General features: G+C 73.6%; 53 protein-coding genes and 1 pseudogene (2 of these 54 only partly in view). 11 read left to right on the plus strand and 43 right to left on the minus strand.

Translation table 11 applies throughout. The annotated features are described in order from the left end of the window. Positions 1-1720 (minus strand): annotated as a pseudogene (locus QE370_RS18125) (proline dehydrogenase family protein); it reaches 1683 nt to the left of the window's first position. Positions 1721-1808: 88 nt separating this feature from the next. Here QE370_RS18125 and QE370_RS02460 point away from each other — a divergent pair. After that, positions 1809-2705, plus strand: coding sequence for a LysR family transcriptional regulator (locus QE370_RS02460; RefSeq protein ID WP_309633297.1), 897 nt, complete (start codon positions 1809-1811; stop codon positions 2703-2705). A 95-nt stretch (positions 2706-2800) separates the two neighbouring features. Here the strand turns inward: QE370_RS02460 and QE370_RS02465 are convergent, their stop codons facing one another. The 4 genes from QE370_RS02465 to QE370_RS02480 are packed head-to-tail and all read right to left on the minus strand — an operon-like array spanning position 2801 to position 6708. Then, complete coding sequence (locus QE370_RS02465; protein WP_309633298.1) at positions 2801-3868, minus strand: zinc-binding dehydrogenase; 1068 nt, start codon at positions 3866-3868, stop codon at positions 2801-2803. A gap of 43 nt (positions 3869-3911) precedes the next feature. Beyond that, entirely contained in the window at positions 3912-4790 is an 879-nt protein-coding gene (locus tag QE370_RS02470) for an amino acid ABC transporter ATP-binding protein (RefSeq protein WP_309633299.1), read from the minus strand. Continuing rightward, positions 4787-5755 (minus strand): amino acid ABC transporter permease, encoded by a 969-nt coding sequence (locus QE370_RS02475; protein WP_253026436.1) that lies wholly within the window; start codon positions 5753-5755, stop codon positions 4787-4789. The genes QE370_RS02470 and QE370_RS02475 overlap by 4 nt, the downstream gene beginning before the upstream one ends. Beyond that, positions 5752-6708, minus strand: coding sequence for a transporter substrate-binding domain-containing protein (locus QE370_RS02480; protein ID WP_253026433.1), 957 nt, complete (start codon positions 6706-6708; stop codon positions 5752-5754). Before QE370_RS02480 ends, QE370_RS02475 begins: the two co-directional genes overlap by 4 nt. Before the next feature lie 332 nt (positions 6709-7040). On the opposite strand from QE370_RS02480, the gene QE370_RS02485 reads away from it, so the two are divergent. Next, on the plus strand, positions 7041-9062 hold the full coding sequence (locus QE370_RS02485; RefSeq protein WP_309633300.1) for an FAD-dependent oxidoreductase: 2022 nt from the start codon (positions 7041-7043) through the stop codon (positions 9060-9062). 111 nt (positions 9063-9173) lie between these two features. Here the strand turns inward: QE370_RS02485 and QE370_RS02490 are convergent, their stop codons facing one another. Genes QE370_RS02490 through QE370_RS02510 form a run of 5 tightly spaced genes read right to left on the minus strand, consistent with a single transcriptional unit; the run spans position 9174 to position 16806 of the window. Continuing rightward, positions 9174-10430, minus strand: a complete 1257-nt coding sequence (locus QE370_RS02490) for an aminotransferase class III-fold pyridoxal phosphate-dependent enzyme (RefSeq protein WP_309633301.1) — start codon at positions 10428-10430, stop codon at positions 9174-9176. Next, positions 10427-11920 carry an NAD-dependent succinate-semialdehyde dehydrogenase gene (locus QE370_RS02495; protein WP_253026428.1) on the minus strand — a complete coding sequence of 498 codons (1494 nt, stop codon included), beginning with the start codon at positions 11918-11920 and terminating at the stop codon, positions 10427-10429. The genes QE370_RS02490 and QE370_RS02495 overlap by 4 nt, the downstream gene beginning before the upstream one ends. Next, positions 11917-14805 (minus strand): FAD-binding and (Fe-S)-binding domain-containing protein, encoded by a 2889-nt coding sequence (locus QE370_RS02500; RefSeq protein ID WP_309633302.1) that lies wholly within the window; start codon positions 14803-14805, stop codon positions 11917-11919. Before QE370_RS02500 ends, QE370_RS02495 begins: the two co-directional genes overlap by 4 nt. Beyond that, on the minus strand, positions 14802-15533 hold the full coding sequence (locus QE370_RS02505; RefSeq protein ID WP_309633303.1) for an HAD-IA family hydrolase: 732 nt from the start codon (positions 15531-15533) through the stop codon (positions 14802-14804). Before QE370_RS02505 ends, QE370_RS02500 begins: the two co-directional genes overlap by 4 nt. 31 nt (positions 15534-15564) lie before the next feature. After that, on the minus strand, positions 15565-16806 hold the full coding sequence (locus QE370_RS02510; RefSeq protein ID WP_309633304.1) for an aminotransferase class III-fold pyridoxal phosphate-dependent enzyme: 1242 nt from the start codon (positions 16804-16806) through the stop codon (positions 15565-15567). Between the two features lie 64 nt (positions 16807-16870). On the opposite strand from QE370_RS02510, the gene QE370_RS02515 reads away from it, so the two are divergent. Then, positions 16871-17554, plus strand: a complete 684-nt coding sequence (locus QE370_RS02515) for a GntR family transcriptional regulator (RefSeq protein WP_253025800.1) — start codon at positions 16871-16873, stop codon at positions 17552-17554. A 55-nt stretch (positions 17555-17609) separates the two neighbouring features. On the opposite strand, the gene QE370_RS02520 is transcribed toward QE370_RS02515, so the two are convergent. Both QE370_RS02520 and QE370_RS02525 read right to left on the minus strand, forming a co-directional pair. Then, positions 17610-18620 carry a hypothetical protein gene (locus tag QE370_RS02520; RefSeq protein ID WP_309633305.1) on the minus strand — a complete coding sequence of 337 codons (1011 nt, stop codon included), beginning with the start codon at positions 18618-18620 and terminating at the stop codon, positions 17610-17612. A 212-nt stretch (positions 18621-18832) separates the two neighbouring features. Next, positions 18833-19594, minus strand: a complete 762-nt coding sequence (locus QE370_RS02525) for an SDR family oxidoreductase (RefSeq protein WP_309633306.1) — start codon at positions 19592-19594, stop codon at positions 18833-18835. An 88-nt stretch (positions 19595-19682) separates the two neighbouring features. Between QE370_RS02525 and QE370_RS02530 the strand changes: the two genes are divergently transcribed. Next, complete coding sequence (locus QE370_RS02530; RefSeq protein WP_309633307.1) at positions 19683-20240, plus strand: TetR family transcriptional regulator; 558 nt, start codon at positions 19683-19685, stop codon at positions 20238-20240. A gap of 6 nt (positions 20241-20246) precedes the next feature. Here the strand turns inward: QE370_RS02530 and QE370_RS02535 are convergent, their stop codons facing one another. From QE370_RS02535 to QE370_RS02595, 13 genes are all read right to left on the minus strand, one after another. Then, a complete protein-coding gene (locus tag QE370_RS02535) occupies positions 20247-21635 on the minus strand; it encodes an AMP-binding protein (RefSeq protein WP_309633308.1) in 1389 nt (462 codons plus the stop codon). Further along, complete coding sequence (locus QE370_RS02540) at positions 21632-22720, minus strand: MSMEG_0565 family glycosyltransferase (RefSeq protein WP_309633309.1); 1089 nt, start codon at positions 22718-22720, stop codon at positions 21632-21634. Before QE370_RS02540 ends, QE370_RS02535 begins: the two co-directional genes overlap by 4 nt. A 2-nt stretch (positions 22721-22722) precedes the next feature. Next, the gene (locus QE370_RS02545; protein ID WP_253025830.1) at positions 22723-23568 is read right to left on the minus strand and encodes a carbon-nitrogen hydrolase family protein; all 846 of its coding nucleotides are present in this window, start codon (positions 23566-23568) and stop codon (positions 22723-22725) included. Beyond that, a complete protein-coding gene (locus QE370_RS02550) occupies positions 23568-24818 on the minus strand; it encodes an MSMEG_0569 family flavin-dependent oxidoreductase (RefSeq protein WP_309633310.1) in 1251 nt (416 codons plus the stop codon). Before QE370_RS02550 ends, QE370_RS02545 begins: the two co-directional genes overlap by 1 nt. Beyond that, positions 24815-25120, minus strand: a complete 306-nt coding sequence (locus QE370_RS02555) for an MSMEG_0570 family nitrogen starvation response protein (RefSeq protein WP_253025834.1) — start codon at positions 25118-25120, stop codon at positions 24815-24817. The genes QE370_RS02550 and QE370_RS02555 overlap by 4 nt, the downstream gene beginning before the upstream one ends. Further along, positions 25113-25976, minus strand: a complete 864-nt coding sequence (locus tag QE370_RS02560; RefSeq protein WP_253025836.1) for a carbon-nitrogen hydrolase family protein — start codon at positions 25974-25976, stop codon at positions 25113-25115. Before QE370_RS02560 ends, QE370_RS02555 begins: the two co-directional genes overlap by 8 nt. After that, positions 25973-27403 (minus strand): MSMEG_0567/sll0787 family protein, encoded by a 1431-nt coding sequence (locus QE370_RS02565; RefSeq protein WP_309633311.1) that lies wholly within the window; start codon positions 27401-27403, stop codon positions 25973-25975. The genes QE370_RS02560 and QE370_RS02565 overlap by 4 nt, the downstream gene beginning before the upstream one ends. Before the next feature lies 1 nt (position 27404). Then, positions 27405-28490 carry an MSMEG_0568 family radical SAM protein gene (locus QE370_RS02570; protein WP_309633312.1) on the minus strand — a complete coding sequence of 362 codons (1086 nt, stop codon included), beginning with the start codon at positions 28488-28490 and terminating at the stop codon, positions 27405-27407. A 10-nt stretch (positions 28491-28500) separates the two neighbouring features. After that, on the minus strand, positions 28501-29025 hold the full coding sequence (locus QE370_RS02575) for an MSMEG_0572/Sll0783 family nitrogen starvation response protein (RefSeq protein WP_253026680.1): 525 nt from the start codon (positions 29023-29025) through the stop codon (positions 28501-28503). Positions 29026-29146: 121 nt separating this feature from the next. Continuing rightward, positions 29147-29974 carry an amidohydrolase family protein gene (locus tag QE370_RS02580; protein WP_253026682.1) on the minus strand — a complete coding sequence of 276 codons (828 nt, stop codon included), beginning with the start codon at positions 29972-29974 and terminating at the stop codon, positions 29147-29149. A gap of 213 nt (positions 29975-30187) precedes the next feature. Then, positions 30188-30580, minus strand: a complete 393-nt coding sequence (locus QE370_RS02585; protein WP_309633313.1) for a hypothetical protein — start codon at positions 30578-30580, stop codon at positions 30188-30190. Between the two features lie 130 nt (positions 30581-30710). Beyond that, positions 30711-31130: a nuclear transport factor 2 family protein gene (locus QE370_RS02590; RefSeq protein WP_309633314.1), complete on the minus strand. Its 420-nt coding sequence runs from the start codon at positions 31128-31130 to the stop codon at positions 30711-30713. 25 nt (positions 31131-31155) lie between these two features. Further along, complete coding sequence (locus QE370_RS02595; RefSeq protein ID WP_309633315.1) at positions 31156-32349, minus strand: helix-turn-helix domain-containing protein; 1194 nt, start codon at positions 32347-32349, stop codon at positions 31156-31158. Positions 32350-32477: 128 nt separating this feature from the next. On the opposite strand from QE370_RS02595, the gene QE370_RS02600 reads away from it, so the two are divergent. Beyond that, positions 32478-34130: an FAD-binding dehydrogenase gene (locus QE370_RS02600; protein WP_309633316.1), complete on the plus strand. Its 1653-nt coding sequence runs from the start codon at positions 32478-32480 to the stop codon at positions 34128-34130. A gap of 34 nt (positions 34131-34164) precedes the next feature. Here QE370_RS02600 and QE370_RS02605 read toward each other — a convergent pair whose 3' ends face one another. Further along, complete coding sequence (locus QE370_RS02605; protein ID WP_309633317.1) at positions 34165-35103, minus strand: MCE family protein; 939 nt, start codon at positions 35101-35103, stop codon at positions 34165-34167. Positions 35104-35240: 137 nt separating this feature from the next. Then, positions 35241-36491, minus strand: coding sequence for a helix-turn-helix domain-containing protein (locus QE370_RS02610; RefSeq protein ID WP_309633318.1), 1251 nt, complete (start codon positions 36489-36491; stop codon positions 35241-35243). A 117-nt stretch (positions 36492-36608) separates the two neighbouring features. On the opposite strand from QE370_RS02610, the gene QE370_RS02615 reads away from it, so the two are divergent. Continuing rightward, positions 36609-37874, plus strand: a complete 1266-nt coding sequence (locus tag QE370_RS02615) for a cytochrome P450 (RefSeq protein WP_309633319.1) — start codon at positions 36609-36611, stop codon at positions 37872-37874. A 77-nt stretch (positions 37875-37951) separates the two neighbouring features. Here QE370_RS02615 and QE370_RS02620 read toward each other — a convergent pair whose 3' ends face one another. The 7 genes from QE370_RS02620 to QE370_RS02650 are packed head-to-tail and all read right to left on the minus strand — an operon-like array spanning position 37952 to position 44455. Then, the gene (locus QE370_RS02620; protein WP_309633320.1) at positions 37952-39082 is read right to left on the minus strand and encodes an NAD(P)/FAD-dependent oxidoreductase; all 1131 of its coding nucleotides are present in this window, start codon (positions 39080-39082) and stop codon (positions 37952-37954) included. After that, entirely contained in the window at positions 39079-39273 is a 195-nt protein-coding gene (locus tag QE370_RS02625) for a ferredoxin (protein WP_309633321.1), read from the minus strand. The genes QE370_RS02620 and QE370_RS02625 overlap by 4 nt, the downstream gene beginning before the upstream one ends. Continuing rightward, positions 39270-40466 (minus strand): cytochrome P450, encoded by a 1197-nt coding sequence (locus QE370_RS02630; protein ID WP_253027311.1) that lies wholly within the window; start codon positions 40464-40466, stop codon positions 39270-39272. The genes QE370_RS02625 and QE370_RS02630 overlap by 4 nt, the downstream gene beginning before the upstream one ends. After that, the gene (locus QE370_RS02635) at positions 40463-42010 is read right to left on the minus strand and encodes a bifunctional 3-(3-hydroxy-phenyl)propionate/3-hydroxycinnamic acid hydroxylase (RefSeq protein WP_309633322.1); all 1548 of its coding nucleotides are present in this window, start codon (positions 42008-42010) and stop codon (positions 40463-40465) included. The genes QE370_RS02630 and QE370_RS02635 overlap by 4 nt, the downstream gene beginning before the upstream one ends. Further along, positions 42007-42357, minus strand: coding sequence for a DoxX family protein (locus QE370_RS02640; protein ID WP_309635222.1), 351 nt, complete (start codon positions 42355-42357; stop codon positions 42007-42009). The genes QE370_RS02635 and QE370_RS02640 overlap by 4 nt, the downstream gene beginning before the upstream one ends. Beyond that, positions 42354-43292, minus strand: a complete 939-nt coding sequence (locus QE370_RS02645) for a fumarylacetoacetate hydrolase family protein (protein ID WP_253027043.1) — start codon at positions 43290-43292, stop codon at positions 42354-42356. Before QE370_RS02645 ends, QE370_RS02640 begins: the two co-directional genes overlap by 4 nt. Then, complete coding sequence (locus QE370_RS02650) at positions 43289-44455, minus strand: VOC family protein (protein WP_309633323.1); 1167 nt, start codon at positions 44453-44455, stop codon at positions 43289-43291. Before QE370_RS02650 ends, QE370_RS02645 begins: the two co-directional genes overlap by 4 nt. 129 nt (positions 44456-44584) lie before the next feature. Here QE370_RS02650 and QE370_RS02655 point away from each other — a divergent pair, with 129 nt between their 5' ends. After that, the gene (locus tag QE370_RS02655; RefSeq protein WP_309633324.1) at positions 44585-45229 is read left to right on the plus strand and encodes a TetR/AcrR family transcriptional regulator; all 645 of its coding nucleotides are present in this window, start codon (positions 44585-44587) and stop codon (positions 45227-45229) included. Between the two features lie 93 nt (positions 45230-45322). On the opposite strand, the gene QE370_RS02660 is transcribed toward QE370_RS02655, so the two are convergent. The 5 genes from QE370_RS02660 to QE370_RS02680 form a co-directional block, all read right to left on the minus strand. Then, on the minus strand, positions 45323-46147 hold the full coding sequence (locus QE370_RS02660) for a LuxR C-terminal-related transcriptional regulator (RefSeq protein WP_309633325.1): 825 nt from the start codon (positions 46145-46147) through the stop codon (positions 45323-45325). A gap of 101 nt (positions 46148-46248) precedes the next feature. Next, entirely contained in the window at positions 46249-47796 is a 1548-nt protein-coding gene (locus tag QE370_RS02665) for an AMP-binding protein (protein ID WP_309633326.1), read from the minus strand. 120 nt (positions 47797-47916) lie between these two features. After that, on the minus strand, positions 47917-48678 hold the full coding sequence (locus tag QE370_RS02670; RefSeq protein WP_309633327.1) for an SDR family NAD(P)-dependent oxidoreductase: 762 nt from the start codon (positions 48676-48678) through the stop codon (positions 47917-47919). Positions 48679-48777: 99 nt separating this feature from the next. After that, the gene (locus QE370_RS02675; protein ID WP_309633328.1) at positions 48778-49257 is read right to left on the minus strand and encodes a hypothetical protein; all 480 of its coding nucleotides are present in this window, start codon (positions 49255-49257) and stop codon (positions 48778-48780) included. 74 nt (positions 49258-49331) lie between these two features. Continuing rightward, on the minus strand, positions 49332-49511 hold the full coding sequence (locus QE370_RS02680) for a helix-turn-helix domain-containing protein (RefSeq protein ID WP_253027050.1): 180 nt from the start codon (positions 49509-49511) through the stop codon (positions 49332-49334). An 830-nt stretch (positions 49512-50341) separates the two neighbouring features. On the opposite strand from QE370_RS02680, the gene QE370_RS02685 reads away from it, so the two are divergent. The 4 genes from QE370_RS02685 to QE370_RS02700 all read left to right on the plus strand — a co-directional run bounded on the left by QE370_RS02685 (position 50342) and on the right by QE370_RS02700 (position 54287). Then, the gene (locus tag QE370_RS02685; RefSeq protein ID WP_253027295.1) at positions 50342-51391 is read left to right on the plus strand and encodes an NAD(P)-dependent alcohol dehydrogenase; all 1050 of its coding nucleotides are present in this window, start codon (positions 50342-50344) and stop codon (positions 51389-51391) included. Further along, on the plus strand, positions 51388-51984 hold the full coding sequence (locus tag QE370_RS02690) for a flavin reductase family protein (protein ID WP_309633329.1): 597 nt from the start codon (positions 51388-51390) through the stop codon (positions 51982-51984). The genes QE370_RS02685 and QE370_RS02690 overlap by 4 nt, the downstream gene beginning before the upstream one ends. 78 nt (positions 51985-52062) lie before the next feature. After that, positions 52063-53559, plus strand: a complete 1497-nt coding sequence (locus tag QE370_RS02695) for a cobyric acid synthase (RefSeq protein ID WP_309635223.1) — start codon at positions 52063-52065, stop codon at positions 53557-53559. Beyond that, positions 53556-54287 carry a cobalt-precorrin-6A reductase gene (locus tag QE370_RS02700; protein WP_309633330.1) on the plus strand — a complete coding sequence of 244 codons (732 nt, stop codon included), beginning with the start codon at positions 53556-53558 and terminating at the stop codon, positions 54285-54287. The genes QE370_RS02695 and QE370_RS02700 overlap by 4 nt, the downstream gene beginning before the upstream one ends. Here QE370_RS02700 and cbiB read toward each other — a convergent pair. The 4 genes in view from cbiB to QE370_RS02720 are tightly spaced (each overlapping or abutting the next) and all read right to left on the minus strand, a layout consistent with a single transcriptional unit that may run on beyond the window. Continuing rightward, positions 54241-54993: an adenosylcobinamide-phosphate synthase CbiB gene (gene cbiB, locus QE370_RS02705; RefSeq protein WP_309633331.1), complete on the minus strand. Its 753-nt coding sequence runs from the start codon at positions 54991-54993 to the stop codon at positions 54241-54243. The two genes, QE370_RS02700 and cbiB, sit on opposite strands and share 47 nt — an antisense overlap. Continuing rightward, a complete protein-coding gene (locus QE370_RS02710; protein ID WP_309633332.1) occupies positions 54987-55196 on the minus strand; it encodes a cobalamin biosynthesis protein in 210 nt (69 codons plus the stop codon). Before QE370_RS02710 ends, cbiB begins: the two co-directional genes overlap by 7 nt. Then, entirely contained in the window at positions 55193-55948 is a 756-nt protein-coding gene (locus QE370_RS02715) for an adenosylcobinamide-GDP ribazoletransferase (RefSeq protein WP_309633333.1), read from the minus strand. The genes QE370_RS02710 and QE370_RS02715 overlap by 4 nt, the downstream gene beginning before the upstream one ends. Beyond that, positions 55945-56272 carry the 3' portion of a histidine phosphatase family protein gene (locus tag QE370_RS02720; protein WP_309633334.1) on the minus strand. It continues 104 nt past the right edge of the window, so only the last 328 of its 432 coding nucleotides appear in the window; its start codon lies off the right edge, out of view; its stop codon occupies positions 55945-55947. Before QE370_RS02720 ends, QE370_RS02715 begins: the two co-directional genes overlap by 4 nt.

The raw sequence follows: 56272 nt of genomic DNA on the forward strand, positions 1-56272 counted from the left end.
GGTCGAGCGTCTTGCCCGTCTCGGCGGCCATCACCTCCATCAGCTCACCGCGTCGCTCCTCGAGCCGGTGGGCGACGCGCTCCAGCACCTCGGCACGCTCGGCGCCCGAGCGCTGTCCCCACGCCACGCCACTCGTCCGGGCGGTCCCGAGGATCGTGTCGAGGGTGGCGACGTCGACGACGCGGTGCGCCTCCACCGTGTCGACCCCGAGGCTCGAGGTCGGCACCCGCTGCAGGATCGCCTCGGCCCAGCGCCGGTTCGCGGGCAGCGCAGGGTCGGTGTCGGGAGCGTTGGCGAACCCGGCGTCCGTCGGCGGGACCGGCGGGAGGTTGCGGTCCTGGGTGCGACGCGGTGTCGGGACCTCGTCGTCGACGTCGGCGAGCGACGCCAGGAAGCGCTGTCGCTCCCGCTCGAACAGCGTCTCGTCGTCGTGCAGCGCGAAGATCGCGGACATGAAGTTGTCGTGGCTCGCGCCCTCCTCCAGCCGACGGATCAGGTAGGCGATCGCGACGTCGAACTCCCGCGGGTGGACGACGGGCGTGTAGAGCAGCAGGCCGCCGACGTCGCGCCGCACGACCTCGGCCTGCTGCTGCGCCATCCCGAGCAGCATCTCCAGCTCCATGCCCTCGCGCGCCCCGCGCTCGCCGGCGAGCAGCCAGGCGTGCGCCACGTCGAACAGGTTGTGCCCGGCGACGCCGATGCGGACGTTCTCGACCCGCTCGGGACGGAGGGCGTAGTCGAGCACCCGCTTGTAGTGCGTGTCGGACTCCTGCTTCGTGGTCCACGTGGCCAGCGGCCAGTCGTGCAGCGAGGCCTCGACCCGCTCCATCGGCAGGTTCGCGCCCTTGACCAGCCGGACCTTCACGGCCGCGCCACCGCGCGCCCGTCGCGCCGCGGCCCACTCCTGCAGCCGGATCATCGCGGCCAGCGCGTCGGGGAGGTAGGCCTGGAGGACGATGCCCGCCTCGAGGTCGAGCAGGTGTGGCTGGTCGAGGATCCGCATGAAGACCGCCATGGTGAGGTCGAGGTCGCGGTACTCCTCCATGTCGAGGTTGATGAACTTGGGCGTCGGCGCTGCGGCGGCCCGCTCGAACAGCGGCTGCAGCGCGCGGCTGACGTGGTCGACGGCGTCGTCGAACGCCCACGCCGAGTGCGGGGCCACGGTCGAGGAGACCTTGATCGACACGTAGTCGACGTCGTCGCGCGCGAGCAGCGCGTGGGTGCCGGCGAGGCGGCGGTCCGCCTCGCGCGAGCCGAGGACGGCCTCGCCCAGCAGGTTGACGTTCAGGCGCACGCCCCGGCGGCGGAGTCGGGCGATGCTGCGGCCCAGGCGCCGGTCGGTGGCGTCGACGATCAGGTGCCCCACCATCCCTCGCAGCGCACGGCGGACGACGGGGATCACGAGCGTCGGCGCGACGCGGGCCACCAGCGCCCCGAGCCTCATCGCCGCCCGCAGGTGCAGCGGCACGAAGCGCGGCACGTCGGCGGCGAGCGCGACGAAGTGGCGGGCGGCCACGTGCGGGTCCTCCGGTCGGATCACGCCGTCGACGAAGCCGACCGTGAACGGCAGGCCGGCCGGGTCGTCGAGGACCGCTGCCAGCCGGCTCGCGGCCTTGTCCACGGGCACCTCCGCCGCCTCGGACAGCCAGCGGCGGACGAGGGCGACGGTCTCGTCGGCGAGGTGGTCGTGGCGCGGGAGCGTCTCGGGCGTGGTCGTCATGCGACGAGTCTGGACCGGCCGACCGGTAAGATAAAGCGATCTTTTCTGAACGGTACTCGTCTGCTCAACCGAACAATCAGGAGCGCCCGTGCTCGACGTCCGCCGTCTGCGACTCCTGCTCGAGCTCGACGCGCGTGGCACGCTCGCGGCCGTCGCCGAGGCACTGCACCAGAGCCCGTCGTCGGTGTCGCAGCAGCTCTCGCAGCTCGAGCGGGAGGTGGGCGTCGAGCTGCTGCGCAAGGTCGGTCGCGGGGTGCAGCTCACCCCGCAGGCGGCGATCCTGGTCGGGCACGCCGAGGCGGTGGTCCGTCGTCTGGAGCAGGCGGAGACCGACCTCGCCGCGTCGTTGAGCGAGGCCACGGGCACCGTGCGCCTCGCGATGTTCCAGTCGGCGGCCCTCGCGCTGCTGCCCGCGACCCTCGAGCGCCTCGCCCGCGACCACCCGCGCCTGCGCGTCACGGTCACGCAGCGCGAGCCCGAGACCGCGCTGCGGGAGACCTGGACGCGCGACTTCGACCTCGTCGTCGCCGAGCAGTACGCGCACCACTCGACCCCTCACCTGCCGGGCCTGGACCGCGTCGACCTCGTGACCGACGAGGTCAGGCTCGCCGTGCCCGCCGACGACACCGCCACCGCGTCGATCCGCGACGTCGCCGACCGCGCGTGGGTCATGGAGCCCGACGACGTCGCGTCGCGCCACTTCGCCGAGCAGGTGTGCCGCTCGGCCGGGTTCGAGCCGGACGTGCGCTACGAGACCGCCGACCTGCAGGCGCAGGTGCGACTCGTCGAGACCGGGCACGCCGTCGCGCTCCTGCCGGGCCTGCTGTGGAGCGGCGTACGACCCGGCGTCCGCCTGGTCGACCTGCCCGACGCCCCCCGACGCACGGTCTTCACGGCCGCGCGCGCGAGCACGGTCGAGCGTCCGGGCATCGCCGCGTGTCGCGCCGCCCTGGCCCACGCCGCGACCAGCGCCCGCCGGCCCTGACGCGTTCCATCCCCACGATGCGGAACACCATCGCCCGTCTGCGGGGCCGAGAAGGGCGATGACGTTCCGAATCGTGGGGAGGAGCGACGGGAGGGCTAGGGGCGCAGCATGACCTTGATCGCCGTGCGCTCGTCCATGAGGCGGTAACCCTCGGCCGCGTCGTCGAGCGGGAGCTGGACGTCGAAGACCCGGCCCGGCTCGATGGCGCCGGAGAGCACCTCGGGCAGCAGCTCGTCCATGTAGTCGCGCACGGTGGCCATGCCGCCGCGCACCCCCACGTTGGTCCCGAACATCGTCCGGACCGACACCTCGCCGCCGGTCACCGGGACGCCGACGAAGCCGACGTTGCCGCCCGGCCGGACGGTGCGCATCGACTGCTGCATGGCCTCGACCGACCCCACGCACTCGAGCGCGACGTCGGGTCCGATCCCGTCGAACAGGTCCTTGACGCGCGCGATGCCCTCCTCGCCCCGCTCGGCCACGACGTCGGTGGCACCGAGGTCGACGGCGAGCGCCTGACGGTCGGCGTGCCGCGACATCGCCACGATGCGCTCGGCGCCGAGCCGCCGCGCGGCGATCACCGCGCACAGGCCGACGGCGCCGTCACCGACGACGACCACGGTCGAGCCCGGCCGCACGCCGCCGGAGACCGCGGCGTGGTGCCCGGTCCCCATGACGTCGGAGAGCGCCAGCAGCCCCGGCAGGAGGTCCTCTCCGGTGGAGCCGGGCGGCACGACGCACAGGGTCCCGTCGGCCAGCGGCACCCGGACGTGCTCGGTCTGGGTCCCTCCCGAGCCGCCCTCGCCGGCGATGTCGGCGCCCCACAGACCTCCGTGCAGGCAGTGTGCGCTGAACCCGGCTCGGCACACGGCGCACGTGCCGTCGGCGACGTAGAACGGCGCGACGACGAAGTCACCCGGTCGCACCGTCCGCACGGCGTGGCCCACCTCCTCGACGACGCCGACGAACTCGTGCCCCATGCCGCGGTCGTGCGCCGGCGCCCGGAACCCGCGGTAGGTCCACAGGTCGGAGCCGCAGACGCAGGCGGCGACGACCCGCACGATCGCGTCGCGCCCCGACGCCTCGGGCCCGCGCAGCAGCGACGGGGGCGGCGCCTCCTGCAGGCGCACGTCGCGCTCGCCGTGGACGTGGACGGTCTTCATGCGGGCTCTCCTGGGTGGCGGCGGGACGGGGCGGGTGACGACGTCAGAGCATCGTGGCCAGGAACGTCTGCGTCTCCGGGGCACGAGGGGCGTCGATGACCTGCGACGGCGGTCCGTCCTCGACCACGACGCCGTCGGCCATGAACACGACCCGGTCCGCGACGTTGCGCGCGAAGGCGACCTCGTGCGTCACGACGATCATCGTCATGCCGGTGGCGGCGAGCCGCTTCATGGCCTCCAGCACCTCGCCGACCAGCTCGGGGTCGAGCGCCGACGTCGGCTCGTCGAAGAGCATGACGGTGGGCTGCATCATGAGCGCCCGTGCGATGGCGACGCGCTGCTGCTGCCCGCCGGACAGGGTGCCGGGGTACGCGTCGGCCTTGGCCTCCAGGCCGACGTCCTTGAGCAGGGCCTGCGCCTCGACGACGAGCTCCGCCCGGCGTCGTCCCTGCACCTTGCGCGGCGCCTCCACCAGGTTCTCCATGACCGTGAGGTGCGGGAACAGGTTGAAGGACTGGAACACCATGCCGACCGCCTGGCGCTGCCGGGCCGCCTCGCTCGGACGCAGCTCGTGGAGCGTGTCGCCCTTGCAGCGGTAGCCCATGACGAAGCCGTCGACCACGACGGCACCGGAGTCGGGCCGCTCGAGGTGGTTGATGCAGCGCAGGAGCGTGCTCTTGCCCGAGCCGGAGCGGCCCAGGATGCACACGACCTGGCCGCGCTCGACCTCGAGGTCGACGCCCTTGAGGACCTCGAGACCCCCGAAGCTCTTCCGTAGGCCGACGATGCGGACGACCGCCTCGTCCCGGCTGGACTCGTCCCGGCTGGGCTCACCCTGCCCCGTCTCGTGACGACCCTGCTCGCGCTCGGTCTCCATGGCCTCGGCTCCTGTCTGCTGGGTCGCGTCGACACTGATGCTCATCGGGTGCCTCCCTGGGTCGTGCCGGCGATCCTGCGGCGCAGGGACCCCGGCGTCCGCGGTGCGGGAGCGCCGGGCGTGCCGCGGCCGTAGTGCCGCTCGACGCGACGCTGGGCGACGGTGAGGATGCTCGTGCAGAGCAGGTACCAGAACGAGACGACGATCAGCAACGGGATCGTCTCGAAGTTCTGGGAGTAGATCAGCTGCGCGGAGTAGAGCAGGTCGGGCAGCGCGATGATGCTGACCAGCGAGCTGTACTTGAGCATGCCGATCACCTGGTTGCCCGTCGGCGGGATGATGACCCGCAGCGCCTGCGGCAGGACGATCCGGCGGAACAGCATCAGCGGGCTCATGCCCAGTGCCTGCGCCGCCTCGGTCTGGTGCTTCGGCACCGCGAGCAGGCCGCCGCGGATGATCTCGGCCATGTAGGCGGCCTCGTTGAGGGTGAGGCCGAGCAGGGCGACGAACCAGACGGTCAGCACCTCGTTCGTGCTCGCCCCCACGATCTCCGGGCCGCCGAACGGGACCGAGAGGCTCAGCCGCGGGTACAGCGCCGCGAAGTTGAACCAGAAGATGAGCTGGATCAGCAGCGGTGTGCCACGGAAGAACCAGAGGTAGACGCCGGCGACCGTCGACAGGACCGGGTTGCGGGAGATCCGGCAGGTGGCCAGGACGACGCCCAGCACGAGCCCCATCGACATGGCGCTGACCGTGAGGATCAGCGTGGAGCGCAGACCGGCCATGATCTGCGGGTCGAAGAGGTAGAACCAGACCCGGCCCCACTGGAAGTTCTCGTTCGTCGCCATCGAGTACAGGACCGCGAGCGCCACGAGGCCGACCAGGACGGCCGAGGCGAGACGCACGGGGTGCTTGAGCTGCACGACGCTCGTGGGCGGCAGCTGGTCGGCGGCGAGCCGCTCGTGGGCGTGACGCCCACGAGCGGCTCCCGTGGGGGCGGCGACGCTCACTTGGTGGTCGTCTTCGCGCCGTCGACCACGGTGGAGTAGACGTCGGCCTTCTCCACCAGGCCCTTGTCACCGTCCTTGAAGTACTTGGCGGTGATCTTCTTGTACTCGCCGTTCTCGATGAGGTGGTCGACCGCGGCCGAGAAGGCCTGGGTCATCTTGGCGGCGTCGTCGTTGTTCGGGAACGCGAACCCGGTGGGCAGCACCGGGACGAAGGGCACCTCGAGCGTCTTGAACTTGTCGGGCGACTGCTCGAGCAGCAGGCCGGCCGTGCCCTCGTCGGTGAGGTTGGCGTCGACCCGGCCCTGCGCGACGGCGAGGTTGACGGTGGCCTGGTCCTGGAAGGTCTTGATCGTCAGGTCCTTGCCGGCCGCCTCGCACTCCTCCTTGGCCGTGGTCATGAACCCGGCCTCCTGGGAGCCGAGGAGCACGCCCACCGTCATGCCGCAGGCGTCGAGGTTGCTCTCGATCGTGTCGGGCAGGTCGCTGTCCTTCGGGACCACGAAGAGGTCACGCGTCGTGTGGTTCAGCACGAACGACACGCTCTTGAGGCGGTCGTCGTTGATGCCGATGTCGCCGACGGCGACGTCGTAGCGGTCGGCCTGCAGGCCCGTGATGATGCCGTCGAAGGGGATCATGACGTAGTTCGGCTTGAGGCCGAGGACGCCGGAGACGGCGGTCATCAGGTCGGCGTCCCAGCCGGTGGGCGCGTTCGCGCCGCCGGTCGGGGCGATGACGGCGGGTGCGTAGGCCGCGGCCGCGATCTTCAGCGAGCCGGCGTCGGCGACCGACGACGGCAGCAGGTCGGCGATCTCCTGGACCTTCTCGGTGCCACCACCGGCGGCCGCCGCGGTCGAGCTCTCGGAGCCACCACCGCAGGCGGCGGTGGCCGAGAGGAGGGCGACCGCGAGAGCGGCGCCGAGGAGGCGGCTGCGGCGCAGCGACGTTCGGTTCATGACATTGGCTCCTTGAGAGGGACGGCCCCGAGCGACCCGTCAACCGGGTCGCCGTACTGTTGAAGTGTGGGACAGTTCTAACGCACTCCTCGGGTCACTGACAACCGTTCGGGAGAATTGGCGCGAGTCCGTCACCCCGCCGAAATGCGCGCGACACATGCGGCTCCGGCCTGCACTGCCAGTGATCATGACGTGCCGCACGGGCTTGCCCCCCGACCCGGGCTCCGGGTTATGCTGCGTCCACGACTGTAGAAGTGTTGATCAGTTCACCGCTTCGCGTCGACGTCGGTCGCGCGGTCGCCGCGCCCCCTTCCGCCCGAAAGGCCACCACCGTGGATCCGCTCCTCGAGCCGTTCGACCTCGGCTCCCTCACCCTCAAGAACCGCATCGTCACCACCGCGCACGCGCCCCTGGGGTACACGCACGACGGCCTCATGACCGAGCGCTACCTGCGCTACCAGGAGGAGAAGGCCATCGGCGGGATCGGCCTCGTCATGTTCGGCGGCTCCAGCTTCGTCGCCCCCGACGCGCACAGCTTCTTCGAGTCGATCAACGCCGGCGACCCCCGGATCCAGGACGACTACGCCGACCTCTCGGCACGCGTGCGCGCCCACGGCGCGCGCACGATCGTGCAGATCAGCCACCTCGGACGTCGCGCCGACGACCACGCCACGTGGCTGCCGACCCTCGCCCCGTCACCGATCCGCGAGCGGGCCCACCGCACGTGGCCGAAGGTGATCGAGGACTTCGACGTCCCGCGGATCCTTGCCGCGTACGCGCGTGCGGCGCGGTACGCGCTGGAGGGCGGGCTCGACGGCGTCGAGGTGATGGCAGGCTCGGGGCACCTGCCCGACACGTTCCTCGCGCCGCGCGCCAACCGCCGCACCGACCGCTACGGCGGCTCGCTGGAGAACCGGGCCCGGTTCCTGGTCGAGGTGCTGGGGGCGATCCGCGAGGAGGTCGGCAGCGGGTTCGCCGTCGGCGTGCGCCTGCCGGGCGAGGAGTCCTCGGCCGACGGGCTGAGCGGCGAGGACTGCGTCGAGATCGCCGCCCACGTCACCGCCCACGCCGACCTCGACTTCGTCGACGTCATGTACGGCAGCGGCTTCACCCACCGCGAGCTCGCCCAGCAGATCCCCTCCGCCGGCACCGCCCTCGGGTTCAAGCTGGCGATGGCCCAGGCGGTGCGCGACGTCGTCGACGTGCCCGTGATCCACGCCGGCCGGGTCGCCGACCTCGCCACGGCACGCCACGCGCTGCGCGAGGACCTCGTCGACCTCGTCGGCATGACCCGCAGCCACATCGCCGACCCGCACATCGTGCGCAAGCTGATGGCCGGGCAGGAGGAGCGCATCCGGCCCTGCGTCGGCGCGAGCCACTGCCTGCAGGGCAACGACACGCTCTGCATCCACAACCCGGCCACGAGCCGCGAGACCTTCATCCCGCAGCTCACCTCCCCCGCCACGCACCGGCTGCGCGTGACGGTCGTCGGCGGCGGGCCCGCCGGCCTCGAGGCCGCGAGGGTCAGCGCCGAGCGCGGGCACGACGTGACGCTCTACGAGGCGGCGAGCCAGTTCGGCGGCCAGGTCCTGCCGATGACCCGGTCCGCGCGGCAGTCCGAGAAGCGCTCCATCACCGAGTGGCTGGTCGCCGAGGCCAAGCACGCGGGCGCGCGGCTCCTGGCCAACCACTACGTCGACGAGGACGACCTCCTGAAGGAGACGGCCGACGTCGTGATCGTGGCCACCGGCGGCATGCCCGACACCGACCTCCCGCAGGGCGGCGGCGAGCTGACGCTCAGCTCGGTCGACGTGCTGGGCAAGGCGGCACCGTCGGGCCGGACCGTGCTGGTCTTCGACGACCACGGCGGCGAGCAGGCGCTCGTGGTGGCCGAGCACTACCTCGAGGGCCAGGACAACACGGTCGAGCTCGTCACCGTCGACGAGCACGTGGGCCACGACGTCGGCCACACGATCATGCCCGGCTACAAGACCCGGCTGCTGCAGGGAGGTGTGACCCTGACGACCGACACCGAGCTGCTGTCGGTGGAGAAGGTCGACGGTCGCCTCCGCGCGACCCTGCGCAACGTCGCGTCCGACGCGGTGAGCCAGCGGGTCGTCGACGCCGTCGTGGTCGAGCAGGGCACCCTCGCGATGGACGACGTGTACGAGGCGCTGAAGCCGCACTCCAGCAACGGCGGCGCGCTCGACCTCGAGCGCTTCCGGCACGGGCTCGCCCAGCCCGAGTCGCCCGAGGGCACCGGCTTCCGGCTGTTCCGCGTCGGCGACGCGGTGTCGCACCGTGGCATCCACGCCGCGATCTACGACGCCCGCCGGCTGTGCCAGAACCTCTGACGGGGCCAGAACCTCTGACGGAGCTCTCCGCGCACCAGCGCGACGAAGGGGGCCGGGCCACTGGCCCGGCCCCCTCGTCGTAGATCCGTCGGCGTCGCGCAGACGCGCGGCTCAGGCGCCGATGCGCGCCAGCGCCTTCGCCCAGGCCGCGACACCGTCGTCGACCTGCTCGGCCGTGACGACGAGCGGCGGGATGAAGCGCACGACGTTGCCCCGGGTGCCGCAGGTGAGCAGCAGGAGCCCCTCGTCGATCGAGGCCTGCTGCGCCGCCGAGGCGAGGTCGGCGCGGGGCGAGCCGTCGGGGTCGCAGAACTCCACCCCCACCATGAGGCCCCGACCGCGTACGTCGGCGACGGTGCTGGTCGAGCCGGCGACGTCGCGCAGACCGGCCATGAGCCGCTCCCCCTGACGGGCCGAGTTCTCCACCAGGCCCTCCTCCGCGACGACCTTCAACGTGGCCACCGCCGCGGCACAGGAGACCGCGTTGCCGCCGTACGTCCCACCCTGCGACCCCGGCCAGGCCTTGCTCATGAGGGCCGTCGGCGCGGCGATCGCCGAGATCGGGAAGCCGCTCGCGATGCCCTTGGCCGTGATGAGCACGTCGGGCACGATGCCCGACGGCTGGTGGCCCCAGAAGGTGCCCGTGCGGCCGACGCCGGTCTGCACCTCGTCGAGCACGAGCACGATGCCGTGCTGGTCGGCCCGCTCGCGCAGGCCCTGCAGGAAGCGCAGCGGCGTGGGCAGGTAGCCGCCGTCGCCGAGCACCGGCTCGATGAGGAACGCCGCCGTGTCGGCCACGGCGCTCTGCGTCTGCAGGAGGTAGTCGAGCTCGCCCAGTGCGAAGTCGACGGCCTGCTCCTCGTCCCAGCCGTAGCGCAGCGCGTACGGGAAGGGAGCGGTGAACACCCCGGACATGAGCGGCGAGAAGCCGCTGCGGAACTTGGTGCCGGCGGTGGTGAGGGAGGCCGCCGCGACCGTCCGGCCGTGGAACCCGCCGTGGAAGGTGATGATGTTCGGCTTGCCCGTGGCCATGCGCGCCAGGCGGACGGCGGCCTCGACGGCCTCGCTGCCGCTGTTGGCGTAGAAGACGCTGTCGAGGCCGGGCGGCAGCACGTCGCCGAGCATCTCGGTCAGCTCGAGCATCGGGCGGTGCCGCACCGTCGTGTACTGGCCGTGGATGAGACGACCCACCTGCTCGCGGGCGGCCTCGACGACCGCCGGGTGGCAGTGCCCGGTGCTCGTCACGCCGATGCCGGTCGTGAAGTCGAGCCAGCGCATGCCGTCGGCGTCGTAGACGTAGCTGCCCGACGCGTGGTCGACCAGGACCGGGGTGGCGGTGACGAGCAGGGGGGACAGGGAGGCGCTCATGCGCGGGCTCCTTCGCGGATCGGCAGGGAGAGGTACTTGACGTCGAGGAACTCCTCGATGCCCAGGCGGCCGCCCTCGCGGCCCAGACCTGAGTGCTTGATGCCGCCGAACGGCGCCGACGGCGTGGAGACGAGACCGGTGTTGAGGCCGACCATGCCGACCTCCAGCCGCTCGCCCACCTCGAAGGCGAGGTCGACGTCCTGGGTGATGACGTAGCCGACGAGGCCCCACTCGGTGTCGTTGGCGGCGGCCAGCACCTCCTCGACGGTGTCGAACGTGCTGAGCGCGGCGACGGGACCGAAGATCTCCGTCGACAGCAGCTCCGAGCCGGGCTGCACGTGCGTGAGCACGGTCGGCTCCACGAAGTAGCCGGTGCCGGCGGGGACGTTGCCTCCGCCGACCACGCGCGCACCTCGGCAGATGGCGTCCTCCATGAGCCGGACCACCTTGTCGCGGCTCGCCGCGTCGATCATGGGCCCGACGAGCGTGCCCTCGACCATGCCGTCGCCCACGGGCATCGCGCCCATGCGGTCGGCGAGCCGCTGCGCGAACTCCTCCGCGACCGAGCGGTGCACGAAGATCCGGTTGGCGGCCGTGCAGGCCTCGCCCATGTTGCGCATCTTGGCCTGGACCGCTGCCTCGACGGCGACGTCGAGGTCGGCGTCGGCGAAGACGATGAAGGGTGCGTTGCCGCCGAGCTCGAGCGACGTGCGCACGACCTGCTTCGAGGCCTGCTCGAGCAGCAGCTTCCCGACCGCCGTGGAGCCGGTGAACGAGAGCTTGCGGATGGTGCCGCCGGTCAGGACGGGCTCGACGACCTCGGCGGCCCGCGAGGTCGGCACGACGTTCAGCACGCCGGCGGGCAGGCCGACGTCGAGCAGGATCTGCGCGAGCGCGAGCGTGGTGAGCGGCGTCTGGGGCGCCGGCTTGAGGACCATCGTGCACCCGGCAGCCACGGCGGGCGCCACCTTGCGGGCGCCCATGGCGAGCGGGAAGTTCCACGGCGTGATGAGCAGGCAGGGGCCGACGGGCTGCTTGAGCACGAACGTGCGTGCGGTGCCGTCGGGACGGTGGGAGTAGCCGCCGTCGACGCGCACGGCCTCCTCGGCGAACCAGCGGAAGAACTCGGCGGCGTACGCCACCTCCCCGCGCGCCTCGGCGAGCGGCTTGCCCATCTCCGAGGTCATGACGACGGCGAGGTCGTCCTGGCGCCGCATCACCTCCTCGTAGGCGCGGTAGAGCAGCTCCGAGCGCACGCGGGCCGGTGTCGCGGCCCACGACGCCTGTGCTGCGGCCGCGGCGGCCGTGGCGGCCTGCACGTCGGCGAGCGACGCGTCGGCGACCTCGGTGATCACCTCCTCGGTCGCCGGGTTGACGACCTCCATCCGGGCGGCGTCGGCGGCGTCGCGCCACTCGCCGTCGATGAGCAGCCGGGTCGGCACGGCGGCCAGGACGGCACCGCCCGTCCGCACGGGGTCGACGATGGTCATGATGCGCCCTCCTGGAGCTGGTGTTCGGTCAGTGCCGCGTGGAGCACGTCGGCAAGGTGTCGGGCCTGGACGGTGTCGCCCGAGACGTGGGCGATCTGGGTCTGGCAGCTGAAGCCGTCGGCCACGGCCACGCCGTCGCCGAGCGCCTCGACCTTCGGCACGAGGTCGTGGCCGGCCACCGCCATCGAGGTCGCGTAGTGCTGTGCCTCGAAGCCGAAGTTGCCGGCGAGGCCGCAGCAGCCCTCGACGTCGTCGGTCCGCATCCCGAGGCGGCGCATGACGCGGGTGCTGCTGGTGGCCCCGAACACGGCGTGCTGGTGGCAGTGGGTCTGCGCGAGCACCGACGCCGGCAGCGGCGGCGGCTCCCAGCCCGCGTCGAGCCGGGCGTCGACCGCTGCGGCGAAGGTCGTGACGCGCTCGGCGACGCGGCGGGCCTGCGCCGTCGGCACCAGCTCGGGCAGGTCCTTGCGCAGCGCCGCGGCGCAGCTCGGCTCGAGGACGACGATGGGGGCGTCACCGGTGCCGTCGAGCATCCGCGCGGTGCGCTCGAGGATGCGACGGGCAGCCGTCAGCTGGCCCGTCGTGGTCCAGGTGAGCGCGCAGCAGACGCCGGGCGTCGCCCCGACCCGCGCCCCGGAGGCGCGCAGGACGGTCTCGGCGTGCTGCACGAGCGTGGGACGGAACCCGCGCGTGAAGCTGTCGACGAGGAGCAGCAGGTCGGGTGACGCGTCGGACCGCGCGAGCCGCGCCCGCCGCACGGCGGCGAACCGGGGCAGACGGCGGTGCGGCGTGACACCGCCGAGGCGCACGGCGAGCAGCCGCAGCGGGCGCACCGCGAGCACGGCGTTCACGAGCGCGGGCACGCGTCCGGCCAGGGCGATCCAGCGCGGCAGCCAGCCGAGCGAGTAGTGCGAGACCGGACGCAGCCGCCGGTGGTAGGTCTGCTGCAGGACCTCCGACTTGTAGGTGGCCATGTCGACGCCCACGGGGCAGTCCGACGAGCACGCCTTGCAGGAGAGGCAGAGGTCGAGCGCCTCGTGCACCGCGTCGGACGCCCACGCGTCGGATCCCAGCGAGCCGTTGACCATGTCCTGCAGCACGCGCGCCCGGCCCCGGGTCGAGTCCTTCTCGTCGTGGGTGGCACGGAACGACGGGCACATGAACCCGCCGTGGTCGCTGCGGCAGCGCCCGACCCCCACGCAACGCTGGACCGCGGACGCGAACCCACGGTCGTGCGGGTAGGCGAACAGCAGGGGGCGACCGTCGGCGCCGACGGCCTCGTCGGACGCGACGGGCAGCAGGTCGGCACCGACCGGACGCGGGTCGACGATGATGCCCGGGTTGAGCAGACCGAGCGGGTCGAACGCGGCCCGGAAGCGGCCGAACAGCGCGAGCATCTGCGGGCTGTACATGCGACCGAGCAGCTCGCTGCGGGCCCGACCGTCGCCGTGCTCGCCCGACAGCGACCCGCCGTGGCGCACGACGAGGTCGGCGGCGGCGCGCACGAACGCCACGAGCCGCGCCCGCCCCGCGTCGGACGCGAGGTCGAAGTCGAGCCGAACGTGCACGCACCCGGCACCGAAGTGCCCGTAGAGCACGCCGGACAGACCGTGCTCGGCGGTGAGCGCCCGGAAGTCGCGCAGGTAGTCGGCCAGCCGCGACGGGTCGACGGCGGCGTCCTCCCACCCGGCCCACGTCTGCGTGGTCGCGTCGGGGCGGGTCGAGAGGCCGGCGCCGTCCTCGCGGACGCGCCACAGCGAGGCGCGCTGCACGGGGTCGTCGACCACGACCCCCTCCACCAGCCGGCCGGCGGCGTGCAAGGCCGTCAGCAGCTCCTCCGTCCGCGCCTGCACGGCCGCCTGCGTCGGGCCGTCGAGCTCGACGTACAGCCAGGCCCGTCCCTGCGGCAGCGCGGCGACCGAGTCGGGGCCGCGACGAGCGAGCATCGTCGCGACGATCGCGTCGTCGATGCCCTCCGTCGCCGTGGGCTCGAAGGGCAGGATCAGGGGCACGTCGGTCGCGGCGTCGACGACGTCGGCGTACCCGAGGACGAGCAGCGACGTCGCCGCGGGCGGCTCGACCAGTCGGACCGTGGCGGTGACCACGACCGCGCAGGTGCCCTCGGACCCGACGAGGGCCCGCGCGACGTCGAAGCCGCGCTCGGGCAGGAGCTCGTCGAGGTGGAAGCCCGACACCTGGCGTCCGATGCGGCCGAGCTCGGTGCGCAGGATCGCGAGGTTCTCGCGCGCCATGGTGCGCAGCTCGGCCTCGAGCTCGGCGGCTCGTCGCACGGCTGCGGCGTCGTCGGGATCGACGGCGGTCACGCCGTCCGCGACGCGCACGTGGGTGCCGTCGGAGAGCAGCACCTCGACCTCGACGACGTGGCTCGACGTGCGCCCCCACCGCACCGAGTGGTTGCCGCAGGCGTCGTTGCCGAGCATCCCGCCGATCGTGGCGCGTGACTTCGACGACGGGTCGGGCGCGAACGCGAGGCCGTGCGGCCGCAGCTCGCGGGCGAGGTCGTCGAGGACCACCCCGGCCTCGACCGTCGCGGTGCGGGCCTCGGCGTCGACGGACAGCACGCGGCGCAGGCTGCGCGACGTGTCGATGACCAGACCCTCGCCGATCGCGTTGCCCGCCATGCTCGTGCCGCCGCCGCGCACGGTCACCGGGACCGCGAGGTCGGCGCACGCGCGCAGGAGCTGCTGCAGCTCCGCGACGTCGGCGGGGAAGGCGACCGCGAGCGGCGCGACCCGGTAGCTCGAGGCGTCGTAGGCGTAGCGCGCCCGCGTGCCCGCGGTGGTGTCGACGCGCACGCCCGGGCACGCGGCGACGAGGCGCGTCCGGAGGTCGTCGTCCGGCGGCGCGAGCAGGGTCGCGGTCATCTCACGTCCGTGCGGCGCGGGCCGCCTCCGCGAAGGCGATCATCGAGGGGAACTCGAGGTCGTAGGAGAACTCGCCCTGGGGCTCGGGCGTGGCGCCCCAGCCCGGACGCGCGTGCCGGCGGTTGATCCAGACCGAGGGCAGGCCGTGGCGCTTGGCCGGCACGTGGTCGTGGAAGAGGCTCTGCGCGACGTGGAGCAGCCCGCTCGCGCGGCACGCCCATCTCCTCGAGCGCGACGTCGAGCGCCTCGAAGTGCTGCGGTGCCGGCTTGTAGGCCTTCACGTCCTGGGCGGTGATGACGCGGTCGAACGGGACCTTGAGACGGGCCGCGGAGCCCGCGAAGCTCGCGTGGTCGACGTTGGACAGGATGATGAGCTGGTAGTCCTGCGCGAGCGAGCGCAGCGCCTCGGTGGAGTCCCCGAACGCCGGCCAGTCGGGCACCGAGCCGCCGAGCCTCGCCGCCCAGGTGTCGCTCACGGCAGCACCGAGCTTCTCCCCCGTGCCGCGGAACGCCTCGGCGAGCACGTCGGAGTACAGCCAGTCGCCGTGCTCGGCCTCGACCCGCGCCTCCTGGTCGGCGTACGCCAGCAGCAGGTCCTCGTCGGAGAGGTCGAGCCCGACCTCCGCCGCCCACGGGGCGAGGACGGCGGCGATGCCCGCCTCCCAGTCGATGAGGGTGCCGTAGCAGTCGAAGCTGAGGGCGTCGTAGTCGGCGAGGTCGATGGTCATGCAGGCTCCTTCGTGAGCAGGGGTCGGCGGGTCAGAACGTGTCGAGCGCGTCGGCGACGGTCCTCGCGACGAGCTGGACCTCGTCCTCGGTCGTGACGAACGGGGGGCAGATCTGCAACGTGTTGGCGTGGATGGTCCGGGTGAGCACACCGCGGCGGACGCACTCCTGGGCGACGTCGTCGCCCCTCACCTCGTCGACGACCTGGACGCCGGCGAGGAACCCCGCACCGGCACGGACCTCGTGGACCAAGGGATGGTCGGCGAGCGGCTGCACGGCGTCGGCCAGCACCTTCTCGAGGTGGGCGGCGCGCTCGACGAGGTTCTCCTCCTCGAGGACGTCGAGGTTGGCGTGCGCGACGGCGCACGCCGTGGCGTGCCCGGAGTAGGTCAGGCCGTGCCGGAACATCGGCGCGTCGTCGCCGTCGAAGAAGCGGTCGGCGACCCGCGGCGCGACGAGCACGGCCCCCAGCGGGGCGTACCCCGACGTGAGGCCCTTGGCCATGAGCACGAGGTCGGGCTCGAGCGCGTAGCGCTCGGACGCGAACATGACGCCCGTGCGCCCGAAGCCGGTGATGACCTCGTCGACCACGAGGAGGACGTCGCGCTCCCGGGCGAAGGCCTGCAGTCCCTCGAGGTAGCCCTCGACGGGGCCGAACACGCCACCTGTGCCGATGACGGGCTCGAGGATGATCGCCGCGACCCGGTCGGTCCCGAAGGCGTCGAGCTGCGCGAGTGCCGCGGCGAGGTCGTGGGCGGGGATGCGCAGGGTCTCCGGCACGAGCGAGGCGCTGCCGTAGCCCTCGCGGTTGTAGGGCAGGCCCGCGATGCTGGTGCCGAAGCCGTGCAGCCCGTGGTAGGCGGTCTCCCGGCTGACGACGACCGTCTTTTCGGGCCGTCCCTCCAGCTGCCAGTGGCGGCGGACGAGCTTGCAGGCGAGGTCGACGGAGTCGGAGCCACCGCTGGTGAGCATCACCCGACCGCCCTGCACCGGGCCGAGGTCGGCGAGCCGGTCGGCGAGGTCGAGCGCCGGCTCGTTCGCGAAGCGCCCGAACACGTGGTACGTCTCGAGCCTGCGCATCTGCTCGTAGGCGGCCCGCGCGATCCGCTCGCGGCCGTGGCCGACGTTGGCGTGCCAGAGGCCGGCCGTCGCGTCGAGCAGGCGCCGGCCGTCGCTCGTCGTGAGCCACGCGCCGTCGCCGTCGGTGACGACGAGGCGCTGCGCCTGGGACGTCGGCATGTGCGCCTGTCCATGCCAGAGGGCTCGATCCGTCATGACAAGAACTGTATGACAGTTGAACTGCTAGACGCAAGGACGATTCCTGAATTACTGTGCAGTCATGACGTCACTCGACATCGCCGTCCGGCGCACGACCGCCGCCCAGCAGGTCGCCGAAGGCCTGTCCGACCTCATCATGTCCGGGCACTTCAGCCCGGGCACGCGCCTGCGCGAGAGCGCCATCGCCGCCGAGCTCGGCATCTCCCGCAACACCGTCCGCGAGGCCGTGCGCATCCTCGAGCTGGGCGGCCTGGTGAACTACGAGGTCAACCGGGGCGCCGTCGTCATCGCGCCGACCTCCGAGAGCGTCATGGCGCTCTACGACGCCCGCCTGCACCTGGAGACCGCGGCCGTACGGGTGCCGCGCGAGAGCGACGAGCTCGGCGCCGTCCGCGACGCACTCGCCGAGCTGTCACGGGCGGCCGACACCCACCAGGTGCGCGACATCGTCACGGCGGACCTCGCGTTCCACGCGTCGATCGTCGGGCTCCTGCGCAACACCCGGATCGACGACTTCTACCGCGACCTCACGACCGAGCTCAGGTACTACCTGACGGTGCTGTCGAAGGAGACCCGCGAGTACGACGACCCGACGACGATCGTCTCCGAGCACGCCGAGATCCTCGCGGCCATCGAGAGCGGCGACACGACGGCTGCGGCCGCGGCCGTCTTCGCGCACGTCGACCACAACGCCCACCGGGTGTGCGACATCCTCCGCGCCCGCGAGGCGGCCGGCCCCTCCTGACCCTGCGCCGTCGGGCGGGGGTCAGGAGGAGCCGGTCCTCACCGGGACCGGTGCCTCAGCTCGAGCAGTGCGTGTAGTAGTACTGCGACACCTTCGTCGAGGCGTCGAGGTACTCCTTGGACGAGAAGTCCGCGAACGGGCTGGTGCCTCCCGAGCTGCTGGCCGAGGCCGAGCTCGACATGAGGTCGGCGAGGACCTTCACGTCGTCGGCGATCTCCGCGGGGGCCGCCTTGCGCAGCGCCTCGTACTTGGCCGCGGTCTCGTCGAGCTGCTTGCGCAGGGCGTCGAGGTCCGGGGTACCGCCCTGGCTGTTCAGGTTGTCGAGGCTGCTGAGGCTGCTGTCGCGCAGGTCCTTCATGACCGAGCAGAACTCCTCGGAGTCGCCCGAGCCGCTCGCGTCGCCGCTGTCGTCGCTGCCCTTGTCGTCGGACTTCCCGGCCGCGGACGAGGCGACCGAGCTGCTCGAGTCGTCGTCGCCGGTCAGCGCCCGGATGCCGAAGTAGCCGCCCGCGACGAGCGCGGCGATGACGCCGAGCACGAGCAGGACGCGGGCGACGCTCGTCCCGCCGCTGCCGGCTCCCTCGCTTCTCCCAGTGCCGTCGCCCCCAGTGCCGTCGCTCCCCGTGCCGTCGCTCTCGAGCACGACGGGGGTCGGGGTGGTCTGGGTCGGGGTGGTCGGCTGCGCCGCGGGCGCGGGTGCTGCGGCCGCAGCCGGCGTGACCTCGGTCGGCGTCGGCTCGAGCGGGACGGTCGGCTCGGCGACGGGCGCGGCGGTCGGCTTCTCGACCGGGGCCTGCTCCACCGGGCTCTGCTGCGCGGTAGGCGCGGGCGGGGCGGGCGGTCCCGGCGGCGGAGGGGGCGGGGGCACGGCCGCGGCACGGGAGGCGATCGCCTCCCGGACGGTGTCGTCGCCGTGCTCGCCGAGCCACTCGAGCAGCCCGTCGTAGGCCTGGGGGTGCGCGGCGATGAGGGGCCACGTGTCGCGGTCGGCCTGGGCGATCTCGTGCAGCCGGGCTGCGGAGGTCTGGGGGTCGGCGGCCTCGCGCTGCAGGTCGTCGTTCGTCATGGGCTGGCTCCGGCGTAGGACGAGTGAGGGACAGGGGCCACGACCTCAGCTGCTCAGGCCGCGACGCGATGATCTTGCGCCATCGTACGACTTGGGACGGTCAGGGCCGGCGCGCGGTCCTGCGCTGCCAGGGCGGGGCCTCCGCGCCTCTCGGCCCGCTCACGACCTGGGCGGACCCGGATGCCCCTCCCGGGCACCGTGCTGTCGAGAGGTCACCACGGCACGTCGTCGCCGTGGCGGTCGAGGAAGCGCAGGCCCGGGCGGCCGCGCTGGGCCTCGACGGTGTCGACCAGCGGCGGGATGCTCTCGGACACCTCGAGCATCGCGCCGGGGCCGCCCAGGTCGGTACGCACCCAGCCCGGCGCCAGCAGCAGGATGCTGCGGGAGCCACCGGACTGCCGCACGGCGTAGCTGCGCACCATCTGGTTCAGCGCGGCCTTCGTCGCCCGGTAGACCTCGAAGCCGCCCGACGTGTTGTTCGCGACGCTGCCCTGTCCCGACGACATGACCGCGACGATGCCGTCCGCGGCCACGAGGTCGTCGAGGCCCTCCACCGCGCGCATGACGCCCAGCACGTTCGTCTCCATCATGCGCGCGAAGTCGTCGGTGGCGATGTCGATGCCCGCGGCGTCCTGCGGCGCGAGCGAGATGCCTGCGACCACCAGGAGCAGGTCGAACGTCCGGTCCCGCAGGCGCTCGCGGAGCGCGGCCACCTGGTCGGGCCGGGTCACGTCGAGCCGCTCCACCTCCACGGCGTCGCCGTGGTGCTCGGCGAGGGCGCGCAGGCCCGACGGGCCGTCCGACCGCTCCGTCGCCACGACGTGCGCTCCCCTGCCCGCGTACTCCTCGGCCAGGGCCAGGCCGAGCCCGCGGGTGGCACCGACGACCAGCACCTGGCGGGAGGTCGTGCGGGTCGCGGTGTCGGCCAGCTCGTGCAGGTCGGTCTGGTCGGTGTCGTCGGTGTCGTCCCTCATGGGTGCCCCCTCTGATCGGCGACGGGCTTTCGCTCATCGGTTGTTGAGTCGACGCTAGCACGTCGCTCAACAGATGTAGAGTGAAACCATGACGGACCAACAGCCGACGCGCGCCCAGCGCCGGGAGGCCACCGCCGCCCGTATCCTCGAGGCCGCCCAGGAGGAGTTCGGCACGCACGGCGACGGCGCCACCATCCGCGGCATCGCCCGGCGCGCCGGCGTCGACCCGTCGCTCGTGCTGCAGCACTACGGCTCGAAGCAGGCCCTGTTCGCCCTGGCGGTGCGAGCCGTCGACGACCTCGACCACGACGACGTCCCGCGGCACCTGGAGGACGTGCTCGACGTCCGCCTCCGCGAGCTGCCCGCGCCGACCCGCGCGCTCATGCGCTCGATGCTCACCTCGCCGCAGGCCACGGAGGTCATGCGCACCTACCTGCAGGAGCGCGCAGCGACCCTCGCCGCGACCATGGACGACGAGCAGGCCACGACCCGGGCCGCGCTCGTCGTCGCGAGCATCATGGGCGTCACGATCGCGCGGCACTTCCTCGACCTGCCGGGCCTCGCCGACGCGGACGGGAGCGACCTCACCGAGCTGGTCGAGCGGTGGCTCGACCTGGCACCCGACCGTCCGACGCAGGTGCCCTGAGGCACCTCACGCGTCGGTGGAGGGTCGCCAGCGGTTGCGGTTGACCTTGCCGGTGTCCGCGCGCAGCGGCTCGGCGACCCGCTGCCACGACCGGGGCCGCCGCTCGGGCGACAACCGGTCGGTCGCCCAACGCTCCAGGTCGGCGAGGTCCGCGTCGGTCTCGACCACCGCGTGCACGACCTGGCCCAGCCGGTCGTCGTCGGCCGGGACCACGACGCAGGACCTCACCTCGGGGTGGGCCTCCAGCACGCCCTCCACGTCGGCCGGGTACACGACCGTCCCCCCGGTGGTGACGACGTCCGCGAGCCGGTCCTCGACGAAGAGGAAGCCGTCGGCGTCGAGGTACCCGACGTCGCCGAGCGTGTGCCAGCCGTCGCGGACGGTGGGCTCCGCGCCGACGTAGGAGTAGGTGGGGTGCTCGCGCCGCATGAGGATCTCGCCGCGCTCGCCGGGCGCGCAGTCCTCGCCGTCGGGCCGGGCCACCCGGAAGCGGGTGCCGCCGCAGCCGCGGCCGACCGAGCCGGGGTGCGCGAGCCACTCGGTGCCGGTGATCATGGCGACGCCCTGCGACTCCGTGCCGGCGTAGACCTCGACCACCCGCTCCGGGCCGAGCCAGTCGATCCACGCGCGCTTGAGCCAGGCGGGGCACCGCGCACCGAGGTGCAGGACCTGCTCGAGGGACGACACGTCGGCCGCCGCGAGCGCGTCGGGCCCGAGCCGGTGGACCCGCTGCATCGTCGCCGGCACGAGCACCGACCACGTCACCCGGTGGTGCCCGACCAGGCGGAGCCACGCGGCGGGGTCGAACGTCGGCATGAGCACCAGCTCGTGCCCGGTCATGAGTCCCCGCATCGCGTACACGAAGGGCGCGGCGTGGAACAGCGGGCTCGCGACGAGCTGCACGGCGTGCCGGGGCACGAACGGCGCGACCGGACGGTCGAGGTCGACGGTCGACGGCGCGGCGGCCCGCACGACCTTCGGCCGACCGGTGCTGCCGCTCGACGTCGGGGCCTTCCACGACGAGGCGACGGCGTCGGGCAGCGGACGCGGGTCGCCGTCGACCTCGCCGAGCGGTCCGTCGACGACCAGGGCCGGCCCCGTCAGGTCGAGGACCGCCTGCCGCTCGGCGACGTCGAGCGTCGGGGCCAGCGGCTGGGGCGTGGCGCCCAGCTTCCAGGCCGCGACGCACGCGCGGACCAGGTCGATCCCGCTCGGGAGCGCCACCGTGACCACGTCGTCGAGACCCACCCGGTCCTTCCACGACCGGGCCAGCCGGTTGGTGTCGTCCTCGAGCCGGCGCCGGGTCCAGGCGTCGTCGCCGTCGTGCACCGCGACCGCGTCCGGCGCCCGCTCCGTCAGCACCGCGAAGGCGCGGCCGATGGGCAGGTCGGTCACGACGCGTGGCCTGCGTAGACCTGGAGGTGTGCCTGCGCCGCGGCGTCCCACGTGTAGGAACGGGCGAGCTCACGACCCGGCACCGCGTCGGTCTGGCCGCGAAGCACCCCGTCGACCGCGTCGGCGATGCCGGCCGGGTCGGTCGCGAACGCGACGGTGGACCCGAAGACCTCGCGCAGCACCGGCAGGTCGCGCGCCACCACGGGCACCCCGGCGGCGAGCGCCTCCAGCGCGGCCAGCCCGAAGCCCTCCTTGGTCGACACGAAGGCCATGGCCTGCGCTGCCGCGACGAGCGACGGGAGGGCGTCGTCGTCGACCACGCCGAGCAACGTCGGCTCCACGCCGAGCTCGTGGGCGCGCTGGTCGAAGGCGGCGCGGTAGTCGCGGTAGTCGAAGAGCGTCTCCCCGCCCGCAAGGACGAGCCGCAGGTGCGGGTGCCGTGGTCGCAGCAGCGCGTACGCCTCGAGCAGGTCGATGCTGCCCTTGCGCGGCTCGATGCCCCCGACGGCCAGCACGTACTCGCCCAGCTGGTCGGTCCACCGGTCGCGCTGCGACGCCGCCGCGGGCGACGCGGCCTGCTCGAACCGTCCGGCGTCGACGCCGTTCGCGATCACCACGGGCTGCACCCCGTACTGCTGGCGGACCTCGCGGGCGACCGCCTCGGAGACGCACACGTGCCCGGCCGGCTCGAGCACCGCGCGGTCGTGGCAGGCCACGAGCTCGGGCGTCGTGAACGTGTCGAGGTGGTGGATGGTGCGCAGGCAGCGCAGCCCCGCCGCCAGCGCCGCGTTCGCGCTGATGCAGTCCTGCGCGTGCACCACGTCGTAGTCGGCGCCACGCAGGGCGTCGCGCAGGGTGCGGATCGAGCGCAGGATGCGGGCGCCCACCGCCTCGCCGGGCACGTCGGGGAACGGCACGGGACGCAGCCCGACCGCGGGGTCGACCGCGCGGAAGAAGGTGCGGTCCCCGCCGCGCGCCAGCGTCCACACGTCGACGTCGACCCCGGTCCGCGCCAGGGCCTCGGCGAGCGCGAGCGTGTGCACGACGCCACCGCGCGGCTTGGTCGAGTACGTCAGCAGCGCCACCCTCACGACGGCTCGCGACCTGCCGTGACGTAGCTGTCGGGACGCAGCTCGTCGAGGTGGTGCAGGACGCGGCGCGACCGTGCGACCTCGTGCTCGACGTCGACGTCGGCCACCGCGATGCCGCCCTTGGACCACGTGCGCGCCAGCACGTCGCCGCCGGGGCCCACGACCTTGGCCTGGCCCAGGAAGCGCAGCCCGCCGAGCACCCCCGTCTGGTTCGACGAGGCCCAGACCACCTGGTTCTCGGCCGCGCGGGCACTGTCGTAGAGGTCGAAGAGCCGCGACTGCCGGTCCTGCGGCAGCCGCGACGCCCGGTCGGTCACGCTGGCCGGCCAGGCCGACAGGCAGGCGACGACGTGCGCCCCGTCCAGCGCGAGCGACCGCGCCGACTCCGGGAAGGTCTTGTCGTAGTCGATGAGCATGCCGAGGCGGCCGAGCGGGGTGTCGAACGCCTCGAACCGGTCGCCCGGGGCGTAGGCCAGCGACTCCCCGAGCGGCTGGTGGACCTTGCGGTGGCGACCGTGCACGCCGTCGCCCGAGACGCACAGGGCCGCGTTGTGCCGTACCGGCTCGCCGTCGACCTCGGCGGCCTCGGTGTAGCCGAGGCACACCACCATGTCGCCTGCGGCGGCCGCGACCTCGGCGAGCCGCGAGTCGTCCTGCGCCAGCGTCGGCGGCAGGTCGGCGCGAGGGTCGCGCAGGTCGGTCAGGTAGCCGCCGAGCGTCGCGTCGGGCAGCACCAGCAGCTCGACCCCGTCCGCGCGGGCCGAGTCGATGATGGCCCTGACCTTCGCGAGCGCACGGTCGAGGTCGCGCCCGAAGTGCGCCGCGACGGCACCGATGCGCATCAGGCCTCCGCGGGCACCGAGCGCTGCGCGCCGACGATGCACTGCGCGACGTGCTCCGCGTCGGCCGCGACGCCGAGGAACCGTCCGGAGCCCCACGTGTGCATCCACGGCAGGCCGACGAAGAACAGGCCGGGCACCGCCGTCACGCCCCGCGTGTGCGTCGGGCGTCCCGTCCCGTCGAAGACCCCGACCCGCAACCAGCGGTAGTCGGGCCGGTACCCGATGGCCCACACGACCGACGTGATCCCTTCCGCGTCGAGGTCGAGGCTCGTCGGGTCGGTCTCCGGCGCCCACGGCGGCACGTAGTCGGGCTCCGGCGGTGCGTCGATGCCCTCGCGCTCGATGAAGCGGTCGATGTCGCGCCTGATCGACGTGTAGACGGCGTCCGCCGCGTCGAGCGAGCGGGTGAGCGTCGGCGCGAACGTCAGGTCGGTGCCCTGCGCGTCGGTCAGCTTGCCGTAGAGCCGCATGCCGTCGAGGGCGAACGCCCGCAGGTCGATGTCGCGCCCCCCGTCGCGGCCGGTCACGTAGTGGTTGGTCTTCTCGCGGGCCGCGAGCCCGCCCGGGTACTGCGCGACGGCGGTGTCGTACAGGCCCATGTCGGCGAGCCAGGTCATGCAGTCGCGCCCTCGGTGGAAGCGCGCGACGCGGGGCGCGTCACCCAGCGCGAGGTGCACCTGACGCCCCTCGAGGTGCAGGTCCTCCGCGATCTGCGCGCCGGACTGGCCCGTCCCGACCACGAGCACGGCGCCGTCGGGCAGCTGGTCGGCGTTGCGGTACTGCTGGGAGTGCAGCTGGGTGACCGACGGGTCGATCGCCCGCGCGAACGCCGGCTCGATCGGACGGTGGTACCCGCCGGTCGCGACGACCACGTCGTCGGCCTCGAGCGTGTCGGGGCCGTCGGGCGTCTCGAGGTCGAGCACGAACCCGCCCCCGTCGCGCTCGCGTGCCTCGGCGACGCGGGTGTGCGTCCGCACGGGCGGGTCGAAGGAGCGCACGTAGTCGTCGAGCCAGGCGACCACCTCGTCGCGGGTCATGAACCCGTCGGGGTCGGGGCCCTCGTAGACGTGGCCGGGCAGCCGGCAGTGCCAGTTGGGCGTCACGAGGGTGAAGTTGTCCCAGCGGCTGTCGGCCCACTCGTGGGCGGGAGTGGCCGCCTCGAGCAGGACGTGGTCGACGCCGAGGCTCGTGAGGTGGTGGCTGACGGAGAGTCCCGCCTGGCCGGCCCCGACGATCGCGACGCGGGTCATCGGGTCACCTCCACCGGCAGCGGCGGGTGCATCCGCAGCACCTCGACGACGTCCGTGGGGGCGTGCGCCGCGGCCGAGCGTCGGATCTGCTCCTGCGTCGCCGCGGACGACGTGCACGCGAACCCGTAGCGCAGCCGGACCCGCTCGCTCGCGATGGTGAGTGCCGCGGTCGAGCGGTCGACGAAGTCCTGCACGGTGTAGCGGTGACCGACCTGCAGGTGGTCGTGCACGACGAGCGATGGGGAGTAGCAGTGCTCGACGTCGCCGTCGGGCCAGCGGACGGTGAAGGTCATCTCAGGCATGGGCGGGCTCCCGGTAGGTCTCGGGACGGCGGTCCCGCAGGTGGAACATCGCCCGGCGGGCGGTGTCGAGCTCGGCGCGCACGTCGAGCTCGGCCACCGCGACGCCGGCGTCGACGCCGGTCGTCGCGCGGACGTCGCCGCCGGGGCCCACGACCTTCGCGTGGCTGACGAACCGCAGCGACCCGAAGGTGCCGACCTGGTTCGACGCCACCCAGACCACCTGGTTCTCGAGCGCCCGGGCGGTGTCGAAGAGGTTGAACCGCTGGGTCCACCGGTCCTCGGCGATGTCGCCGGCCGACGCGGTGCGCGAGGCGGGCCAGGCCGAGATGCACACGACGACCTCGGCACCGTCGAGGGCGAGGGCGCGGCCCGCCTCGGGGAAGGCCTTGTCGTAGCAGATGAGGGCACCGAGCCGGCCGGCCGGCGTGTCGACGGCGGCGAACGTGTCACCGGCCTCGTAGAAGGAGCCTTCGCCCAGCGGCTGGTGCACCTTGCGGTGCACGTGGAGCACGCCGTCGCCGGTCACGACCGCCGCGCTGTTGTAGCGGGTGGCGCCGTCGGACTCGCAGAACCCGACCACCAGGGTCAGGTCGCGGGCGATCGCGGCCACGCGACGCAGCTCCGGGCCGTCGACGTCCATGACGGGCGGCAGCGAGTCGGGCTGCTCGTCGTGGCTGCCGTCGCGGCCGCGGCCGAGCACGGAGAGGTACCCGCCGAGGCAGGCCTCCGGCAGCGCGAGGAGGCCACCGCCTCCGGGCGGTCGCACCTCGTCGGCGAGCGTCGCGATGCGCGCCAGGTTCTGCTCGACGTCGCGGCCGAAGTTCTCCGCGACCGCGGCGAGTCGTGTCGTGGTCATGCTGCCTCTCCCATCCCGGTGACCGGGCCGCGGACGGCCTCGGTCACGACTCCGTCGGGCCAACGCAGACCGACTCCGGCGCCCTCGAGCGTCTCGCCGCACACGCGCGACGTGACGTGACGGGGCAGCTCCACCGGCTGCGCCCCGGCGCAGTCGGTCGTGACCATCGCGAACCCGGGGAAGCACGTGAACCAGTCGCCCACCGTGGCACCGGCGGGTGCCGGCACGCGGTCGACGTCGAGCACGACGCGGACGCCGCTCGCCTCGGCGAGCATGCCGGTGCTGCCGACGAGGCCGCTCATGCTGACGTCCTTCGCGGCCGCGGGCCGCAGGTCGGCGACGATGCGGCCGAGGGCGCGCAGGTCCTCCGGCGACCGGTGCGACGAGGAGTCCCACTGCAGTCCGGTGTACCCGGGTCGCCACCCGCCGCCGAGGTCGGCCGTCAGCCGGACCTCCTCGCCCGGGCGGGCGCCGCCGCCGGGCACGGGTCGGTCCGTGCGGCCGAGCGCGGTGACGCTGAGCGCCGGGGCGACGCCGAGCTGGGTGTGACCGCCGAGCACCGGGACGCCCCACGCCTCGGACGCCGCGCGCAGACCCGCCAGGACCCGGCGCGCGAACGACGCGTCGCGGGCGCCGACGGCGTCGAGCAGGCCCACCGGCGTCGCGCCCATGGCCGCGAGGTCGTTGAGGTTGACCAGCGCCGCGCACCAGCCGGCCCACTCGGGGTCGCGCTCGACCATCGTCGGCAGGATCGCGTCGCAGGCGGCGACGAGGTCCGAGCCGGGCACCGGGACGCCGTCGTCCCCCCAGAAGCCGGGTGCGGGGGCACCGCCCTGAGGAGCACCGAGGCCGGCGAGGAGCCCGCCGAGCGGCGACTTGGTGGCCTCGGCGAGGCGCTGGACCCGCGCGATCGGCCAGGAGAGCGCCACGTGGGGACGCCCCTGCAGCTCGACGTCACCCGTGGTGGTCCAGCCGAGCCGCGTGAACAGGGGGTGGTGCTGGGTCTGCACGACCGCGTCGAAGCGCAGCGCCCCGAGCGACTCGGCCCAGGCGCAGGCGGCACGGACCAGCGCCGCGCCGACACCGGTCGCGCCGCGCACGTCGGGCCGGACGGCCAGCCGGCTGCCCCGCCACCAGCCCAGGTCGCGGTCCTCGGTCGAGGGGTGCGGGGCGGGGTGCAGCCGCACCCCGCCGAGCACCTCGCCGGCGATCGAGCGGGCCACCAGCACCACCGTCCGCGGGTCGTCGTCGGCGCGGTCGTGGTCGGTCGTCGTGAACAGACCCTGCTCGCGCACGAACACGTCGCGCCGGAGACGGCGGTAGGCGTCGCGCTGGGACGCGTCGGCCTGCACGACGATGTAGTCCGCCGGCGCGGTCGGGTCCGGACGCCTGCCGGTGAGGATGCCGTGGTCGATCTCGAAGGTCATGTCAGGCTCCTTCGCAGCTGAGCGCCGAGCAGGCACCGCAGGCGGCGCAGCCCGCCGCCTGGTCGGAGCCGGCCATGCCGGCGACGCGCAGCGCCGTCGCGACCTGACGGGTCACGCGCCCGACGTCGACGGTGGCCGGCGCGGCGACGTGGTCGACGTCGGTCGCGAGCGTCCCCTCCAGCGGACGGAACGGGACGACGAACGGGTAGACGCCCATGTCGATCAGCTCGCGCGCGCCGGCGACGAGCTCGTCGGGGTCCTCGCCGAGCCCGACGAGCAGGTAGGTCGAGACCTGGTTGTGGCCGAAGACGCGGACCGCCTCGCGCCAGGCGGCGCGGTACTCGTCGAGGGACACGGTGGACTTGCCGGGCATCCAGCGCCGACGGACGTCGTCGTCGAGCGACTCCACGTGGATGCCGATGGACCGCGCCCCCGCCTCGTGCAGCTCGGCGATCGAGGCGAGGTCGCCGGGCGGCTCGATCTGCACCTGGATCGGGAGGTCGGGCAGCACCTCGTGCACGGCGCGGACGCACCGGGCGAGGTGGGTGGCGCCGCGATCGCGTCCCCGGGAGGTGCCCGTGGTCATGACCATCTGCGTCACGCCGTCGAGCTCCACCGCCGCCAGGGCGACCTCGGCCACCTGCTGCGGCGTCTTGACCGCGATGGTCGAGCCCTGCTCCAGCGACTGCTCGATGGCGCAGAACCGGCACCGCTCCGACTCGTCGTAGCGGGCGCAGGTCTGCACGACCGTCGTGGCCAGCACGTTCGCGGCGTGCAGGCGGGCGATCTTCTCGTAGCTCACCCCGTCGGCGGTCTGGAGGTCGTAGAACCGGGGTCGGCCGACCGCCTCCACGCCGAGGCCGGTGTCGGCCCCGTCGAGCAGGAGGCGGCCGCCGGACACCGAGTACGGGCTCCGCGGGTTGAGGGGGATGGCCGCACCGACCCCGTCGAGCAGCACGTGGCCGTCGGCGCTCGGTCCCGCGCCGTTCGGCCGCGTGAGCGGCGCGTCGAGCAGCCGGATGCCCTGGATGGCGACGTCGACGCGGGTCGACGTGCGCGAGCCCTGTGCTGAGGACGGGACAGTCATGGCCGTGCCCTCAGAGGTTGTAGGTCGAGTTGATGATGGCGCCCTTGCGCGCGTAGTGGATCAGCGCGTCCTGGACGTCGAGCGGGTGCGCCGGGATGACGCCCTCGATGAGGTCCTCCTCGCGCAGACCGTGCAGGGCGAGGCCGAAGCGACAGCAGAAGACGGTGCCGCCCTCGGCGATGAACGTCTCGAGCGAGGCGTTCATGTTCAGCTCGCCCGGGAACCCCGCGTCGCCCGTCGTCGGGAAGCCGCGGGTGGCCATGCAGGCGAGGGTGCCGGGACCGTAGAAGTACATCGCGGAGTCGAAGCCCTTCCGCAGGGCGCGCGTGGCCTGCAGGATCGCGACGAAGCTGACGCTGGACTCGTGCGGGATGCCGTGGACCAGCGTGAAGTAGCTCTCGCCGTCCTCCGCCTGGTAGTCGGGGAAGATCTTCGTCGAGCCGTAGAGGTTGGTGCCCTTCGCCTGCGACGGGTGCGGGATCTCCGCGAGCGAGGCGGCGATGTTCTGGGCGATCTGGTCGTCGATGTCGGTCATGGCCTTCTCCTGGTGCGGTGTGGGATGGGGTGCTGCGGGTCGGTGTGCTGCGGTGTGGGTCGTGCGGGTGGGTCGTGCGGGTCGTGCACTGGCCGCCGAGCCGGGGCCAGGGATCAGGGGGTCAGGTGCCGTAGAGCGCCTCGAAGTTGCGCCGGAAGAACAGGTCGGCGAGCTCGCCGTCTCCGGCCGCGGCGGCGAGGCGGGCGTGCTCGCCCGCGAAGTCGCCCCACGGCGCGTCGGTGGCGAACAGGATCCGGTCGTGCCCGACGCCGCGTCGCTCGATCTCCTGCACGAGCCAGGCGGGGGCGAAGCCGATGGTCCAGCTGGTGTCGGTGTAGACCTTCTTGCCGGCCTCGATCCAGTCGAAGAGCCGGCCGCCGATGAGCTTCATGTGCCCGCTCATCCCGCCGCCGAGGTGGACGAGGTGGATCTTGGTGTCGTCGCCGTAGCGCTCGACGAGCGTGCCCACCTGGTCGACGTCGGAGGCCGCCCCGGGCGAGGTGTGCACGTGGACGACGAGGTCGTGCTCGGCGGCCGTCGTGAAGATGCGGTCGATCTCCTCGGCGCAGTCGGGGTCGGTGGGGCTGCCGCCGAGCAGGAAGCTGGTCTTGAGCGCCTTGACGCCCTGCTCGCCGACGAGGGCCAGCGCGGCGGTGTTGCGCTCGGCGTCGGACGCCTTCGGCGAGACCCACAGACCGCAGCTCACGCGGTCGTCGCGCTGGGCGGCCTCGAGCGCGAGCGGGTTCAGGTCGAAGGCGGCGTCCGGCACCGGCACGCCGTAGTTCGGCAGCACCAGCGTGCGCTCGGTCCCCTCGTCGTCGAGGGTCTGCAAGAAGTCGCGCACCGTCGCCTTGGCCGTGACGTCGGCCCGGATCGGCGGGCCGCCGTAGAACGGGAACGCGGGCAGCTCGCCGATGTGGCGGTGCGCGTCGAGCGGTGCGGGAGGCATGCCTCCATTCAGCGCCCGAGATGTTTCGGACTGGTCACCGTCGGACTACGTCGCCGGAAGGTCTGCGCAACCTGACTGTTTCCGCGCCGGGATCGCGAAACATGGCCGACTTGCGCGAGGCCGGCACGCCACCTCGGCGGGCTTCCCCCCGAGCGCCCACACCGTCGGCGCGGTCGCACCCGGGCGATCACGAGCAAGAAGCCGACGAGTACCTCACGGCTGAGCGGGCTCGTCCTCCGCGACCGAGGCAACGATGAGGCAGGTCGCCGCTGTCGTGAGGATCAGCAGCCAGGAGGCTGCGACCAGCGCCATCCCGCCGCCGATGTTCGGGTCGCCGCCCAGCTCCAGGAAGGCGATGGCTGCCAGGCACAGCCGGCCCACCACGACCTGGACGGCCGCCACGTGGCGCTTGGCGCGATGTTGCAGAGCCGAGAGGTGGGTTGCTGCGACCAGAAGGCCTGGGACGACGATGGCCGTTGCCACTGGAATCGCTCGGAACACCTGGTACGGCGTGGTGAGCGGCAACGCAAGAGTCGCATAGACGGCACCGGCGAGCAGGGCAGCGGCGAGCGCCGCCACGGCGCCTGCGCGGACGCGGGTCGTCATCGGCCGTTCCAGCTCTTCGTCGTGCGTGACACCGCTCAAGAGTAGGAGCCGGCCTCGAGGACCAGGGTCGCGTTCCAGATGGCGATCCGCTCGATCGCCATGCCGTGACGGGCGCACGGTCCCTGGAGACTCACGGTCCTGCAGGCGCCCCGCCCTGGCCGATGTCGGGCCGCTGGCGGTCGAACGCACCGCGGATGGGAGCGGTGTCGTAGACGATCGTCAGCCGCTCGATCCGTCCCTCCCCATCCAGCTCCGCGACGTCGACCACGGAAAACGGGGCGGGCTCGCCCGAGGCGAGCGTCCAGTCGAAGTCGAACCAGAAGCTCACCAGGTCGCGGCCGTCGCGCGTCCCGCGCATCGTCGCCTTCAGGGTCAGGCGCGACTCCGCCGTGTCGGCGAACAGGACCGGGTAGAACGCGCGGGCCGGCACCGTGCCGTACAGCGGCGACACGACCGTCGCGTCCGGCGCGAACAGGGCGAGCACCGCGTCGAGGTCGGCGGCCTCCAGGGCCGCGAGGTAGCGCTCGACGAGGAGGTCTGGGTCGGCCACGCACCCATCGAACCACGCCCCGCCCTCAGGGCTGCAGCGAGAGCACCGCCACCGCGGTCGCGAGCAGCAGCCGGTCCCACGCCGAGCCGAGGTCGCGGCCCGTGGTCTCGCGCACCCGCCGCAGCCGGTAGCGCATCGACTGCGGGTGCAGACCGAGCGCCTCCGCCGCCGCCACGGCCGACCCGTGCTCGAGGAACGCTCGCAGCCCGGCCAGCAGGTGCGCCTGGTCGGGCTCCAGCAGCGGGCGCAGGGCCGCCTCGGCCAGGGTCCGAGGGTCCACCGGCGGCTGCCCGTGCAACAGCGCCACCAGCAGGGCGTCGGCCTCGACCATCGCAGCATGCTTGTCCGCCGCCCGTGGCCCGGCACCCCCGCCGACGCCCTCCGCGGCGGGCGGGGCATGACGCACCGCCACCTCGGCGAGCCGGAACGTGGCGGGAAGATCGGGCAAGGCGACGTCGTCGAACCGGCAGGTGCGTCGGCCGCGGGACCGCACGTCGACGCCGACGTCGAGCGGTCGCTCGTGCAGCACGACGCCGACCCCCTGGCGCGTCGTCGAGAGCACCAGCCCGTCGGTGTCCGCCGACGCCAGCAGCTGGGCCACGTCCCCAGCGGTCACGTCGCTGCCCGGGGCACCGACCACGGTCATCGTCAGCCGCGCCGGGAGCGTGAGGTCGAGCAGACGGGTGCGGTCCGCGAGCGCCGCCGCCGACGTCTGGCGACCGGCGAGCAGGTCCTGCGTCAGCGCGCGCACCACCTCGTCGCGGTCGGTCGCGAGACGCTCGGTCGCCGCCGCGTACCCCGCCGACAGCGCCTCCGACAGGGCGTCGAGCGACTCCAGCAGCACGACGTTCATCGCGAGCACGTCCTCGACGTCGAGCTCCGCCACGCCGCTGTCGCGCACGAGCCCGCTCGCCTCGACCGCGGCGACCCGGTAGGCGCGCAGCACTGCCGAGAGCGGTCGACCGTCGGTCCCGCGGGCCACGCCGATGCCGTGGAACTGGCGCAGGTCGGCGTCGCCAAGCCGACCGTCCTCGACCCAGAGCTCGAGCAGACGCTGCACGCCCCAGAGGCTGATCGCCTCGGTCTCGCGCCGCTGGCCCTCGCCGAGCGACGCGTACGCGGGGATCTCGCGCCGCAGGGCGTCGGCGATGCGCCGGGCGATGCGTCCGCCGTCGGCGAGCACCCGCGCCTGCACGGCCCGTCGCTGCACCGACCCCATGGGACCTCCTGTCACTGGCACGCGACGCGGTTGCTCATCAAGTGATGAAGACCATCGCTCCTTGCGGCCTGCGAATGCATCCTAGGTGACAGCGAGCACGCACCCGGCCGGCTCACGAAGGAGCACCCATGGACGCCGACGTCATCGTCATCGGAGCCGGCCTGGCCGGTCTCGTCGCCGCGGCGGAGGCCGCCGACCGTGGTCGCAGCGTGCTGCTGCTCGACCAGGAGGGCGAGCAGAACCTCGGCGGGCAGGCGTTCTGGAGCCTCGGTGGGCTGTTCCTCGTCGACTCCCCGGAGCAGCGGCGCATGGGCGTCAAGGACTCCCGCGAGCTCGCCGAGCAGGACTGGATGGGCAGCGCGCAGTTCGACCGCGCGGAGGACGCCTGGCCGCGGCGCTGGGCCGAGGCCTACCTCGACTTCGCCGCCGGCGAGAAGCGGTCGTGGCTGCACGGCATGGGCCTGCGCCTCTTCCCCGTCGTCGGCTGGGCGGAGCGCGGCGACGGTCGTGCCGAGGGCCACGGCAACTCGGTCCCCCGCTTCCACCTGACGTGGGGCACCGGCCCCGGCGTCGTCGCCCCCTTCGAGCGACGCGTCCGCGAGCACGTCGCGACCGGACGCATCCGGTTCGCCTTCCGTCACCAGGTCGACGGCCTCGTCATGGAGGACGGCGTCGTGGTCGGCGCCCAGGGCTCCCTGCTCGAGCCCACCAGCGTCGACCGTGGCGTCGCGTCGAGCCGCACCGTGGTCGGCGACTTCGAGCTGCGCGCGCAGGCCGTGGTCGTCACGTCCGGCGGGATCGGCGGCAACCACGACCTCGTCCGGAAGGTCTGGCCCGAGCGACTCGGCACTCCCCCGGCCACGATGGTCGCCGGGGTGCCGGCGCACGTGGACGGCCGCATGCTCACCATCACCCAGGACGCGGGCGCGTCGGTCATCAACCCCGACCGGCTCTGGGCCTACGTGGAAGGGCTGCGCAACTGGGACCCGATCTGGGAGAACCACGGCATCCGCATCCTGCCCGGCCCGTCGTCCCTGTGGCTCGATGCCACCGGCGCCCGACTGCCCGCGCCCTACTTCCCCGGCTTCGACACCCTCGGCACCCTCAAGCACCTGCGCGGCACCGGTCACGACTACTCCTGGTTCGTGCTCACCCAGAAGGTCATCGAGAAGGAGTTCGCGCTCTCGGGCTCGGAGCAGAACCCCGACCTCACCGGCAAGGACGTCAAGCTGCTGCTCTCACGCGTCCGGCCGGGTGCACCAGGACCGATCGAGAAGTTCAAGACGCACGGCGAGGACTTCGTCGTCGCCGACACGCTCGAGGAGCTCGTCGCCGGCATGAACCGCGTCGGCGACGACGACGTCACGGTCGACGTCGACGCGCTGCGTCGGCTCCTCGAGGCGCGTGACCGCGAGATCGACAACGACTTCACCAAGGACGCCCAGATCACCGCGATGCGCGGCGCGCGACGCTACCGCGGCGACAAGCTGGTCCGCGTCGCCACCCCGCACCGCTTCCTCGACCCGAAGAACGGACCCCTCATCGCCGTCCGCCTCAACATCCTCACCCGCAAGACCCTCGGCGGCCTCGAGACCGACCTGTCCGGCCGCTGCCTCACCAGCGACGGCACACCCCTGCCCGGCCTCTACGCAGCCGGTGAGGTCAGCGGCTTCGGCGGCGGCGGGATGATGGGCTACAACGCCCTCGAGGGCACCTTCCTCGGCGGCTGCCTCTTCTCCGGCCGCGTCGCCGGACGCGCCGCCGCGGAGCAGGTGGGCTGACGGTCGGTCGGGGCTCGGGCGCCGACGCGGGACCCTAGAACTGCACGTAGCCGTCGAACCAGGGCCCCACACCCAGGGCGTTGGCGAAGGTGCGTCCGAAGGCAGGGAAGAGGGTCAGGGCACGGTCGAGGCTGTCGGCGTTGCGGCGCAGCATGCCGGTCACGCGGTCCAGGCTCGCCAGGGCCGGACGTAGGTCGGCCCGCGTGTCCTCGGCGAGGACACGGATCTCGTCGGAGAGCCGCCGCGTGGAGACCAGCACGCGCTGGACCGCGACCCGGCGCGCGACGACGGCTCGGAACAGGACGTCACCGTCGTCGACGAGACGCTCCAGCTGCGCGTCCCGCGCGTTGACGGTCCCCGTCACCCGGCGCAGGTTCGCCAGGAGGGTGTTGAGCTGGTCATCACGCGCCGCGAGACTGCTCGAGAGTCGCGAGACGCCGGCGATCGCGGCCCTGAACTCCGCTGGCGTGCGGGCCGCGACGTCGGAGATCGACTCCAGCGCCTGCGACAGCTGGTCCACGTCGATCTGACCCGTGGTCCGCCCGAGGTCGGTGAACGCCTGCACCACGTCGTAGGGCGCCTGGGTCCGTGACAGCGGGATCACCCCGCCGCGCTGGAGCCTCCCCGCACCGTCGGGCAGCAGCGCGAGGTACTGCGCCCCCATCAGGGTCCGGATCCGGATGGCGGCGCCGGTCCGGCGCCCCAGGTCCACCGCCTGGGTGACCGTGAAGGTCACCACGGCCTTGGGCCCGTCCAGGGCGATGTCGGTGACCCGTCCGACCGTCACGCCCGCGACCCGGACCTCGGCACCCTTCGTCAACGTGCCGACCTCCGCGAACTCCGCGGTGTACCGGTCCCCGACGCCGACGATCGGCAGCCGGTCCGCCCGGAACGCGGCCACCAGCAGCAACGCGATCACGCAGAAGCCGGCCAGACCGACCAGCACCGGATCCCGCTCACGGAAGGGCTTCACCGACTCGACCTCCTGTGACCGTCAGCGGGGTGTGACGCAGCTCATGATGCCCGCGCGCGGAGCCGCCCATCAGGGGCGTCAAGCACCTCGTTGCTCTCGGCGTGGGGCTCAGTGCACCAGGAGTCCTGCGCTGCTCGTCACGAGGACCCGGGAGCGGCCGCGCGTCGCTCCAGGTGGCCCACCAGACGCAGCGCGACACCGACCTGCACGGCGTTGTCCTCGAGCGGGCGAGGCAGGTCACGCCTCGCGAGCGCGAGCCGCCGCAGGACCGTGTTGCGGTGGCAGAACGCGCGCGCCGCCGTCTCGCGCACGCTGCACCCGGACTCCACGAAGATCGCGACCGTCTGGATCACGGAGGCGTCCGCGCCGGCGAACGGGCCCAGGACGCGCTCGACGAAGTCCCTCGCCTCATCCTGGTCCGACAACATGATGGACAGCAGGTGCACGTCGTCGAAGACCGTCACAGCACGTTCGCCGCTCGCGGGGCCGGACGCGAAGCGCTGCGCCCTGAGCGCCTCTCGGTGGCTGCGCCGGAAGCCAGCGATGCCACTGTGCGGACCACCCAGCGCGAAGCGCACCGGTGCGTGCTGCCTGGCCGTGGCCTGCACCCGCTCGACGACGGCCTGCAGCTCGGTGCCAGGGGTCCAGAGCCAGCGGGTACTGCTGGAGGGCGCGACGGCGAGGGCGCGCCGTCCGCCATGGACGATGGTGCGGGTGGCGGTCTCCAGCTCGCTGACTCCCGCCTCCCCCTGCTCGGTCCACGCGATGATCGCGACGTGGCTGGAGTCGAGCCGGTACCCCAGCCGGCTCTCGGCCCGGCCGGCGGTGATCTCCGCGCCGGACAGGACGAGCTCGACCGCCTGACGGACCTCTGCCCGACCCGCCCGGGCGACGTCCTCACGCTCGGTGGCCATGAGGTCGTCCACGGCTGCCACCGTGCGTTCGACGAAGCTGCTCATCGACCACGTCGCGGTCTCCAGCAGGATCTGCAGCTCGGCCGGGTCGTCGGTGACCGAGAAGGCCGCGTCGATGAGCAGCGCGAACGCGCGTGCCTGGCCGGCGCTGTACGCCGAGATGGCGACGTCCTCCAGACCGAGGAGGACGAGCTCTCGCGAGATCTGGCGGACGGCGTCGTTGAGCCGGACGGGGACCGGCTCTCCGGGGTGGACCATGGTGTGGCCGAACCAGTCGAGGAAGGTCGCGTGGAACGCCCTCTCGGCGGCCGCCCTGAGCGCCGGGTCGTTCGCGGCCGCCTCGAGGCCCACGGCCGTCAGCGCGTCCGCGGTGAGCGGGGGAAGCCACTCGTCCTGCGTCGCCACGAGCCGGCCGCACGCCTGGGTCATGAGAGCCGCGACAGCATCCGTGAGCGGCGAGGGTCTCGACAGCACGTCCGCCACCCTAGGACAGGCCCGCGTCGGCGATGAGGGGCAGAACGCACCATCGGGTGGCCGAGGTGGTGCACGTCGGTGCTTCCGCGCGGCACGCCTCCCGTCCAGCATGGCGCCGTGGACACTTCACCGCGTGCTGGCTGCCCCTTCGCCGACCACCGGGCCGCGACGACCCCGCCTCCGCGCGCCGGTCGGATCGACCGCCGCGTCCCCGTGTACGACGGCGACCTCTATCGCCGCTCGTCACTCGTCGATCCGCACCGAGAGCTGCGCGTCGTGCGCGACCTCGGCTCCGTCGTCTGGCTGTCCAAGCAGCGGGCGTACGCCCTGACGCGCTACGCCGAGGTCAAGGCGGCACTCGCGGACCCGGACGCCTTCCGTTCCGCCGACGGTGTCGGGCTCAACGCCGTGTCGCGACGCATCGGACGGCACAGCCTGCTGATGACGGACGGCGAGGAGCACGGCGCACGGCGCAGGGAGCTCGCCCACCGGCTCACGCCGCGCGCCCTGCGGCCCCTGCAGGAGCAGATCGAGGACCTGGCCGACAGGACGGTGCGCGACGCTCTGGCGCGGGGGACGGTCGATGGCGTCGCCGACATCGCCCTGCGCCTGCCGCTGACGGTCGTGCCGGACCTGGTCGGATGGCCGAAGGACGGCCGCGAGCACCTCGTCGAGTGGGCCGGCGCCACCTTCGACATCCTCGGTCCGCTGAACGGTCGGTCCCTTCGCGCCATGCCCCACGGCCTCAGGATGCTGATGTTCGCCCGGCGACGTGCGCGCCGCTCCGACGTCCTGCCGGGGAGCATGGCCGACGAGGTGTTCCGGACGACAGGGACCGACCGGGCCGGACGACTGCGTCGTCGATCGGTCCTCGTCGACTACCTCGCCCCGTCCATCGACACGACGGCCAGCGCCATCGCGGCTGCGCTGTGGCTGCTCGCGACGCATCCCGAGGAGTGGGCCAGGCTCAAGGCCGATCCCTCCCTGGTGCCGAGCGCGTTCAACGAGATCGTCCGGTGGGAGTCTCCCGTCCGCGCGTTCGGCCGACGGGTGCACCACGACGTCGAGGTCGACGGCACCCTCATCCCCGCGGGGTCGCAGGTCATCCTGGCCTTCGCCTCGGCCAACCGCGACGAGCGGCAGTGGGACGAGCCCGACTCCTTCCGCCTCGACCGCGACGCACGTCTGCACGTCGGCTTCGGACACGGCACCCACGGGTGCGCCGGCCAAGGGTTGGCTCGACTCGAGACGCACGCGTTGCTGCACGCGCTCGTCCGTCACGTCGCCGACCTCCACGTCGTCGACACCCCGACCCGCGCGGTCAACAACGTGATCCAGCGACTCGAGACCCTGCCGCTTCGACTGGTGCCCGAAGCCTCCTGAGCCGGACCATCCCCTCGGTGCCCGGAGCCGGCAGCGGGTCGACGGGTCCCGCGGACGTGGCGTCCACGGGGGGCTCGTCATCGCTCGGCCGACCGGAGCTCGCTCAGCGTCCGACGCAGCCGCGGGACGGGACGCCGGAGCCCGACCGCGGCCACGGCGTCGGAGCCGAACGCGAGCAGCTGGCCGCCGTCGGTGGACTCCTCGAGCACGCGGGGCGTGCCGGTGCACGGCAGGCGCCCGACGACCTTCACCGACGTCCCGGCGACCTCGGTCCAGGCGTAGTCGTCGAGGACCGGGTCGTCGACCTCCTGGCCGAGCATCGACGCCGCCGCCACACGCCCCTGGGTGACCGCGTTGGCCCAGAGCGGTCGGCGCACGACCGCGCCGTCGACCACCGGTGCAGCGACGTCGCCGGCCGCCCACACACCGTCCCGAGGGCTGCGGCACGACGCGTCGACCGGCACGCCCTGCGGTCCGGCGACACCACTGCCCTCCAGCCACGCGGTCTCGGGCACGTCGCCGGCGCACGTCACGACGACGTCCGCCTCGAGCACGCTGCCGTCGTCCAGCTCCACCCCCCGCACAGGGCTGCCGTGCAGACGCACCGCGGAGCGCCGGACGATGATGCCGTGGCCGGTCGCGCGGCCCACCAGCACGGTCGCGAGGTGGTCGCCCACCAGGCGCACGAGGGGCGGCTCGGGGTCGACGACGGTGACCGTCGCCGCGGTCCGCCGTGCGGCCGTCGCCACCTCCAGCCCGAGGAACCCCGCGCCCACCACCACGACCGAGGCTGCCGTCGCGAGCCGTTCGCGCAGCAGCCGCGCGTCGGCGACGGTGCGCAGCACCAGCTCGCCGTCCTGACCCGCCGCAGCGAGCCGTCGTGCTCGGCCGCCCGTGGCCACGAGCAGCGCGTCGTAGCCGTGCTCGCCGCCGTCGACGTCGGTCACCACACGGGCGTCGACGTCGAGCGAGGCCGCCGCCGACGGCACGCGGACGACGTCGAGCGACCCGAGGTCCATGAGCACGGACGCCTCGTGCGCCGCGTCGGCCAGGACGGCCTTCGACAGCGGCGGACGATGGGTGCCGTCGAGCGGGTCGATCAGGGTGAGCCGACCGTCGAAGCCCCGGCGCCGCAGCTCGCGCAGCGCGGTCGCACCGGCCGTCGATCCGCCGACGACCAGCACCCGACGCGGCACCGGGGTGCTCACGCGCGCCGCAGGGCGGCCACGGGGCAGGAGTCGACGGCGCGACCGGCCGCCTCCTCCAGCGCCGCGGGCACGTCCTGGTCCTCGAGGTGGTGCACGAGCTCGCCGTCGTCGTCGAGGTCGAAGACGTCGGGCGCCTGGTCGACGCAGAGCCCGTGGCCCTCGCAGCGGTCGTAGTCGGCGATGATCCTCATGGCGCGTCCTTCCGGGCGGGGACCAGCCGCAGCGGCAGCCGGTCGAGCGAGTGGATGATGTTGTTGCGGCCCCAGCTCGCGGGGCCCGTGAGCTCGAGCCGGTCGACGCGTTCCAGCAGCGAGCGCAGGATCGCCTGCGTCTCCAGCCGGGCGAGCCCCTGACCCGCGCAGCCGTGCACGCCCTGGCCGAACCCGAGCTGCTGGCTGGCGTCGCGGGTGACGTCGACGTCGTCGGGCCGGTCCCAGACGCGCTCGTCGCGGTTGGCGGAGGCGTAGAGCACCACCACGCGCGACCCACGGTGCAGCGGCGTGCCGGCGACCTCGGTGTCAGCGGCGACCCAGCGCGAGAACGCACGCAGCGGGGACTCCACGCGCACGACCTCGTTGACCGCGTTGGGCACGAGGGACGGGTCGGCGCGCAGCGCCTGCCACTGGTCGGGATGGGTGGCGAGCAGCCAGAGCGCGCTCGCGATCGCGCTGATCGTCGTGTCGAGCGACGGTGCCAGGTAGTCGATCATCAGCGCCGGGCACTCCTCGCGACGCACCTCGCCGGACGCGACCTTCGCGAGCAGGTCGGCGCCCATCGACCCCGGCAGCACGTCGCCGCGACGCACGACGGAGCGGGCGAACCGCATCATGCGCAAGGTCCGCGGTGCCGCGCGGAGCGTCCGCGCGTTCGTCGGGCCCAGGCAGTCGAAGGTCGCCCCCGCCCACGGCAGGAGGTGCTCCCGACCCTCGCGCGGCCACCCGATCAGGTCGGGCACGAACGACGTCGGCAGCGCGCGGGCGACGTCGACGACACCGTCGACCTCGCCGCGCGACACGGCGGCCTCGACGACGGCGTCCGCGCGCCGGTCGACCTCCTCGCGCATCGACCGCAGCGCCTTCGGGGTCAGCCGGCTCGCGAGCAGGCGACGCCGACGCTCGTGGTCCGCGTCGTCGCTGTTGAGGGTCGTGCCGCGGCTGAGCCGGTTGGCCACCGGGTTCAGCGCCACGCCCCGCTCCGAGCGGAACCGGTCGTCGGCGAGCAGCACCTCCTTGCACGGCGCGTGGTGCACGACGGCGTGCGCTCGCTGCCGCGGCAGCCACACGACCGGACCGAGCTCACGCATGCGTCGGTAGTGCGGGTACGGGTCGAGGATCGCCCTGGTGGCGTAGACGTCGGGACGGTAGGTGGGGGCGGTCGGGCTCATGCGGGGACCTCGGTCCGGGCGGGTAGCAGGAGGGACGTCGCGGTCGAGACCAGCACGGGCAGGTCGGGCCCGGACGCCATGACGGTCCGGTCGGGGCGCACCAGGGCAGCCGCGCAGCCCGCCTCGGCGAGCCAGGTGGCGATGCGGTCGAGGGTCCCGCCCGCGGCAGGGCCGACCTCGACGACGGCCACGTCGCGCGACGCGAGCTCCTCCACGGCCGACGGCGACGGCGGCACCGCCGTCACGAGGGCCCACTGGTGGCCGACCAGACGGTCGAAGGTCGCTCCGCCCCCGGTGACGTTCGGGCACAGCGTCCCCGCCAGCCGGTCGCCGCGCGACCTCAGCACGAGGGAGGAGCGCACGAGGGCGGGCGTGGCGCTGTCCACCGCACCGGCGTAGAGCCGCGCCGACCGGGCGACGAGCGGGAGCACGGCCCCCCGCGCGTGGTCGCCGAGGCGTCCCCCGGAGCTCATCAGCACGCCGACCCGACGGGCCAGCAGGATCATCGCCCGGGCGTGCGCGGAGCGCTCCACCTCGTAGGTGTCGAGCACGTCGGCCGGCAGCGCGCCGTCGAGCACGCCCGCGACCTTCCAGACGAGGTTGTCGACGTCGCGGATGCCCGCGCCCATGCCCTGGCCGACGAACGGCGGTGTCAGGTGCGCCGCGTCGCCCAGCAGGAGCACGCGGCCCCACCTCCACCGCTCCGCGACCGCGGCGCGGAACGTGTAGCCCGTCGAGCGGACCAGCTGCAGGTCGGCCGCGTCGACGTCGTCGAGCCAGGGACGCAGCAGCGGCAGGACCGCGGGCAGCGACGCGAGGTCGTCGGCGGTCTCGTCATCGAGCAGCTGCAGCTCCCAGCGGTACCGGCGCGCGCCGACGCGCATGAAGGTGGCCGCCCGGGTGCTGTCGCACACCTGGTGCACGCCGTCCCAGTGGCCCAGGTCGACGTCGGTGTCGACGTCGACCACGAGCCAGCGCTGCTCGAAGCCGAGGTCGACCATCCTGCCGCCGAGCTCCCGCCGCACGACGCTGTTGGCGCCGTCGCAGCCCAGCAGGAACGACGCCTCGAGACGTTCCTGCGGTCCGTCGTCGTCGAGCGGGCGGTGCAGCACCACCACGCGGTCGGCCGACTCCTGCTCGACGCCGACGACCTCGCGACCCGTGAGCAGCGTGACCTCCGGAGTCGAGCGCAGCCGCTCGCGGAGCACGGCGTCGAGCACCGGCTGGTCGAACATGTTCGCCCGCGGGTAGCCCGTCACCGGCGATGCGCCCGAGCGGTCGAACGACGCCAGCACCCGCAGGTGGGCGTCGACCAGGCGCAGGCCGGCGCACGGGCGGGTCAGCCGGGCGAGGTCGTCCTCCAGCCCGAGCCGCACGAGCACCCGGTAGACCTCGTCGTCCAGGTGCACGGCCCGCGGCTGCGGGTACACCTCGGGCCACCGCTCGACCACCACCGTGCGCACGCCGCGCGCCGCGAGGGCCAGGGCAGCGGCGCTGCCGGTGGGGCCGGCACCGACGACGACGACGGGCAGCGTCGGGCTCACGGTGCGACGCCCAGCGACAGGAGCGCCACGAGCAGCGCCGCCACGACGAGCGCCGGCGCGACGGCAGGCAGGCCGTCCCCGACGCGCAGGTGCGACACGACCGCGCCGGCCATGAGGACGAACAGCGCCACGAGCGCGGTCGTCGCGAGCGGGCCCGACGCGGCGCGGCCGACCCACAGACCCGCCACGCCCAGCAGCTCCAGCGCGCCCACCGCACGGAACGCCCCGACCGGGTAGCCCAGGTGCTGCGCGCGCTCGCGCATCGGCGGCGCGGCGACCAGCTTGAGCAGGCCCGTCGCCACGAGCACGACGCTGACGACGACGAGGAGCACCACCGCGACGCTCATCGCGTCCACCGCACCACCGTGCGCTGCGCACCGAGGTCGAGCGCGCCGTCGTCGGTCGCGATCGACGCCTCGACGAGGTTGCCGTCCTGCAGGTAGCGACGGTCCTTGACCTGCTTGCCGAGGAAGATCCGCCACTTCACGTGCGGCGGGAGCAGGGCTCCGACCTTCTCGACGATCGCCGGCGGGGCGCTCAGCGCGGTGCCCGCCGGCGTGCCGGTGAGGACGAGGTCGCCGGGCGCGAGATCCTGGAACCGTGCCAAGGCGGCGAGGGCCTCGGCGGGCCGGTAGATCATGTCGGAGGCCAGCTCGTCCTGGCGCAGCTCGCCGTCGACCCACAGCCGCAGCCGCAGCTCGGGCAGACGCTCGAGCTCACCGTCCTCCAGGACCAGCAGCACCGGGCCGACCGGGGTGAACGTGCGGTAGGACTTGGACTCGTAGAACTGGGTCTTGGGCAGCTGGAGGTCCCGCGCGGAGACGTCGTTCGCCACCACGAGCGCGGCGACGAGGTCGGGCAGGTCGGAGGCTGCGACCTCCTCCCCCGCCGTGACCGCGCGCCCGACCACCAGGCCCAGCTCCACCTCGTAGTCGAGCAGCGTCACGTGAGCGGGTCGCACGACCGGGTCGGACGGGCCGCTGATCGAGCCCGACGACTTCCGGAAGAAGGCGAGCGGCACGCGCGACGGGTTCATCCCGGCGTCCTTCGCGTGGCTCGCGTAGTTCGCCATCTGCGCGACCACGCGGCAGGGTGCGGTGACCGGCGAGACGAGCGCGAGCGAGTCGACCGGCACGGGGTCGCCGCCGTCGCGCGCCGCGAGCACGGCGGCCCGGTCGGCGAGGAGCTCGGCGGTCGTCGTCGCCGACGTCTCGACGCGGACGGCACCGTCGGGGCGGCGCAGCCACCAGGCGTCGGCGGTGCGGAGGACGGGGAGGGTCATGAGCGGGCCACTTTCATCAGTCCGAGGAGGCGGTCGAGGTCGAACTCGTTGTCCGAGCGCAGGGCGGTGGTCATCGACAGCAGCTCCCGCAGCGACTCCTTGCCGGGTGCGACCCCGAGGAAGTCGGCGGTGGCGGGCGGACCCCACTGCGCGAGGCCGCTGGCCGTCATCTCCGCCCAGCCCGGCTCGAGGGAGGCGTCGAAGCGGTCGCCGTCGCTGAAGTGCTCGACGAGGAAGCCGTCGGGGTCGCGCCAGTAGTCGAACAGCTGGCTGCCCTGGATGTGTCGGCCGATGCCCCAGGAGTGCCGGTAGCCGAGGTCGCGCAGGTGCTCCCCGCCGGCGGCGAGCGCGTCGAGGTCCGCCACCTGGTACGCGGAGTGCACGTAGCGGCTGCGGGGCCCAAGGGTCATGGCCAGCGTGTGGTGGTCGGCCGGCTCGCTGCCCCGGTCGCAGCGGATGAAGGCCATCGTCGGGCCGCGGTCGCGCTGGCCCGGGAAGAACAGGAAGTCCGAGACGATCAGGCCCAGGTGGTCGAGGTACCAGTCGAGCGAGGCGAGGTAGCGGTCCGACTGCAGCACCACGTGGCCGAGCCGCTCCACGACGGCCGGCTGCCGCGGGGGGCGCTGCGCGGCGTTGACCCGCTCGACCTCCGAGCCGACGTTGAGCGTCTGCGCCTGCTGCGTCGCCAGCGCGGGGTGCTCGATGACGTCGGCGACGACCCGCACGCGCGCCCCCGCCGGCTCGCGCAGGTCGACCACGTGGCCGCCGAGGTGCTCGGGCAGGCGCCGGACGGGCACGCCGGTGTGCTCCGAGAGCCGCAGCAGGTCGGCCGTCTCGGCGGCGAACGCCGGGCCCACGAACCGCGACCCCCGACCCTTCCGCACGACCACGCACGGCGCCCCGGGCAACGCGCCCCGCAGGTTCAGCTCGGTCGCGCTCCGGTAGGTCGTGGTGAACCCGAACGCGTGGGCGAACACCTCCGCGGCCGCGAGGTCGGGCTTCTCGAACTCCAGCCAGGCGAGGTCGCGCACCTTGACGACCGGCTGCGCCGACCGGCCCACGTGCTCGCCGGGACGACGGCCCTGCTCGCTGTGCAGGTCGCGGTGGCTGTGGTCGTGGGCGTGCTCGCGGCTGGTGTCGTGCGCACGGTCGGATGCCGACATCTGATGAACCTCTACATTTCTGATGAGATCATCAATATAGGGGCTTGGTCGTGGTCGGGACAAGGCCCAGGACCGCACGAGCCGACCACTAGGCTGGCCCGACGGCAGCGGAGGAGGGGGAGGGACGAGATGCGCGACGGCACGAGCACGAGCGACGGCCCCCGCGTCGACCGGCGGCGGGCGCGCACGCGCGCGGCCCTGCTCGCCGCGGCGGAGCGGCTCATCGTCGACGGCAGCGCGGCGACGGCCACCATCCAGCAGATCACCGACGCGGCCGACGTCGGCTTCGGCTCCTTCTACAACCACTTCACGAGCAAGGAGGAGCTCTTCCAGGCCGCGACCGCCCACGTGCTGGAGGAGTGGGCCCGGCTCATCGACGCCGCCGTCGCGGACGCGGAGGATCCGGCGACCCGCTTCGCGCTGTCGTTCCGGATCTCGGCCCGGCTCGCCTGGACCCACCCGGCGCTCGCCGACGTGCTCAACCGGTTCGGTCTCGACCTGCTCGACCTCGAGGACGGTCTCGCGCCGCGGGCCCTGCGCGACCTCACCGACGCGATGACGGCCGGACGCTTCACCGTCACCCACCTGCCGCTGGCCCTCAGCACCGTGGGGGGATCCCTGCTCGGGTTCCTGCGCCTGCGCTCCTCGCACCCCGACCTGGTCGCCGTCGACGACGTCGAGGAGCTGACCGGCCAGCTGCTGCGCATGCTCGGGCTCGACGCGGCCGAGGCCGCGCGGCTCTGCGCGCTCCCCCTCCCGCACCTCGACGCCTAGCCACCCCAGCCTCTTCGCGTTCTGTGGACTTCGTGACGATCTTCGCGACGAGGACCGTCACCAAGTCCACAAAACGCGAGGGGGGTGCGTCCCTCAGCCGAGCAGGCCCTGCGCCCGGGCGGCGCGAGCCGCCTTGACGCGGTTCTCCGCGCCCAGCTTCGCCATCGCCGACTTCATGTACGACTTCACGGTGCTCTCGACGAGACCGAGCGCGTCGGCGATCTCGACGTTCGTCGCGCCCTCCTCGGCCAGCCGCAGCACCTCCACCTCGCGTCGACCCAGCGGGTTGGGTCCGGCCGGGCGTCTCGCGCCCTCACCGGGCAGCCGCGCGAGCACGGCCTCCAAGCGCGCTCGCGTGCTCGGGTCGGTGGTCAGGTCCGCCACCTGCCGGAGCTCGCGCGCCAGGTCGTGCGGGGCGTCGGTCGCCTGTGCGGCCCGCAGGCTGATCGCCCGCATCCGCTCCTCGGCGGTCGTGGCAGCGCCGAGGTCGGCGGCGAGGCCCGCGAGCACGGGCCGCGCAGCGTCGACGACGGCCAGGCCGAGCCGCTCGGTGCGCCGGTCGCACAGGTAGACGATCGCCGACGGCTGCCGCCCCTCGACCCCCACCGGGATGCTCACCACCGACTGCAGACGCTCGGGGGCCACCCATCGGTCGTACCGGTGCGTGATCGCGGCTGAGCGCGGGTAGGCGCTCACCGCCGCCGGCCGACGGGTGGCCAGCGTCTTGCCGCCCAGACCCTCCCCCTGGCGCACCCGCAGCTGGTGCAGCGACGTGGTCAGCGCGCCCCGCAGCTCGGAGATCGTGAAGTGCTCCCGGCTGCGCACCAGACCGCCCATGACCAGCGGCAGGCCAGTCACGCGGCGCAGGTCGTCGAGTCCTCGCGAGAGGACCTCCTGCGGGGCCAGGTGGTCGGGCATCGGGCACCTCCTGTGTCGCCGGTCACAGTAGCGACCCGGACCCGCTCACGTCACGCCCTCCCTCCTTTCGAGGGTACGAGCGGATCGGCGCCCCGACCCCCTCACAGCGAGCGCAGCAGGTACCGCTGGACCTTGCCGCTCGGCGTCTTCGGCAGCGCGTCGAGCACGTGGATGCGCCTCGGGTAGGCGTGCCGCGAGTACCCGTCGCGCACCAGCGCGGTCAGCTCGGCGTGCAGCTCCGGCCCGTCCTGCGCCCCGTCGGCCAGCACCACGAACGCCTCCACGACCTCGCCGCGCACCCCCTCGGGGTCCGGCCGCCCGACGACGGCGACGTCGACCACCGACGGGTGCGTGATGAGGACGCTCTCGACGTCGAACGGCCCGATCCGGTAGCCGGCCGCCAGGATCACGTCGTCGTCGCGGGCCGTGAACTGGAAGTAGCCGTCCTCGTCGACCGAGCCGGTGTCGGCGGTGAGGTACCAGCGGCCGTCGGGACTGAACCGCTCGGCCGTCTTCTCCGGGTCGCCGTGGTAGCCCTCGAACCAGAACAGCGGGCTGGCGGGCACGTCGATCGCGATCTGCCCGTCGACGACGTCCGCCGCGTAGCCGGGCATCGGCACCCCCATCGACCCGTCCTTGACCGGACGGGCCACGCCATCGTTCCAGCTGTTGCAGATCACCATGCCCAGCTCGGTCTGGCCGTAGTGGTCGCGCACCTCGATCCCCAGCACCCGCCGGGCCCACGCCAGCACGTCCGGGGTCAGGGGCTCGCCCGCCGACGACGCCCGCCGCAGCGGCAGGTGCTCGACGAGACCGCTCTTGCTGATGGCGCGGTACATCGTCGGGGCGCCGGCGAAGTTCGTGACCCCGAGCCGCTCGACGACCGCGACCGTCCCGGCCGGCGTGAACCCGGCGGTGTGCAGCACGTTGGGCCGACCGGCGACGAGGGGGCCGGCCAGGCCGTAGTAGAGGCCGTACGCCCAGCCCGGGTCGGCGGCGTTCCAGAACACGTCGTCCTCGCGCACGTCGAGCGACAGCTCCAGGTAGACGTGGAACGACGCCAGCGCGCGCAGCGGCACCGTGACCGGCTTCGGGCTCCCGGTCGTGCCGCTGGTGAACAGCTGCATGATCGTGCCGTCGCCGCCGACGGCCACCCGCTCGGTGAGCGGCTCGACGCCCGACAGCTCGCGCTCGAGCGCCGGACCCACCTCCAGCACGTCGAGGCCCGGCAGCGGGTCGAGCTTGCTGCGCTGGTCGGGCTCGGTGACGACCACGCGGGCCGAGGACCCCTCCACCCGCGTGCGGATCGCCCCGGTGGCGAACGCGGTGAACAGCGGCACGTGCACGGCACCGAGACGCCACAGCGCCAGCAGCGTCACGGGCAGCTCACGTCGCTTGCCCAGCAGCACCGGCACCCGGTCGCCGCGCGCGACGCCGTGCTCGCGCAGCACGGCCGCCATCCGTCGCGACTCGTCCGCGAGCTCGCCGTAGGTCAGCGGCGTCGCGACGAGGTCGTCGTCGACGAGCACGAAGGCGGTCGCGGCCGGGTCGTGCCGGTCGCACGCGAGGTAGGCCGCGTCCGCGCCGACGTCGGCGTACGTCGCCAGCAGGTCGTCGACCAGGTCCGTCGGGCGCGCCTGGAGGGTCATGGGGGTCTCCTTCACGAGTCGGAGCCGCCCCCAGCAGGCGGCCGCCTCGAGACTGCGCCCGTCGCATGCGGCGCCGACACCCTCGAAGGTGGGTCCGGGCCGCGGGCCCGGACCACGACCTCAGCCCAGGCGGGGCTGCCCGTTCGACGCCGTGAGGCCGCCGTCGACCGGCAGCACGACGCCGTTGACGAACGAGGCGTCGTCGCTCGCGAGGAAGGCGATCACCGACGCGACCTCCTCCGGCTCGGCCGCCCGTCCGAGCGGGAGCCGGTCCCAGAAGCGGTCGAGCAGCTCCTGGTCGTCGGCCATCCCGGCCGTCATCTCCGACTTCGTCAGGCTCGGTGCGACCGCGTTCACCCGCACCCCCGCCTCGGCGTGGTCGAGCGCCATCGCCCGGGTCAGGTTCGTGACGCCGCCCTTCGCCGCGTTGTAGGCGGCCGCACCCCAGTCGCCCCCGACGCCGGAGACCGACGAGACGTTGACGATGCTGCCGCGCGACTCGAGCAGGTGGGGCAGCGCCGCGCGGGACGTGTGGAAGACGCCGCCGAGGACGATCGCCAGCGTCTCGTCCCACGCGTCGCGGTCGACGTCGGGCACGGGCCCGGAGGGCCCGATGCCGGCGTTGTTCACGAGCACGTCGAGCCGGCCGTGGGCGTCGACGGTCGAGGCGACGAGCTCCTCCACGGCCGCGACGTCGCTGACGTCGCAGCGGTGCGGCACGACGGTGCCGTCGGCGGACTCGGCGACCTCGCGCAGCTTCTCCTCGCGCCGTCCGGCCACGACCACCGTCGCCCCCTCGGACGCGAACCGGCGCGCCGTCGCGGCCCCGATGCCGGACCCGCCGCCCGTCACGATCACGACGTGGCCATCGAACCTGCCCATGTGATGCCTCCTGCGTCCTGGTCGTCCTCCTCATCGAAGCACGGGACCGCGGCCCCGGCGCGCCGACCCAGGACGCGCCGACCGCCCACGGCACCGGCCCTACGCGGACTCCCACGGGTAGGCGTGCGCCAGGAACGCCTCGCGCACCTGGTGTCGTGGAGCCTCGAGCCGTTCGTGGAAGAGGCGTCGACCCTGCGTCCCGTCGACCACCAGGCGCCGACCGTCGAGGTAGACCCCCACGACCTGGTCGCGTGCCACGGTGCGGCGGTCGCGGCCGTGCACGAGCACCAGCTCCTCGTCGCGCACGACCACCCGGTGCTCGTCGACGATGGTGAGTACCGCCAGCGCCCCGCCGACCGCAGCACCGGCGGCGAGCCGCGCCGCCCACGCCCATGGGGCGTCGAAGCCCGCCACCCAGCGCGCGACGTCCTCGAACGGCACCCACGGGAAGCCGCTGACCAGGTCGAGCAGCCACGGCAGGACGAGCAGCAGCGCCGCCCCGCCGCCGGCCAGCAGCACGAACGTCCAGACGCGGTCGGCGTCGGACATGCGCAGCTCGGTCTCGGGGCCCGCGATCATGACGTCCACGCTAGGGACGACCACGAGCGTCCGCGTCGGCCGAAAGGACGGACCTCGTGGTCCGAAGGTCGAGGTCAGGCCCGACCGGCGGCCGACCGCAGCGCCTCGACCGACTCGGCGCTGACGAGCAGCTCGCACCGACCTGAACAGGCCAGCTGGTGCTCGACCCGCCCCGTCGCGATGAGCCGGTGCACGTCCGCCGTCGGGACGCCGAGCAGGGCGGCGGCCTCGGCGACGGTCAGCTGCGACGACATGACCCCAGCCTAGTGCCGCGCGTCGAGCCCACCCCGCAACGGACGAGCACCGGATGCCTTCCAGGGACCGCGTGTGGTCTCGATACGTCACCTCGAGCCTCGTCCCTCGGCGGAGGCGATGACTCGACCGGCGCAAGGTGCCGCTGTTCGAGTAGCGGCCGCGCGCGAGGGACGAGCGTCGTGGACGCGTATCGAGACCACCCGGCAACAGCCCAGCGCTCCCTCACGCCACGCTGATCCGCCCAGAGCGGTCTCGATACACCTCCCCTCACTGGCGCTCGTGGAGGCACTCGACCACCAGACCCCTCCGCTGGTCGAGTAGCGACCACGCGCGAGGGACAAGCGTCGTGGACGCGTATCGAGACCACCCGGCAACAGCCCAGCGCTGCCTCACTCCACGCTGATCCGCCCAGAGCGGTCTCGATACACCTCCCCTCGCTGGCGCTCGTGGAGGCACTCGACCACCAGACCCCTCCGCTGGACGCGTATCAAGACCACCCGGCAACAGCCCAGCGCGAGCCAGCCCCCAGCGACGGCCCGGAGTGGTCTCGATACGTCTCCGCCAGCTCCTTCGTCGCGGCGTCGACTACTCGACCAACGACACCCACCGCTGGTCGAGTAGCGGCCACGCGCGAGGGACGAGCGTCGTGGACGCGTATCGAGACCACCCAGCAACAGCCCAGCGCGAGCCAACCCCCAGCGACGGCCCAGAGCGGTCTCGATACACCTCCCCTCGCTGGCGCTCGTGGAGGCACTCGACCAACGGGACGTGGGGGTGATCCCGGCCGCTCGCGCTGCGGGGTGCGGGGGGCGTGCCTACCGTTGACAGCATGACCACCACCGTCTCCGCCCTGTCCGTCCCCGACGCCGGCAAGCCGTTCGAGACCGTCGACCTCGAGCGACGTGACCTGAAGCCGAACGACGTGCGCATCAAGATCAAGTACGCCGGGATCTGCCACTCCGACATCCACCAGGCGCGCGACGAGTGGGGCGCCGGGATCTTCCCGATGACGCCCGGTCACGAGATCATCGGCTCGGTCGAGGAGGTCGGCTCCGACGTCACCGCGCACGCCGTCGGCGACACGGTGGGCGTCGGCTGCTTCGTCGACTCCTGCCTCGAGTGCGACGCCTGCAAGGACGGCGAGGAGCAGTTCTGCGACCAGGGCGTCGTGCAGACCTACTCCGCCAAGACCTACGACGGCGAGGTGACCTACGGCGGCTACAGCGAGCAGGTCGTCGTCCGCGACCACTTCGCGGTGAAGGTGCCCGACGGCGTCGACCTCGCAGGCACGACGCCGCTGCTCTGCGCCGGCATCACCACGTACGCCCCGCTCGTGCGCCACGGCGTCACCGAGGGCTCGCGCGTCGGCGTCATCGGCATGGGCGGCCTGGGCCACGTGGCCGTCAAGATCGCTGCCGCGCTCGGCGCGAAGGTCACCGTGCTCAGCCGCACCGACGCCAAGAAGGAGGACGGGCTCGCGTTCGGCGCCTCCGAGTACGTCGCCACCGAGGAGGAGGGCGCGCTCAAGAACCTGCAGGGTTCCTTCGACGTCATCCTCAACACCGTCGGCGCGTCCGTCCCGCTCGACGACTACCTGGGCCTGCTCGACCGGGGCGGCCGGATGATCAACCTCGGCGCCCCCAGCGACGCGCTCGAGGTCGGCGCGTTCTCGCTGCTGACCATGCGCCGCGCGGTCGAGGGCTCCATGGTCGGCGGCCTCCCGCAGACGCAGGAGATGCTCGACTTCTGCGCCGAGCACGACATCACCGCCACCGTCGAGGTCATCTCGGCCGACCAGGTCGACGAGTACTACGACAAGGTCGTCGACGGCGACGTCCGCTACCGCGCCGTCATCGACGTCGCCACCCTCGCGCCGTGAGCCTGCGCACCAGCCTGGTCGTGGGCGACGAGGGGGTCGAGCCGTACCGGCTGATGACCGCCCTCGTCGTCCCCCGACCCATCGCCTGGATCAGCACGGTCGACGCGCAGGGCCGCGGCAACCTCGCCCCGCACTCGTTCTTCACGGTCGCGTGCGCGAACCCGCCGATCCTCGCGTTCACGTCGGTGGGCGAGAAGGACACGCTGCGCAACGTCCGCGAGACCGGGGAGCTGGTCGTGAACCTGGCCACGCAACCCCTCACCGAGGCCATCAACGGGTCGAGCGCGCCGTACGAGCACGGTGTCGACGAGGCCGAGGAGCTGGGGCTGGCGACCGAGCCGAGCGAGCTGGTCGCGCCCCGACGCGTCGTCGACTCCCCCGCGTCGATCGAGTGCCGGCTGCACTCGACGACCGAGCTCGGCGACTCGACGCTGGTGCTCGCCGAGGTGCTGCTGTTCAGCGTCGCCGACCACGTGCTCGTCGACGGCCACCCCGAGTTCGACCGGCTGGCGCCGATGACCCGCCTCGGCAAGGAGGAGTGGGCGCCGCCCAGCGTCCCGTTCACGCTCCCCCGCCCGACGAGCGCCTCCTAGGCCGTGCTCCCCGCCAGGAGCACGGCCGGGCGGTCCCGCTCGGGTCGGTAGTCTGCCCCGGTGCGCACACCTGGGCTGATGATCGCCGGGACGACGTCCGACGCGGGCAAGAGCGTCGTGACGACCGGTGTGTGCCGGGCGTTCGCGCGCCGGGGCCTGCGGGTCGCGCCCTACAAGGCGCAGAACATGTCGAACAACTCGATGGTCGTCCCGCTCGGGCACGACGCCGACGCCGGCTTCGGCGAGATCGGCAGGGCCCAGTGGGTGCAGGCGCTGGCGGCGGAGGCGACGCCTGAGGTGGCGATGAACCCGGTGCTGCTGAAGCCGGGCAGCGACCGGCGCAGCCACGCCGTGGTCATGGGCCGCCCCGGCGGGGTCGTGGACGCGACGGACTTCGTCGAGGGGCGGCGTCATCTCGCGCAGGCCGCCCACGCGGCGTTCGACGACCTGGCCGCACGGCACGACGTGGTCGTGGCCGAGGGCGCCGGCTCGCCGACCGAGATCAACCTGCGCGCGTCGGACTACGTGAACCTCGGCCTGGCGCAGCACGCGCGGATGCCGGTGGTCGTGGTCGGCGACATCGACCGCGGCGGGCTGTTCGCGGCGCTGCACGGCACGGTGGCCCTGCTCGACGCCGCCGACCAGGCGCTGGTGGCGGGGTTCGTGGTCAACAAGTTCCGCGGCGAGGTCTCGCTGCTGGCGCCCGGGCTCGAGCGGCTGACGGAGCTGACCGGGCGGCCGTTCCTCGGCGTGCTGCCCTGGGACCCGACGTTGTGGCTCGACTCCGAGGACGCGCTCGACCTCGAGGGGCGTCGCTCCGGCACCGCCGGGGCGCTGCGCGTCGCCGTCGTGCGGCTGCCGCGGATCAGCAACTTCACCGACGTCGACGCCCTGGGCGTGGAGCCCGGGGTCGACGTCGTGTTCGTGTCGGACCCACGCGACGTCGCCGACGCCGACCTCGTCGTGCTGCCGGGGACCCGCGCCACCATCGACGACCTCGCGTGGCTGCGGTCCCGCGGCCTGGACCGCGCCGTGGTCGCGCACGCGCGGGCCGGGCGCCCGGTGCTGGGGATCTGCGGCGGGTTCCAGATGCTCGGCCGGCACGTGCACGACCCCGACGCGGTCGAGGCGTCGACACCGCGCAGCGTCGAGGGCCTGGGGCTGCTCGACGTGGAGACGACGTTCGGCACGGAGAAGGTGCTCCGGCTCCCCGTCGGCGAGGCGCTGGGCGCGGCGACGTCGGGCTACGAGATCCACCACGGCCGCATCACGCGCGGCGCCGACGAGGAGTTCCTGGCCGGTGCCCGACGCGGTGCGGTGATGGGCACCATGTGGCACGGCAGCCTCGAGGGCGACGCGTTCCGGCACGCGTTCCTCGCGGAGGTGGCGGCTGCCGCGGGCACGACCCTCCCGGACTCCGACGTGTCCTTCGGGGCGCTGCGCGAGGCACGGCTCGACCGTCTGGGCGACCTCGTGGAGGAGCACCTCGACGTCGACGCGCTCTGGACGCTCGCCCGCGACGGCGCTCCCGCCGACCTGCCGCTGCTGCCCCCGGGAGCGGGGAGCGTCGCATGATGCTGCTGCTGGGCGGTACGGCCGAGGCCCGCGCGCTCGCGCGCTCCCTCGAGGGGCTGCGGTTCACGTCGTCGTTGGCCGGTCGGGTCGCGCGACCGCGGATGCCCGTCGGCGAGACGCGGATCGGCGGGTTCGGCGGCGTGGACGGCCTGCGTGCCTACCTGCGCGACGAGGGCGTGACCGCCGTGGTCGACGCGACGCACCCCTTCGCGGCGGGCATCTCGCGCAACGCCGCGCTGGCCTGCGCGGCGGAGGACGTGCCGCTGCTGCGGCTCGAGCGCGCGGGCTGGTCGACCCGCCCGGACGCGGACGGCTGGCACTGGGTCGACTCGCACGAGGAGGCCGCCGCGACGACGGCGACGCTCGGGCACCGGCCGTTCCTCAGCATCGGGCGCCAGGGACTCGCGCCGTTCGTCGAGCCGCTGCGCGACGTGCGCGCGCTGGTGCGGGTGGTCGACGAGCCGGAGGTGGCGCTGCCGACGGCATGGACGCTGCTGCAGAGCCGCGGCCCCTACGACCTCGCGTCCGAGCGCGCCCTGCTCGCCGAGCACGACGTCGACGTGGTCGTGACGAAGGACTCCGGCGGCGACCACACCGTGGCGAAGCTCGACGTCGCCGCCGAGCGCGGCGCCGCCGTGGTGGTCGTGCGTCGGCCGGCCCCGCCCGAGGGCGTGGAGACGGTCAGCGACGTCGACGACGCAGCAGCCTGGGCGCGAGCACGCAGCTGAGCAGCGCACCGCCGTCGACCAGCAGCGCGAGCCGGGTGGCGCGCGCGACGTCGGCCGGGGCGACGGGGCGGCCGTCGCCCAGGGTGTGCCGGTCCTCGGTACGGCCGAAGTAGACGTTGACGCCGCCGAGCTGCACCCCGAGCGCCCCCGCGAACGCCGCCTCGACGGGTCCCGCGTTGGGGCTGGGGTGGTGCCGCGCGTCGCGCGCCCAGGCGCGGACCGCCGCCGCGGGACTGCCGCCGACCAACGGGGCGGCGAGCGCGGCGAGCGCGGCCGAGAGCCGGGCGGGGACGAGGTTGAGCAGGTCGTCGAGGCGGGCGGCGGCCCACCCGAACCGCTCGAGCCGGGGCGTGCGGTGCCCGACCATCGCGTCGAGCGTGTTCGCGGCACGGTAGGCCAGGAGGCCGGGCACGCCGGCGGCCGCCCCGGCGACGAGCGGGGCGACGACCGCGTCGGAGGTGTTCTCGGCCACCGACTCGACGGTGGCGCGCGCGACGCCGCCGGCGTCGAGGACGCTGGGGTCGCGGCCGACGAGGTGCGTGACGCGCTGGCGCGCGGCCGGCAGGTCGTCGGCGGCGAGGTGGTCGTGCACGGCGAGCGCCTCGCGCTCGAGGGAGCGGCCGCCGAGCACGGCCCACGTGCAGCCGGCCACCACCAGCGCCTCGGCCACGGGTCCGCGACGCCTCGCCGTCGTCTGCGTCAGCACGCCCGCGACCCCGCGCTGCCGCCGACCAGCACCGCGACGTGCAGCACGCCCGCGGCGCGCCGGTCGGCGTAGGTGCGCCGCTCCAGGGCGGCTGCCGCGCGCCCGAACCCGGCCACGGGGTGCAGGCGCTGCGGGTCCCCGAGGATCCGGTCGGCGACGAAGCCCAGGACGAGTCCCGCGGCTCTCGCGCGCGACGCCGTCACGACAGCATCGCCAGGACGGCCGCGAGGGTCAGCTCGACCCCGGCGCCCAGGACGTCGCCGGTCACGCCGCCGAGGCGACGGCGGGCCCGCAGCAGGAGCAGCGACAGGACGACCATGGCGACGCCGGCGGCAGCGAGCGTGCGCCACCACGCCACGTCGACGAGCACCCCGGCACCCACGAGCACCGCGGTCCAGACGACCAGGGCCGCGAGGGCGGCGACCACCGGCACGGTGCCCGCGACCGTGGCGCCCAGCCGGGAGCCCTCGCCGGCCGGCACCGGGCGGGCGCAGGCGAGCGCGAGCGTCCCCCGCGACAGCAGCACGGCCGCGCCGACGAGCAGGGCCGCGTCGGAGGCGGCGAGCGCCGCCACGCCGGCGACCTGCAGCCCGAGCACGAGCACGAGGGCGGCGGCCCCGGCGGGCCCGACGTCGCCGGAGCGCATGACGGCGAGCGTGCGGTCGCGGTCGTAGGACGAGGTGAGCCCGTCGGCGGTGTCGGCCAGGCCGTCGAGGTGGAACGCCCGGGTGCCGAGGGCGAGGAGCCCGACGACCAGCAGCCCTGCGACGAGCGGCGCGAGACCGGCGGCGTCGGCCACCAGCACGAGCAGCGTGGCGGCGACGGCGAGCGGGAGCACGGCGAGCGGCGCGAGCAGCATCGCACCACCGGCCACCCGCCGATCGACCGTGCGCGGCGGTCGCACCGGCCAGGCGCTGAGCGTGCCGACGGCGAGCCGCCAGGCGTCGAGGATCACGACACCGTCACCCGGACCTCGGCGTTCGCGGGCAGGCTGGGCGTCGAGCCGGTCAGGAGGGCGTGGGCGTAGGCGATGAGGTCGCCGTGGCTGACGACGAGCGTGCTGTCGAGCGGCTGGCGGGCCACGAAGGTGCGGATCCGCTCCAGCACGTCGTCGACCGTCTCGTCGAGACCACGCTCGACGAGCAGCGGGTCCTCCACGACGTCGAGCCCCAGGTGCGCGGCGACGAGGTCGGCGCTCTCCCGCGCCCGGACCAGCGGCGAGCACACCACGGCTGTCACGCCCGACTCCTCCAGCGTGTGGGCGGCCGCGACGACCTGC

The organism is Aeromicrobium sp. SORGH_AS_0981, assembly GCF_031453195.1.
Classification (GTDB): Bacteria; Actinomycetota; Actinomycetes; order Propionibacteriales; family Nocardioidaceae; genus Aeromicrobium.

Coding starts and splice junctions, on each gene's coding strand:
- QE370_RS02495 (WP_253026428.1), bottom strand. CDS start 11,920: ATGACCATCGTCGACCCCGTGCGGACGGGCGGTGCCGTCCTGGCCGCC.
- QE370_RS02565 (WP_309633311.1), bottom strand. CDS start 27,403: ATGACCTTCGAGATCGACCACGGCATCCTCACCGGCAGGCGTCCGGAC.
- QE370_RS02625 (WP_309633321.1), bottom strand. CDS start 39,273: ATGAGGATCATCGCCGACTACGACCGCTGCGAGGGCCACGGGCTCTGC.
- QE370_RS02675 (WP_309633328.1), bottom strand. CDS start 49,257: ATGATCGCGGGCCCCGAGACCGAGCTGCGCATGTCCGACGCCGACCGC.
- QE370_RS02515 (WP_253025800.1), top strand. CDS start 16,871: ATGACGTCACTCGACATCGCCGTCCGGCGCACGACCGCCGCCCAGCAG.
- QE370_RS02470 (WP_309633299.1), bottom strand. CDS start 4,790: ATGAGCATCAGTGTCGACGCGACCCAGCAGACAGGAGCCGAGGCCATG.
- QE370_RS02655 (WP_309633324.1), top strand. CDS start 44,585: ATGCGCGACGGCACGAGCACGAGCGACGGCCCCCGCGTCGACCGGCGG.
- QE370_RS02555 (WP_253025834.1), bottom strand. CDS start 25,120: ATGCCTGAGATGACCTTCACCGTCCGCTGGCCCGACGGCGACGTCGAG.
- QE370_RS02560 (WP_253025836.1), bottom strand. CDS start 25,976: ATGACCACGACACGACTCGCCGCGGTCGCGGAGAACTTCGGCCGCGAC.
- QE370_RS02665 (WP_309633326.1), bottom strand. CDS start 47,796: ATGACCCTCCAGGCGCGCCCGACGGACCTGGTCGACGACCTGCTGGCG.
- QE370_RS02545 (WP_253025830.1), bottom strand. CDS start 23,568: ATGCGCATCGGTGCCGTCGCGGCGCACTTCGGGCGCGACCTCGACCGT.
- QE370_RS02595 (WP_309633315.1), bottom strand. CDS start 32,349: ATGGGGTCGGTGCAGCGACGGGCCGTGCAGGCGCGGGTGCTCGCCGAC.
- QE370_RS02530 (WP_309633307.1), top strand. CDS start 19,683: ATGACGGACCAACAGCCGACGCGCGCCCAGCGCCGGGAGGCCACCGCC.
- QE370_RS02645 (WP_253027043.1), bottom strand. CDS start 43,292: ATGACCCTCCCCGTCCTCCGCACCGCCGACGCCTGGTGGCTGCGCCGC.
- QE370_RS02585 (WP_309633313.1), bottom strand. CDS start 30,580: ATGACGACCCGCGTCCGCGCAGGCGCCGTGGCGGCGCTCGCCGCTGCC.
- QE370_RS02600 (WP_309633316.1), top strand. CDS start 32,478: ATGGACGCCGACGTCATCGTCATCGGAGCCGGCCTGGCCGGTCTCGTC.
- QE370_RS02680 (WP_253027050.1), bottom strand. CDS start 49,511: ATGTCGTCGCAGCTGACCGTCGCCGAGGCCGCCGCCCTGCTCGGCGTC.
- QE370_RS02670 (WP_309633327.1), bottom strand. CDS start 48,678: ATGGGCAGGTTCGATGGCCACGTCGTGATCGTGACGGGCGGCGGGTCC.
- QE370_RS02465 (WP_309633298.1), bottom strand. CDS start 3,868: ATGAAGACCGTCCACGTCCACGGCGAGCGCGACGTGCGCCTGCAGGAG.
- QE370_RS02685 (WP_253027295.1), top strand. CDS start 50,342: ATGACCACCACCGTCTCCGCCCTGTCCGTCCCCGACGCCGGCAAGCCG.
- QE370_RS02580 (WP_253026682.1), bottom strand. CDS start 29,974: ATGCCTCCCGCACCGCTCGACGCGCACCGCCACATCGGCGAGCTGCCC.
- QE370_RS02575 (WP_253026680.1), bottom strand. CDS start 29,025: ATGACCGACATCGACGACCAGATCGCCCAGAACATCGCCGCCTCGCTC.
- QE370_RS02700 (WP_309633330.1), top strand. CDS start 53,556: ATGATGCTGCTGCTGGGCGGTACGGCCGAGGCCCGCGCGCTCGCGCGC.
- QE370_RS02480 (WP_253026433.1), bottom strand. CDS start 6,708: ATGAACCGAACGTCGCTGCGCCGCAGCCGCCTCCTCGGCGCCGCTCTC.
- QE370_RS02550 (WP_309633310.1), bottom strand. CDS start 24,818: ATGACCCGCGTCGCGATCGTCGGGGCCGGCCAGGCGGGACTCTCCGTC.
- QE370_RS02695 (WP_309635223.1), top strand. CDS start 52,063: ATGATCGCCGGGACGACGTCCGACGCGGGCAAGAGCGTCGTGACGACC.
- QE370_RS02660 (WP_309633325.1), bottom strand. CDS start 46,147: ATGCCCGACCACCTGGCCCCGCAGGAGGTCCTCTCGCGAGGACTCGAC.
- QE370_RS02525 (WP_309633306.1), bottom strand. CDS start 19,594: ATGAGGGACGACACCGACGACACCGACCAGACCGACCTGCACGAGCTG.
- QE370_RS02500 (WP_309633302.1), bottom strand. CDS start 14,805: ATGACCGCGACCCTGCTCGCGCCGCCGGACGACGACCTCCGGACGCGC.
- QE370_RS02520 (WP_309633305.1), bottom strand. CDS start 18,620: ATGACGAACGACGACCTGCAGCGCGAGGCCGCCGACCCCCAGACCTCC.
- QE370_RS02630 (WP_253027311.1), bottom strand. CDS start 40,466: ATGAGCCCGACCGCCCCCACCTACCGTCCCGACGTCTACGCCACCAGG.
- QE370_RS02640 (WP_309635222.1), bottom strand. CDS start 42,357: ATGAGCGTCGCGGTGGTGCTCCTCGTCGTCGTCAGCGTCGTGCTCGTG.
- QE370_RS02490 (WP_309633301.1), bottom strand. CDS start 10,430: ATGAGCGCCTCCCTGTCCCCCCTGCTCGTCACCGCCACCCCGGTCCTG.
- QE370_RS02505 (WP_309633303.1), bottom strand. CDS start 15,533: ATGACCATCGACCTCGCCGACTACGACGCCCTCAGCTTCGACTGCTAC.
- QE370_RS02510 (WP_309633304.1), bottom strand. CDS start 16,806: ATGACGGATCGAGCCCTCTGGCATGGACAGGCGCACATGCCGACGTCC.
- QE370_RS02650 (WP_309633323.1), bottom strand. CDS start 44,455: ATGTCGGCATCCGACCGTGCGCACGACACCAGCCGCGAGCACGCCCAC.
- QE370_RS02570 (WP_309633312.1), bottom strand. CDS start 28,490: ATGACTGTCCCGTCCTCAGCACAGGGCTCGCGCACGTCGACCCGCGTC.